This is a genomic window from Serinicoccus marinus DSM 15273, assembly GCF_008386315.1.
GTDB classification, from domain to species: Bacteria; Actinomycetota; Actinomycetes; order Actinomycetales; family Dermatophilaceae; genus Ornithinicoccus; species Ornithinicoccus marinus.
Map to the genome: position 1 here is coordinate 2,730,290 of NZ_CP043808.1, position 56,055 is coordinate 2,786,344.

Below are 56,055 nucleotides of genomic sequence, written 5' to 3' on the forward strand. Positions count from 1 at the left end.
GTCGTAGTACACACCCCGCTCCGGGCCGCGCAGCTTCGTGATGTCCCAGGACCACACCTGCCCCGGGCCGGTGGCCACCAGCTCCGGTCTGGTGCGGGCCGGGTGGGTGGCCTGGCGGCGTCGTTCGCCGGCCATCGCGTTCTCCCGCAGGATGCGATGCATGGTGGACTGCGAGCACAGGTAGGTGCCCTCGTCCAGCAGCGTGGCCCAGACCTGCGCGACCGACTTGTCCGCGAACCGTTCGCTGGTCAGCACCGACAGCACGTGGGCCCGCTCGGCCGGTGTCAGCTTGTTCGCTGGCACAGGCCGCGGTGCCCGTGCACGTGGCGGTGGCGGGTTCTTGGCCCGGTAGTGGCCGGCGCGGGAGCGGCCCAGCAGCGCGCACGCCCTGGCGGTGCCGACGTGCTCGGCCACCTCGTCCACGGCTGGGTTGATCACCGCGGCGACCGCGGCGGTCTGTCCGCGCTCTCGGAGAGCGTCTCCAAGAGCGCGTGTGCTTTTCCCATCAGGTCCAGCGCCGCCTTGGTCCTGGCCAGCTCGGCCTCGGCCTTCTCCGCCCGGACCCGTAGCGCCTGCATCTCCCGCTCGCGCCGGTCCCGCGGTCTGCTGCCCAGCCCGGCCTGTGCACCCTCCGCAGCGGCCTTGCGCCACTCGGCGATGTGGGAGGTGTACAGACCCTCCCGGCGCAGGATCGCGCCTCGCTCCTCCCGGTCCGCGGCGTCGTACTCGGCCAGGATCGCCGCCTTGAACTCGGCGGTGAACGAGCGCCGCTTGGGACGGTCAGCACGAGGAGCCATGGCCCCATCATCGGCGCCGACGTCAGCAACCGTCATCGTCATCTCAAAATGTCCGTTTCTCGCCCCGTGCGAGGTCAGTAGCAGATCAGCGGTGGTGTCTCACCCCATCCTGACGCACAGGGCCTCGGCGAGGCGCTCGGTGTAGCGAATCGCTCGATACTGCACGCCGCGGTCGCTGTGATGGACCAGCCCAGTGACGTCCTGGCCAGCGCGTTGACGGGCCCACAGCCCCATGTCGAGGGCATCGAGAGCGAGGTCGGTGCGCAGACTGGTCGAGACCTGCCAACCCACGATCATCCGGCTGAACACGTCGAGGACGAACGCGACGTAGGTCCACCCGGCATGAGTGCGAACGTAGGTCAGATCGGCCACCCAGAGCTGGTTCGGCGCGGTGGCGACGAACTTTCGAGCCACCAGGTCCTCCGGTCGCTCGGTCTCAGCCCCGTCACCAATCGTGGTCCTTCGAGTCTTCTCCCGCGGGATTCCACGCAGCCCCTCGGCCTTCATCAGCCGCTCCACCGTGCAGCGGGCGACCGTGACGCCCTCGCGCGTGAGTTCGGCGTAGATCTTCCGTGCGCCGTAGACACCCAGGTTGGCCTTGTGAGCGGTCCGGATGTCCTCGGTCAGTTCGGCGTCCCGCACGCTGCGCGCCGAGGCAGGCCTGGTCTTGGCGGCGTAGTAGGTGCTCGGGGCGACCTGCATGCCGGCGTCCCTCAGGACGGTGCAGATCGGCTCGACCCCGAACCGGTCGCGGTGCTGGTCGATGTAGTCGACCAGCACCGCGGTGGGCACCTCTACCTGATCTTGCGGTCGAGCTCCGCAGCCGCGAAAAAAGCTGCGGACGTCATCAGGATCTCGTTGGCTCGACGCAGCTCGCGCACCTCACGCTCCAGCTCGGCCAGCCGCTGGGCGTCATCGGTCGTCGTGCCGGCCCGGACACCGCCGTCGATCTCGGCCTGCCGGACCCAGTTCCGCAACGCCTCGGGGTGCACCCCCAGCTGGTCGGCGACACGCTTGATCGCCCCACGCGCACTATCAGGGTCCTTCCGGGCGTCTATCGCCATCCTCGTCGCCCGCTGCTGGAGCTCGACGCTGTACTTCCTCGGTGCTGGCATGTGCTCATCATCCTTCCCAGGATTCAGAGCCTCCACCAGACCCGGGGCGATTCACTCACAGCCACCAGTGTCTCGGTCATGTCGACCCTCCTGCCCCAACCGGGGCGATAGGGCCACTTACACCGTTAGAGCGATAGACCCTCAGTGTCGGTGCGACCGAATACAGTGCGTAGCGTGTCTTGAGATGGTCAACGAGGAGATCGACATGACCGACGCATCGACGTCAACAACTGAGCCAACCGTGGGCGCCAACAGGGGCGTCAAGCGAGGACTGCCACCGCGCGCGCTTCCGGAAGCGGCCGAGGATGCGGCGACGCTGTGGGAAGTGGCGCGGCTGGGCACTGCTCCCTACATGACGTTCGCTACCAAGCTCGGTCGCCGATCCGCGTCGGGCGGCGGATGGGATCAGCTCATGGCGGTGTTGCGGGGCTTTGGGCTGGTGAGGTTTGAGGGTGACCAGCAGATCGGCCTGACCCCGCTAGGCCAAGAGCTCGTCAACGGCTCCGCGGAAGGTGTCAAGGCGGGTGAGACAGTTTCCGTCAGGCGGTCTGTATGAGGGCCTCCTGTGAGGGTTGGTTGATCCACGCCGCGGTGGGCAGGTTCGGCGCTTGGGGTCGGCGGTGGCCGAAGCGTTCGGGGTGGGCGGCGTAGGCCGCGTCCAGGGTGGCCTGGCGTTGGGCGCGGACCTGGGTGGCGGTGCCGTAGTGGACGCTGGCGGGGGTGTGCAGCCCGATCCCGGAGTGGCGGTGCTCGTGGTTGTAGTAGGCGAAGAACTGCTCCGCGAACGCGCCGGCGTCGGCCAGCGACCCGAAATGCTCGGGGAAGATCGGGGCGTACTTGAGGGTCTTGAACGCCGCCTCGCTGTAGGGGTTGTCGTTCGAGACGTGCGGTCGGGAGTGGGACCGGGCCACGCCCAGGTCCACCAGCAGCTGGGCGACCGGTTTGGAGGTCATCGAGGTGCCCCGGTCGGCGTGGAGTGCGTCCGGGACCCCGTGGATGCCCATCGCCTGCTCGAGCAGGTTCTTGGCGATGTCGGCGTCCTCGCGGGCGGCGATCGTCCAGGCCACGACGAACCGGGAGAAGATGTCGAGCACGACGTACAGGTCGTAGTACACACCCCGCTCCGGGCCGCGCAGCTTCGTGATGTCCCAGGACCACACCTGCCCCGGGCCGGTGGCCACCAGCTCCGGTCTGGTGCGGGCCGGGTGGGTGGCCTGGCGGCGTCGTTCGCCGGCCATCGCGTTCTCCCGCAGGATGCGATGCATGGTGGACTGCGAGCACAGGTAGGTGCCCTCGTCCAGCAGCGTGGCCCAGACCTGCGCGACCGACTTGTCCGCGAACCGTTCGCTGGTCAGCACCGACAGCACGTGGGCCCGCTCGGCCGGTGTCAGCTTGTTCGCTGGCACAGGCCGCGGTGCCCGTGCACGTGGCGGTGGCGGGTTCTTGGCCCGGTAGTGGCCGGCGCGGGAGCGGCCCAGCAGCGCGCACGCCCTGGCGGTGCCGACGTGCTCGGCCACCTCGTCCACGGCTGGGTTGATCACCGCGGCGACCGCGGCGGTCTGTCCGCGCTCTCGGAGAGCGTCTCCAAGAGCGCGTGTGCTTTTCCCATCAGGTCCAGCGCCGCCTTGGTCCTGGCCAGCTCGGCCTCGGCCTTCTCCGCCCGGACCCGTAGCGCCTGCATCTCCCGCTCGCGCCGGTCCCGCGGTCTGCTGCCCAGCCCGGCCTGTGCACCCTCCGCAGCGGCCTTGCGCCACTCGGCGATGTGGGAGGTGTACAGACCCTCCCGGCGCAGGATCGCGCCTCGCTCCTCCCGGTCCGCGGCGTCGTACTCGGCCAGGATCGCCGCCTTGAACTCGGCGGTGAACGAGCGCCGCTTGGGACGGTCAGCACGAGGAGCCATGGCCCCATCATCGGCGCCGACGTCAGCAACCGTCATCGTCATCTCAAAATGTCCGTTTCTCGCCCCGTGCGAGGTCAGTAGCAGATCAGCGGTGGTGTCTCACCCCATCCTGACGCACAGGGCCGACCCAACACGCCAACTCGCGGCTCGGCGCACCGCGCTCTTGACGTTAAAGGCCTACCGCGATCTGGTCGAGACTTTTGATGGCACCCCGGTCCCGGACGCGGCCGATCTCGCATACCGCCTCAAGTTCGAGTACGGGAAGAACGATGAGGTCGCCGGCAAGGCGGCCCAAGCCTTCCTTAACTCTCTTGCCTTCGCCAAGATGGTCGACGCGTCAGGCACCGTTCGAAAGAACGGCGCAGACGCCGCTGCAGAGCCCACTATTACCGACGATGAGGATGAGCAGGCGGACCTGATCGACGCTGCCTTCGACGGCGAAGACGAGGAGGACGAGGCGGACTCCGCCACTTCGCAGGCGGATATCGCCGCCCTTCCGCAGCAAGACACTGCACCCGACGTCATGCTCACTCAGCCCGGCGGCCAGGCCTCCAACGTAACGATCTCCGTCAACCTTGACCTGTCGCGATTCCATGCGGGCGAGGTCATCCAGATCTTGAACGCTTTGAAGAACTAGAACCGCCCATGTACGACAGCGTCATCTTCGATTACCCGCCACAGAGGGTGCTCGAGGCGGTCCGCGACGTGGCCAAGCAGGAGCCCATTCACTCCGACCTGACGTACCTGCTTGAGCGAATGGGTCTGCTGCAGGACATTGATCTGACCGAGGCCGGCCGTGCGCTCTTTAAGCTGGCTTGGGTCCTGCGGCGCAACGGTGAAGCGATGTCAGCGCTTGGGCAAGCCGTGCGCGCGCTGGTCCCTATTCAAGTCGTTGAGCAAGAACTCGCCAGCCTGGGCCCCGTACCAGAGGAAGGCGTGCTCGACCTCCTGATCCAGCATCAAGCGGTTGAGTTGCCGGTCAGTGTCGAAGCCCTTCGGCCTACCTGGCGGTGGCTGAACTCCGTTGGTGTCCTCGTCTACTCCACCAAGATGAAGACGGTGCGTGCCCTCGCTCCGACTCCGGACGCCGCGCTGGCTGGCGAGATCCAGGCCATCGCAGCGATGATCTCGCCCAAGACTCCGTACCTCAACGTGGTCAAGCTCCGTCGGGTCATCCGACAACTTCGTGGGGTCGTATACTGGGTCGATGCCCACTTCAACGCTCGGGCATTCGAAGAGTTGGCCGAGGAGTTGGACACCGCCCACGTCGGCGGCCTACGAATCCTCTCGGGCGACGGCGAGGGCATCTTATCGGCTCGTTCTGCCAAGGACCTAGAGCGGTTTGCAGCAGAGATGGGAGCTAAGGGTGTGGCTGTTGAGTGGCGGGTAGATCCGCGAGGAGCGCGCGACTGGCACGACCGCTGGTTAGCGGCCGAAGGCGTCTGCTGGAACGTCCCACCCGTCAATACGCTGTTCAAGAATGACTACTCCGAGATCATCCCGAGCAGCGAGCGCCCTCCGCTGGAGGCCTGGTGGGAGCGCTCGTCACCCCGGGCGTGAAGCTCCCCACTGGGCTTAGGACAGGGCGCTACTGGCCCGGGCCGTGTCGGCGGCCAAGCGGTCTCGTAAGCCCTTTACCGGCTCTCATGGCCTCCACGGCAGTTTGCGGGCTCGAGGTCGTAAGACCTTTACCGGCTCTCATGGCCTCCACGGCAGTTTGCGGGCTCAAGGCCTCGCTGATTCTCCCCGGCAGGTGGAACAAGATCTTAAGTTCGCCGCCAGCGCGGTGGCTCCGCTGTTCGGCGATGCAGGCCTCTTGGATCCGTTCCGCGCAAAGGGGAGGTGATTTTGATCCTCACCAAACCCGCCATTCTAATCCTGGCGCATGGATGCCTCACACGGCATGGTCTCCCGACGGCCGGTTCGCCCCATCCGGACATCGGCGGTTGCGGGTTGTCCCGCACCTCCACATGTGCCTGCGGCACAAGTGCCCCGTCGGGATGGTGGCGGCTAGACGACCAGTCTGGCAAGGGATGCGTCGTCGGGTCGGCCGCATCATCCCCACAGCACCATTCGATCAATCGCTGCGGTCAGGCGGCGGGGCCTACCATTTGTGGCTGATGACACTGTGTAGGTGCACCGTCAATGCTTGATGGACATCACTAAGTGGACACTGGTGGACTCGCATCCAAGGCTACGCGATATGCAGCGTTGACCCTTACGGCTTGGTCGCAGTTCACATCGGGACAACCTTCAGATTTCTTGGTGACCAACGAAAGCAGACCACCACTCCGGCACAACAACTACGTCTCGACGTCTGGTGGTGTCAGCCAGGTCTCGATCGTTGGGATCTCATCCCAGTACGCGGACATAGGGACGACGTAGAGCGCGTCGCTCGGCACCGATTCCGCAAGAAACGTGTGCGCACTTGCCGCAAGAAGTTCTGGTAGCGCGTCAGACCACACCGCATATACCAAAGGGTGACCTTCACGCGTGCCGTTCGCGACTGCTTCGCGCATCGAATCCGTGAGATGCACCCATCTCCGCCCCCCTCGCTGCAGGCCTCGTCGCTCGTCAAGAATCGAGGGGGTGTACGCCCATGGAGATGCGTGGTACACCACGAGAGGCCGAGAGACTGGCAGGTGGTCCAAGCGGACCTCTAGTGAGTGCCCATAGCGAGCCCGAATCCGACCATCGCGGACCTCGAACCGAGATTCGAGACGGTCTGTAGCTACCGTGGCGAGCAACTCCGGAGTGGTCCCTTGCTGGATCGCGTCCGCCAGGTCGTCCAGAGTCGTCCAGCCACCCTCGTCCATCTCAAGGCTTTTGTCGTGCCGCAGGTGATACGCCATCGTTCGACTCAGCCGGACGCGGCCGGCTGAGTCTGTCCTGCTGCGGCGCTGCGGCAACTCCCTGAGGCCCCGGCGTCTCAACCAAGCGCCCAGGATCTCAGCGGCGATACCGGACAATTGTACATTCTGTGCCGTCGCCACAAAACCTTGCAGTCGGCGCTCCGCCACCCCAGACTCAAAGGGACCATCGTTCGGATCGGTGAGACCCCAAACAAGTCTCGCAAGGACTCCAGCCTGGTAGGCGGCCCACTCAGACTCCAGCGACTCGTCCGCCACTCGCCTCGCCCCTCGATACGCCTCAAAAATTGCACGCCTGGATTCCCAATCCTCGATGGCCAAGTAACTGTGGTCATCGGTGACCTGTGCAAGGTCATAGCCAGCCGGTCGCCATCCTTGAGCTTCAAGATCGATCGCAATGAGACGGCCATCGTCCGCGAGCAACCAGTTGCCCAGATGCGCATCACGGCGCCGCACGAGCATTCCCAACTGCATCACGCTCCACCATGCGTCGAACGTGGCACCTGGATCATCGAGGCCACAGCGTTTCAGCCACCGACCCATCTCTTTGCTCTTTGCCTCCGCCCGTGCGCCACTCGCGGTGGCCGCATGCTCGGCCAAATTGATAAGTCCAAGGAACCGAGCTACTTCACTTAGACGCTCGACTCGCCGCTCATGGCACTCATGCGAGAGCGCCTCGTGCAAGGACGTACCGGGAACGAATCGGCGCGCCGCAACGACTTCCGTGCCGTCGGACTCGTCCGGCCGACAGGACGCGAGGGTCACCGTGACCCCAAAAGAATCTTGCAGGCCATTCGCTTCAAGATAGCGACGAACAACCTCGTCACGGTTTGAATCGCGCTCGAACGCGATGCGGTTCCTCCTCTTAAAGACGAGCGTCTCCGCGCTCAGCCCGTAGTAATCGCCAACCGTCGTGACGCCACTTCGACCCCCGAGTCGGACGGTCGTGAGATTAACATCGCCTAGTGCAGCCTCGGCAGCCATCGACCACAACGACGTGTCGTCGCCAGCAGCAACCAGCCTTAACGCTCGCTCTCCGACCGGCGGTGTTCCGACGACGATGGGCATGGGAAGTGCCCCATCGCTCTCGACGTTGCGGGCCAGGAGAACGAGGGCAGGCGCGGCGGTCAGCGGGCGGCACGCAAGTTGGGCAAGGCCAAGAAGCGCCTCCTGACGGCCGTGCTTATCCTTCTTGAGTTGAGCCAACGTCGCTCGGTCCCGATACTTCAACAGGTCAGCTCTGGCGTCCGACCCCCTGAGACGATCGCGGAGCTCAATCGCCTGGGTCAGGCTCGTCTGCGGCTCCGACGCCAGCGAACCCTGCGCTTCGGTCAAAATGTCGGCCAAAACCCCGGTTGCTAACGGCTCGCCCTGAGTCGTCAAAGGCAGCAACAGACGGTAGACGTATGGGGCTGCGGCACGCAGGGCCGGGTGGAGCGACTTTTCGTCGCGGTACCCGAAGGGCAACTTAACACCCCTGACGGGTGATGCCCCCGGCGCCCCTGAAGCTTGGGCGGCTAGGAGTCCCCGGGCCATTGCGCGGCGCACCTTGATTTCCGGGAGTGCGGACCTGGCTACGTCATCGAGTAAGCGTTCTACCTCGCTACGTCGCATCTGACGGGTTGGTTCATCAAATTCGTCCATAAGCCTCAGATTCACGTCGACCATTGCAAGCTTAAGTTGCGCGGAGTCCCCGTCACTGCCGAACGACGCACACGCCTCCATAGCCTCTTTCAGCCTTTCCGCGTCGCCCTCGAGGTCGTACTCCAGCACTGCGGCCTCGACCAGATACGGAAGTGCTGCCTTCGGGTTGTTGCCTTGATCCAGAGACCGAAGCAAGGCGAGGCGAGCCTCCCGAACCTCACGGTGGGACACAGGCTCGAAGCGGGAAATGAGTAGGGTTGCAACACCGAGACGGCCCGTGAAATCTCGCCGGAGGTCTTCTCGCATCGCCGACTCATGCCCGACAGCATCTCGCAGAAATGCACGGGCAACCTTCAACGCCGCGACGTAGGTCACGGGCCGACGCCAGTTGAGGCTCCGGGCATAGTCGTGAAGGCTGATGGCCACCCGCTGCCGAAGCGTCAAGAGGGTCTTGCTGTAGGTATAACGGTGAGGGAGCGCATGCGACATTTGCGGGTAGCCGTATGAGAGCCAAAACTCCATGCAGATGAGATCTGTGGCACCCAGCCCTATCTCGCCGTTAAGGAGGTCGTCCCAGAGGCCCACCACACGGTGAGTATGTATTTCAGATTTCAATAGCTCTGGGTACTGACTGTGCTCAGCAAGAGGAGTTGGACTACTCAAGGACTCTCCTTCAAGCAACCCCAAGAGTCGTAGGACGCGCAACAACTCGACCCGTTGACTGATCGAACAAGCGACAGTTGCACCTTCCCAGTCTTCGGTGTTCTGGGCTGCACCCCGGCGGCGGCCAGCCAGAGTGCAGGAGTGGGCCGCAGGCCCTCCGCGCCGGCGCCCCCAACGTCTGATGCCATGGTCGTAAGTATGTCGTACTTGATCGGTGCCCCAAGCGAGCCGTGGTTCTCAGGCCCCGGTGACACTGCGAACGTGTAACGACACCCGCGCGGGTTCCTCCTCGCTGGCGCGACACTCAAACCGCGCGGTCGCAGCGCTCGAGGTGCAAGAGGCTGTGCTGGCATCCGCCGCAGGCCACGGGTCAACGTGGTGGCAGCAAGCGAAGGGTAGTCCCTACGACGAACTACCGAATCGACGGGCACCGGGAACCGGTCTCGCGGCCATCATCCGGAATGTCGTGTCTCATGCCGCGGCCGCAGTGCACCTGACGTGATCGGGGCCCGTCCGTTCACTGCAGCCGAGTCGCTGGCAGTGACGACACGGCACTCTCTTCGGCGGAGTCGCGATGTCACGCCCCTCCTCGATCCGTGCTTCTTCGCTCCTCGGTGCCTAGGGCCTTCGGGCGACGGGCGAGGTCGGACAGCTTGGCGGCGATCTCCGCGTCACGACCCTGAGCGGCGTGCTGGTAGCGAAGGGCGGCCGCGACGGTCGAGTGCCCGAGACGAGCCTGCAGTTCGGCCAGCGTGGCGCCGGTCATAGCGGCCATCGTGGCGCCGGCGTGCCGGAGGTCGTGGATCCTCAGGTCTTCGCGGCCGGCGGCGGCTCGCGCCTTGCGCCAGGCCGTGTGCAGCACGGTCGGCTGTAGGTGGCGCTGGTGATCACGCATGGACGGGAAGAGCAGAGCGTTGGCTCCGGGCCGCACGTGCCTCTCGAGGTGCCGCTCCAGCGCGGGGACTATGTGCGGGGGCACGCTCACCTCACGGGTGCCAGCGGCCGACTTCGGGGTGCCGACGACCGGCTGGCCGCGGACCCATGACACCGCCCGGGTCACCTTGACGACGCCGCGGTTCAGGTCGAGGTCGCGCCGACGCAGCTCGAGCACCTCCCCCACCCGCAACGCGCACCAGGCGCAGAGCAGGACTAATGCGCCGAGTTGGGCCGGCATTTCCCGCACGAGCACTTCCAGCTCGGCGATGGTCGCTGGGTGGATCTCCTTCTTCGTCGGGGGGTTGGAGGCAGACCGGACCCGGCAGGGGTTGCTGGGAAGCAGTTCATCTGTGACCGCCGTGCTGAGGATGGCGCGCAGCAGCGCGTACGCCCGGGCGTTGACCGTCGGGCGCCTTGGTGAAAGCCCGGCCCACCACCGGCGCACGAGGGCCGGGGTGAGGTCGGAGACGAGGAGCTCACCGAACTCCGGCACGAGGTATCGCCGCAGAAGGTGCTGGTAGCCCTCGCGGGTCCGCGGCTTGAGGGGCCGGTCGACCAGCCACTGCCGGGCCTACTCGTCGAAGCTGGGCGGCGCCAGCCGCTCGGCGATCTCGACCCGACGGTTCGGGGCGACCCAACCGTCGCCGCTCGCGAGCGTCCGCTCCTGGCCCAGCCAGACCTCGGCATCCATCTTTGAGGAGAAGGTCTGCGGTGCCGAGTGCCTCTGCAGGTCGGGTCCGGTGTAGCTCGCCTGCCACCGCTTGGACGGCAGCCGTCGTAGTGCCCCAAAGCCTCGTCTCGTCGACATCACAGCCCCATTTCGTGCAACATACGTGCAACTCGAGTGGGAGTTCGTGGGCACACGTGTCAACGCCCGACACGAGGGGCGACGGTCGAGTTGGCCGAGTTTCTGCAGGTCAGCGGGCTAAAAACCCCGCTCGAAAAGAGAGCTGGCGAAGGGACTCGAACCCTCAACCACCTGTTTACAAGACAGGTGCGCTACCAATTGCGCCACGCCAGCGCGTCCAGCCCGGAGGCCGGACAGCGCGTCGATGCTACCCGTCTCAGCCGATGACGTTGCTGTTGAGCCACTTCTGAAGGCTGACGACCGTGCGGTGGTTCATGTAGGTCGAGCCGTCCCGCGAGATGCCGATGTAGCTCTGCAGCGCGGCCTGCGACTTCGGGCCCCAGACGCCGTCGACGCCGGTGCCGACGCGGGCCTGCACGGCGCGGATGGTCGTGCCGTCCCACCGGCCGGTCTCGGAGACGCCCACCCATCGCTGGATCGCCCTGGTCGTCAGCGGGCCGCGGATACCGTCGGCGACGAGCGGCGCCATCTGCGAGCCGCCACCTCCCCCACCGCCGCCGTCGTCACCGACGCGGGTCATGATGCTGGCGCTGATCCACCCCGAGCGGCCCTGCAGCTTCACCCAGCCGTTGCTCTGCACCCCCTGAAAGCGGGTGCCGTTGGCCGCTCCGCCGATGACGCTGTGCCCGGTGCTCGGGCCGGAGCGGATGTTGGCGCCGGCTCCGGCGCTCACCTTCCACGTCTGCACCTCGCCGCGCGGCGGCTCCGGATCCGGCTGGGGCTCCGGCTCGGGGGCAGGACTGCCGCCACCGGGGTAGGGCTCGAGACCGTTGCTCATGGTCAGCCCGGCGCGTACCGAGCACACCGGCCAGGCGCCCGGCCCCTGCACCCGCAGCACGCGCTGCGCGACGGTGATCTGCTCCGCCTTCGTCGCCTGGTGGGCATACCCGGCGAACTCCTGCCCGCCGAAGCCCTTCCACGTCGGGTGCCAGAACTGCAGCCCGCCGTAGAACCCGTTGCCGGTGTTGATGCTCCAGTTGCCGCTCGACTCGCAGTCCGCGACGCGGTCCCACACGTTGTGGTCGTCCGCCGCAGCGCTCGGCGCGGTCAGGCCGACCGAGGCCAGCGACGCGGTGCCGGCGAGCGTGGCCTGACCGGCGCGGCGCAGGGCGACGCCGGTGCGGGCGACGCGATGACGGGCAGGGCGGGCCATGGGGTGGGTCCTTCCGGATGGGGCAGATGTGACGCCTGGGACGAGGCGCCCGGACCACGGTAGGGCAGGGTCGGGATCAGGGGAAGGCTTGTGTGACGAATCTCACGTGCGTAAATGCACCTCGTGAGGCTGCTGTGACGGTATGCCGTGGCCTCAGGGCAGCCCGAACGGCAGGTAGTCCAGCGGCGTCGTCCCGCCCGGCAGCGGCCACCAGGAGACGACATCACCGTCGAGCAGCGACCAGTAGGTCAGCGCCCCGCCACCCACCAGGCACAGCGTCACCACCACCATCGTCGGCACGCCCAGCGGCACCGCACCGCGCACCACCGTGCGCGACCCCCGCCGCAGCGGCGTGCTCCCCGGCCCCCACCACCCGAGCCAGCCACCGACGAGTGAGCCGACGGCGACCGCGACGGGGTGCGTCGGCCCGATCCCCGGCGCGACCGAGGTCGTCGTGAGCAGCCCGGAGACGACCAGCGCCACCACCCCGGCGATCGCCAGCGGCAGCAGCAGCGACAGCAGCGTCGACAGCGCCGCCGCCACGAGGTGCCACGGCGAGGCGAGTACCGCCATCGGCACGTCGCTGCGCCGACGCCCGGCCTCGTGCCGCCGGACGACCAGCCCGGTGAGCGCCCGGTCGACCGTCCGCGTCATCAGGCCCCACAGGGCATACAGCCCCCACGCGAGCAGCGGCGCGGCGGAGGCGACCGCCGCGAAGCCGAGCAGCATCGCGGCCAGGGTCCCGCTGCGCGAGCTGCGCCCGATCCGCGGGTCCGGCTGGCCTTGACCATGCAGGCCCCCGACCTCGGGGTATGCCCCGTCCCCCTCCGAGCGAGGCGGCACCTCGGCGCCCGGTCGCCGCTGCTCCGGCGCGGACCCCCATCCCTGCTGGCGTTGGTCCGGCGCAGGCGCCCACCCCTGCTGGCGCTCGGCGTGGCGCTGCTCCGGGCGCGCGGCGTAGCGCTGCTGCTCGGCCGAGCTCGGCCACTGCTGCGGCTCGCGAGGGCGCACCGGCGGCGGAGGCACGGCGCCGCGCTCCGGCTGCTCCCACTGCCGGGTGCTCGGCCCGGCCGGGGCGGCGCGGGTGACGTCCGGCATCCGGCGCGGCGCCTCGCGGGTGTGCTGCACCTGCGGCGTCACCTGGGTGGCGTCCGCGCCGCGGTCGCCGTGGTGCGCAGGGTCCTCCTGCGACAGCCGGGGCAGCGCGCCGGTGACGTCCTGGCCGCGGGCATACAGCTCGACCGCGGCGAGCACCTCCTCGGCACTCGGCCGCCACGAGGGGCGCGGCGAGAGAGCGGTCGCCAGCAGAGGCGCGAGCTCGGGGTCGACCCCGTTCAGCTGCACCCGCCCCCGGACCACCCGGTCGAGCACCACGGTCATCGGGCCGCGGCCGAAGGGTGGCTGGCCGGAGGCGGCATACGCCAGGCACGCCGCCCAGCCCCACCAGTCGGTCGCCTCGGTGATCTCGCCGCCGTCGACGAGCTCGGGCGAGAGGTAGCCCGGTGTCCCCATGACCAGCCCGGTCGAGGTGAGCCGCACGTCGTCGGCCACCTGAGCGATGCCGAAGTCGATGACCACCGGCTCCAGCCGCTCCCCCTCGCCGACGAGCAGCACGTTGCCCGGCTTGAGGTCGCGGTGCACGATGCCGAGCCCGTGGATCGCCTGCAGCGCCCCGGCCAGGCCGCGCGCGAGCCGCAGCAGCGCCTCCCGCCCCAGCGGCCCCTGCTCCTCGATGACGACGTCCAGCGGCCGCCCGGGGACGTAGTCCGTCACGATGTAGGGCGCCGGCCCGTCCACGTCGGCGTCGATCACCGCCGCGACCTGCGGGTGGTGCACCCGCGCGAGGGTGCTGACCTCGCGCCGGAGCCGCGCCCGTGCCGCCCCCTCGTCGTGCGCGATGTGCGATCGCAGCACCTTGATCGCGACCTCGCGGCCGCGCTCGTCGTCCGCCCGCCAGACCACCCCCATACCGCCCTCGCCGACGCGCTCGCGCAGCGTCCACGGACCCAGCGTGCGCGGCACGACGACCGGCACCGCCTCGGTGGCGTCCGCCGACGCCGGGCCGCCGCGACCGGTCGCGGCCACCGGGCGCGTCGCGTCGGGGCGCGCGTCGTCGGTGCGAGGCAGGTCGGCGGTCACGGGTTCCACGGTATGCGCTCTTCCTGGGTCTGAGGTGAGTTCCCGGTGGACGTGGTGTGGCGGGTCGCCGCACACCTCCGCCGAGCGAGCGGTGACGGTGGTGTCGCCTAGGCTGGCCCACGACGACGACCACGGGGGACCTTGAGGAGCGTGCATGAGCAGCCGGCAGACCTACGACTTCGTGATCGCCGCCAACCGGTTGCCGGTGGACCGGCACGTCCACCCCGACGGCAGCACCGAGTGGCGCACCGCCCCCGGCGGCCTGGTCACCGCGATGGACTCGGTCATGCGCGGCTGGGACGGCGACGACGCCGCCTGGGTGGGCTGGCCCGGCTTCTCCGGGGAGGCGCCCGAGCCCTTCGACGAGGGCAAGCTGCGCCTGCACCCGGTGCCGCTGTCGGCCCAGGAGCTCTCCGACTACTACGAGGGCTTCTCCAACGACACCCTGTGGCCGCTCTACCACGACGTCATCGTCCCGCCGACCTTCCACCGCTCGTGGTGGACCTGCTACCGGGCGGTCAACCAGCGGTTCGCCGACGCGGTCTGCGAGGTCGCCGCCGAGGGCGCGACCGTGTGGGTCCACGACTACCAGCTGCAGCTCGTCCCGGCCCTGGTCCGGGACAAGCGCCCCGACGTGCGGATCGGCTGGTTCAACCACATCCCCTTCCCCCCGGTCGAGCTCTTCGCCCAGCTCCCCTGGCGCGAGAGCATCCTGCGCGGGCTGCTCGGTGCCGACTTCCTCGGTTTCCAGCGCCCCGACGACGCCCGCAACTTCGCCCGTTCCTGCCGCACCGTGCTGGGAGCCACCGCCCGCGGCGAGAAGGTCGAGTGGCAGGGCACCGACGACGACCGCCTCGGCGCCGCGCCCCGGACGGTGCGCGCCGCCGCCGTGCCCATCTCCATCGACGCCGCCGGGTTCCGCGAGCTCGCCGACTCCGACGCGGTCCGCGAGCGGGCCGAGGAGATCCGCGAGTCGCTGGGCAACCCGGAGGTCGTGCTGCTGGGGGTGGACCGCCTCGACTACACCAAGGGCATCCGGCACCGCCTGCGGGCCATCGGGGAGCTCTTCGACGACGGCGCGATCAGCCCCGACCAGGTGACCTTCATCCAGGTGGCGACGCCGAGCCGGGAGCGGGTCCAGGCATACCGCACCCTGCGCGAGCAGATCGAGGGCACCGTCGGGCGCATCAACGGCGACGTCTCCCACCTCGGCGCCACCGCGATCCACTACCTGCACCAGTCCTACCCGCGCGAGGAGATGGCCGCGCTCTACCGGGTCGCCGACGTCATGCTCATCACCCCACTGCGCGACGGCATGAACCTCGTCGCGAAGGAGTACGTCACCGCCCGCCACGACGGCAAGGGCGCCCTCGTGCTCTCGGAGTTCACCGGCGCCGCGGAGGAGATGCCGCAGGCCTACCGCTGCAACCCGCACGACATCGCCGGGCTCAAGGAGACGATCCTGCGCGCCATCAACGACGAGCCGGCGGAGAAGGAGCGGCGCATGCGGGCGCTGCGCCGCCGGGTGCGCAAGCACGACGTGCAGACCTGGGCGGCGGACTTCCTCGCCGGCCTCGAGGCCGCGCCCGAGCGTCCCTCCCGCAGCGGCGCGAAGGCCCAGGCGTGAGCCGGCCGCCCGAGCTCGACCGGGCGCTCGCCGACTTCGCCGCCCACGAGCGGGTGCTCGTCGCCACCGACTTCGACGGGGTGCTGGCCCCGCTCGTGCTCGACCCGATGGACTCCCGCCCGGTCGAGGGAGGTATGCCCGCCCTTGCCGCCCTCGCCGACCTCCCCGGCACGACGGTCGCCCTCGTCAGTGGTCGGGCGCTCGACCCCTTGCGCGAGCTCTCGGGCGCGCAAGACCCGCTCGTGCTCATCGGCAGCCACGGCGCGGAGGACTCCCGGTCCGACGGCGGGCTGGCCCTCGACGACGACCAGCACGCGCTGCTGGAGACCCTCGACGAGGAGCTGGCCGCCCTCCGCGAGGAGCACCCCGGCCTGCGCGTGGAGGAGAAGCCGGCCGGCCGGGTCGTCCACACCCGTGGCCTGCCCGACGACGAGGCGCAGGCCGCCCTGGACGCCGCCGAGGAGCTGGGGTCACGGCATACCGCCCTCGAGGTGACGCCCGGCAAGGGCGTCGTCGAGCTCGCCGTCGCGCACGTCGGCAAGGGCGTCGCGCTCGTGGCCTTGGCCGAGGAGGTGCGGGCCGAGGCGGTGTTCTACGCCGGCGACGACCTCACCGACGAGCACGGCTTCGAGGCCCTCGCGCAGGACACGGATGCCGACCGGGCGGCCCGCCGGCTGACCGTGCGGGTCGGTGACGGCGACACCCTGGCCCGCTTCCGGGTGGCCGACGAGGAGGCCATGGTGGACCTGCTCGAGGCCCTGCTCACCGCCCGCCGCGAGGCCACCACCCGCTGAGGCTCACCCTCGACCCCACCGAGCGCCGCGAATGGTTGCCCCCAGCTCCACCGAGCGCCGCGAGTGGTTGCCCTCAGCGCGGCGCGGGCCCGGTCGACTCGCGCAGGATGAGCTCGGGGTCGAAGAGGTACTCCCGACGGTCCACCGGCTCCCCCGCGATCTCCTCCAGCACCGCCGTCACCGCGGCCTCGGCCATCCCCATGACGTCCATCCGCACTGTCGTCAGCGGCGGGTCGACGAAGGTCATGAAGGGCACGTCGTCACCCCCGACGACCGACAGGTCCTCCGGCACCCGCTTCCCCAGCGCGGCCGCCGCCCGGAAGACGCCGAGGGCCATGACGTCCGAGCCGCAGATGATCCCCGTCGCCCCCGCCTCGATGAGCTGCCGCCCGGCCGCGGCACCGCCCTCGACGGAGAAGAGCGTCGTGCAGACCAGCTCGTCCAGGTCGACGCCCGGCACGTCCGCCATCGCCTCGCGGAAGCCCTCGATCCGCCGCTGGACCGGGACATACCGCGCCGGTCCGGTCGCGAAGCCGATCCGGGTATGCCCCAGGTCGCGCAGGTGCCGCACCGCCAGCCGCATCGACGCGTGGTCGTCGTGGCTGATGAAGGTGGCGTCGACCCCCTCGCGGTAGCCGTTGACCAGCGCGATGGGCAGCCCCCGGTCGCGCAGCGAGGTGTAGCGCTCGATGTCGGCCTTGCTGTCGGCGTGGTATCCGCTGACGAAGACGATCGCCGAGACGCCGCGGTCGAGCAGCATCTGGACGTACTCGTCCTCGTGCACGCCCCCCGGCGTCTGGGTGCACAGCACCGGCGTGAAGCCGGCCGCCGCCATCTGCGTCTCGATCGACTGGGCGAACATCGGGAACACCGGGTTGGTGAGCTCGGGGGTGATGAGCCCGACAAGCCCGGCGCTGTTGCGCCGCAGCTTGCTCGGCCGCTCATAGCCCAGCACGTCGACCGCGGTGAGCACCGCCTGCCGCGTGCTCGAGGCCACGCCCGGCTTGTCGTTGAGCACCCGGCTCACGGTCGCCTCGCTGACGCCCGCGTAGGCCGCGAGGTCGGCCAGCCGCCCCCGGCCCGTCGTGCTCTCCGCCGTCCGCTTGGACGGGATCATCGTGCTCACCAGCCACCTCGGTAGGTCTCGGGCACCGGCTCCCAGGCCGGTGCGTCGGTCGGCCAAGTCCAGACGGAGACACCCGGCCCGGCGGCGGAGAAGCGCAGCGACCCCTCACCGTGCTCGAGGCCCTCGGCCACGCCGGCGCGGTGCTCGGCGACGCCCGCACCGGGCAGCTGGGCCGCGTCGATCGTCACGGGGTCGTGCGCGGCCCGCGCGACGTGCACCAGCGCGGTCTGCTCGGGGTGCTCCCGCAGGTAGACCATGGCCTCACCCTCAGCATAGAGCCAGCGCATCCCACCGCCCCAGAGCGCAGGGCAGTCGTGCCGCAGCGCGACGAGCGCCCGGTAGTGCTCGACCAGCTCCTCGTCCCACCGCCCGTCCGCGGTGCCGCGGGATTCCCACGGCATGGGCCGGCGGCCGTCCTCGCCGAAGTCGCCCGGTATGCCGATCTCGTCGCCGTAGGTGATCATCGGGATCCCCGGCATGGTCAGCAGCAACCCGGCCGCGACCTTGACCTGCTCGACGTCGTCCCCGACGAGCGTCCGCACCCGGGTCGTGTCATGCGAGCCGACCAGCGTCATCGAGTGCGACCACGACCGCCACGGCACCAGCGAGGAGAACTCCCGCATCGTCTCGGCCACGAGATCGGCCCCCAGCCGCGGCACCGGCAGCGGGCTGCCGAGGAACTTCGGCGCGAAGCCCGGCGCCCGCAGCCAGGTCCACACCGGTCGGGTGAAGCCGGAGTAGTTCATCACCCCGTGCCAGCCGTCCCCGTCGACGTCGCGGCTGTGGTCGTGGGTGTGCTCGGCGACCAGCAGCCCCTGCCCGCCGGTCGCCCGGTCCACGGCGGCCCGGGTCTCGCGGGCCACCTCGTGGGTGAGGTCGACGCCTTTGTAGCGCCCGGTCATGTTGGCGACGTCGACCCGCCAGGAGTCGAAGCCGCCGCCCTCCCCCAGCCAGCGCTCGATGACGGACCCCGGCCCCTCGGTGAGCCTTGCCCGCAGCCCGTCGGCGGAGTGGTCCAGCTTGGGCAGGCTCGCCACGCCCAGCCAGGTGACCCACCGCTCGTCGTCGCGGACGTACCACCCACCCTGCTCGCCGTCCGGGTCCTGCCGGGCGGCGGCATACCACTCGTGCGCGTCGCCGGTGTGGTTGGTCGTGATGTCGCCCATGACGCGCAACCCTCGCTCGTGCGCCTCCTCCTGCAGCCGCAGCAGCGCCGCGTCGCCGCCGAGCACCGGGTCGACCGCCTCGAAGGTGCTCGCGTCGTAGCGGTGGTTGGAGCGCGCCGGGAAGACCGGGGTGAGGTAGACGACGTCCACGCCGAGGTCGACGAGGTGGTCCAGGCGCTCGCGCACGCCGTCGAGGGTGCCGCCGAAGACCTGGACCGGGTTGGCGGCGCGCTCCAGCGACACCGGGTCCTCCCACCGCGCCGGGACCGCCCAGTCCGGAAGGTCGGTGCGCGGCCCCCCGGGGTCGCCGTCCGGCTCGACGCCGGCGTCGCGGGCGAAGCGGTCGGGGAAGATCTGGTAGACCACCGCCCGCTGCGCCCACTCCGGCGGCGCCGGGTGGGTCGTGATGCGGAAGTCGCTGGTGTCCGGCACGTCGCGCGGGTGCACGCCGTCACCGTTCAGCCACCGGTATGCCGACCGTCGGGGGGCTCCGCCCCCCAACCTCCCCCCGGACTGCTCTGACCGTCGGGGGGCTGCCCCCCGACCTCCCCCCGGACGCACCGGCCGCTCTCTCGTCAGCGTCGCCCTCGAGCAGGAAGCGGTAGGTCGTGACCGGGTTGTGGCAGGTGATCTCAGCCTGCCACCAGTCCTCGTGCTCGCCGCGGTGCACGCGGCGGGCGGTGGTGAAGAACTGCTCGCCGTCCGGGGTGGTGCGGACATGGACCGCACCGACCCCGGCCGCGTGCGGGACACGCACGCGGACGGCGACCACGGCTCCAGGAGCCGGGTGCTGCTCGCTGACGTAGAGCGGCGACCCGTCGTGGTGGGGATCAGCCGCCTCGGTCACTTCACCGAGCCTGAAGTCAGGCCACCGATCAGCTGCTTCTGCAGGCCCAGATAAACCAAGACCGGAGGGATGGAGGCTACGAGGGCACCCGCGCAGAACATACCGAAGTAGCGGTTCTGGTCAGCCATGTTGAGCGAGTAGAGGCCGACGCCCAGCGTCCGCTGGTCCTGATCCAGAAGGAAGATGCTCGCGAGCAGAAACTCGCCCCACAGCATGACGAAGGCGAGGATGCCGACGGTTGCCAGGATCGGCGCGACCAGTCGCAGCGTCATGGTGAAGAAGATGCGGGCATGGCTGGCGCCGTCCATCTTGGCGGCCTCGTCCATCTCCTTGGGGATGGTGTCAAAGTAGCCCTTGAGCAACCACACGTTGGACCCCATGGCGCCGCCCAGGTAGACCAGCAGCAGGCCCCACAGAGTGTTCAGCCCAATCTCGGGGATAACCTCCCCGATCCGCAGGAACATCACGTAGAGCGCGGGGAAGGCAAGCAGGGCTGGGAACATCTGGGCCAGCAGCAGCGACATCAGTCCAGCCCGGCGACCGGCCCAGCGCAGCCGGGAGAAGGCAAACGCCGCCGCGGCTCCGATGAAGACCTGGAATATCGTGCCCAAGCCCGCCACGACGAGAGAGTTCCGGAACCACGTCCAGAACGGGAACGTCGTCGAGGAGAATAGATCTTCGAAGTTGTTCGTCGAGAACTGCCGGGGGATCGGTGAGGACGCGCTGAGTGTGCCGGCCGGGTTGAGCGCCGCGGACAGGATGAAAAGCACCGGGAACAGCGCCCACACCAGCGCGACGAGCGCTAGAGCGTGCCGCCACCACACGCCGGAGCGGCGCCTCATGCTCCGGGACTGCTGCGTGTGTGCTGGCCGCTGGGGCTGCTGGGTCGTCTCTGACACGGATGGCGTCATGGTCAGTTCACCTCTTCCAGGGCGGCGGACTGGCGGAAGCCGAGATAGCTGATCGTTCCAACAAGCAGGAAGATCACAATGCTGACAGCCGACGCGAGCCCGATATTGGGCGTGCCTGACTCGAGCGCGAGCCGGTAGGCGAAGTTGATGAGCAGGTCGGTGTTGCCCACCAGGCTGTTACCCGAGTCGAATGGTCCACCACCCGTCACCAGGTAGATGAGAGTGAAGTTGTTGAAGTTGAAGGCGAAGGACGCCACGAGCAGCGGCCCGACCGCCACCAGCAACAGCGGCATCGTCACCGACACCAGCGTTCGGACTGGCCCTGCCCCGTCGACGGAGGCCGCTTCCTTGACATCTGAGGGGACGGACTGCAGCGCCCCGGTGCAGATGAGGAACATGTAGGGGAAACCCAGCCAGAGGTTGGTCAGCAGCAGCGCGAAGCGCGCGGCCCACGGATCACCGAGCCAGTTGATGCTGAGTCCGGTGACCTCGTTGATCAACCCGAACTGCGCGTTGAACATTGCCGCCCACACGAGTCCGGTCACGAAGATCGGCAAAGCATAGGGCAGGATCAACAGGGACCGGTAGAACCCCTTGCCCTTGAGCCGCGGGTCGTTGAAGAGCAGCGCGAGCAGCATCCCCAGGATGAAGGTGCTCCCGACGCTCAGCAGGGGGAAAGCCAGGTTCCACAGGAAGATCTTGAGGAAGCCGGTCCTGAAGGTGGGGTCGGTGAAGATGGTCCGGAAGTTGTCGAAGCCGACGTTCTCGGTCCACCCCGCCGGCAGCGCCGCGCCGACGCCGTCCTCGGGGACGAAGTTGCCTTCCTGCGCGACGTACCGCTTGCCCTCCGCGGTGGTCATCACGTCGGCGTCCTCGTCGTAGGTGATGGTCGGGCGCCCGACGAACGCCTGGGAGGTAGTCGCCGGCTTGACCGCGGCCTCCCCCTCTTCGCCGACCGGCACAGCAAAGTCCTGGACGTCTTGGGCCCGCTCGTTCGCTTCCATGAGGTTCAGCACCCGGTACCCCGGTGCGGTGCCGATGGTGCCGTTGCCCAGCACCTCCACCCCATCGGCCGAGAGCGGCTGCAATCCCTCCTCGGTGCCGACGAAGAGCCGGGTGCCGTCGTCGGTGATGTTTTCCCCGAGTTCGGCCTCGCCGCCCTCCTCGGCACCCTCCTCCAGCTCGCTACCGTCCTCGGCGGGTGCAACGGTGAGCAGCAGGGACAGTTCACCGGTCTCTATCGCCGCCCCCTCCGGCACCGCGACCGACATGCCGTAGCGGGGGGCGTCGGGATCCTGGCGCACCGACTGCCCCTGGATCGCGACGATGGCCTCTTCCTTGCTCAGGGTGTGCCCGTCGCCATAATTGGTGAAGGCGGTGGCCGCTGTGTAGATGATCGGCCACATCTGGAAGAGCAGGAGCAGGATGAGCCCGGGCAGAAGGTACTTCGCCGGGATCATCCGGCGGGTGGAGTAGACCACGAGGATGCTCATCGCGATGAAGGCCACGACTATGACGATCAGCCATGAGCCGGCCTCGATGGCCTGCTGAGCCGAGAGGGCCAAGATCCCCACCGACAGCACGATGAGCAACCACTTGACCGCGTGCACCCATCCGGGTGTCCGACCCACCTCGCTGACTCTGCGTGCGGCATGCGGGTCGGTGTCAGGTGGCTCGACGACGGTCTGGGACATGGGTGTCTCCTCGCGGCTGCGCTGGCTAGGGCAAGTATTGGGTCATGCCCCGGGTCGACGGGCGGGCAGTGCTGCCCGTCGACCCGGGTCAGCGAGGTCAGAGGGCGCCCTCGACCTCGCTCTGGGCGGTGCCCAGCCGCTCCGCCGCGTCGTTGCCGGAGACGATGTCGGCGGTGGCCTTGCCCAGCGGGCCCCAGACCGCGTTCATCTGTGGGATGTTGGGCATCGGGGTGCCGCCCTCGGCCGCCTGGCCCCAGGACTCGATGTCCTCGTCATCCGCCGCGACCTGCTCATAGGCCTCGGTGAGGGCCGGGGGACGGTCCCCCGCCTCGTAGAGCGAGACCTGCACGTCGGCCCGGCTCACGTACTCCTGCACGAAGGTCTGCGCGATCTGCGGGTTCTGCGACTCGGCGGAAACGTAAAAGCCGTTGACACCCAGGAACGGGGTTGTCTCCCCACCGTCCTCGAAGTCCGGGATCGGGCTGATGGCGTAGTTGATGCCGGCTTCGGTGCTCTGCTCGATCGCCCACGGGCCGGAGACAAGGTAGGCGGTCTTGCCTTCGACGAACTGCGGGATGGTGTTGGAGCCGTCCAGATTGACGGTCAGCGCCTCCTGCTCGGCGAGCCAGGCGATCTTCTCCCCACCCTGGACGGTCTCCTCGGAGTCGATGATGACCTCGCTTGCGTCGAAGCCGCCCTCCTCGAGCAACGGGAAGATCCCGCCGCCGTAGGCCGCGAGGTAGGGGTACATGTTGTAGGCGTCGCCCTCCTGACCCAGTTGCTGAGCCATGACCAGCTCGGCCTCGCCGTCGGAGACCAGCTGGGCACCGGTCTCGACCAGGGCCTCCATCGTCTCCGGCTCATCGGGAGCCAGCTCGGTGTTGCGGATCAGCGCCAGCGACTCCACGGAGTAGGGCACGCCGTAGGTCTGGCCCTCATAGGTGAAGGCCTCGATCGAGTCGGGGTTGAACTGCCCGCTCAGGTCGGAAGCCAGCTGCACGGGGGCCACGACGTTGTTTTGGACCAGCTCGCCGAGCCAGTCGTGTGCTCCGACCGCGATGTCCGGGCCGGCGCCGGCCCCGACCGAGTCCTTGAACTGCTCGCGCAGGTTCTCGTTGGCGACGACCTGGAGGGTCACCGGCACCCCGGTCTCCTCCTCGAAGGTCGCGGCGACGTCCTCGAGCGCGGCCGCACGCAGGTCGTCGGCCCAGATGACCAGACTCGTGCCGTCGCTTGCCGCGGGCGCGCCCTCCGAGGTCGCCGCAGAATCAACTCCGCCCTCCTCCTCGGCGGCCGCGTCGTCGCCCGAGCTCTCCTCGGCGTTCGCGCCGGAGTCGGTGTTCTCCTCGCCCGACTCGCCGCCGCAGGCGGACAGCAGCAGGGCCGCCGCGCTGGTGATGGCTACAGCACCGGTGGTGCGCTTCATGGTTCTCCTTCGAACAGTGGTGAGGTCACCGGCCCCGCGCTGCCCGAGAGCGGCGACGGTGCCGCGGTTGCCGTCACGGAAGGTGATCTCCGGCAACCGGTGACGTCAGTATGCAAGAACCCGGCGAGCAGTGCAAGAACTTGCAGGAAAGTGGTCGGTCACGATCTGCTAACGTGACGCCCGTCACCGGCAACGGCGCCTTTGACGGCATACCACCGCCACCCTCGCCGCCCGGAGATGACCTCGCGTCAACCGGCGCCGGGTCAGTCCTTTACGACGGATCGTCCGGCACGTACCTGCCGGTGAAGGAGAAGCATCATGGCAACGGTGACCTATGACAAGGCCACGCGCATCTACCCGGGGGCGGACACCCCCTCCGTGGACGAGCTGGAGATCGAGATCGCCGACGGCGAGTTCCTCGTCCTCGTCGGCCCTTCCGGCTGCGGCAAGTCCACCTCCCTGCGCATGCTCGCCGGGCTGGAGGAGGTGAACGGCGGTCGCATCCTCATCGGCGACAAGGACGTCACCCACATGCCGCCCAAGGACCGCGACGTCGCGATGGTCTTCCAGAACTACGCGCTCTACCCGCACATGTCGGTCGCCGACAACATGGGCTTCGCGCTCAAGATCGCCGGCAAGTCCAAGACCGAGATCCGCGAGCGGGTCGAGGAGGCCGCCAAGATCCTGGACCTGACGCAGTACCTCGAGCGCAAGCCCAAGGCGCTTCTCTCGGTGGTCAGCGTCAGCGCGTCGCGATGGGCCGCGCGATCGTCCGGCAGCCGCAGGTCTTCCTCATGGACGAGCCGCTGTCGAACCTCGACGCCAAGCTGCGCGTGCAGACCCGCACCCAGATCGCCTCGCTGCAGCGCCGCCTCGGCGTCACCACCGTCTACGTCACCCACGACCAGGTCGAGGCCATGACGATGGGCGACCGCGTGGCGGTCCTCAAGGACGGCATCCTGCAGCAGTGCGACAGCCCGCGGCACATGTACGACCACCCGAACAACGTCTTCGTCGCCGGCTTCATCGGCTCCCCGGCCATGAACCTCATGACCGTGCCGGTCGCCGACGGCGGCATCAAGCTCGGTGACTACGTCCACCCGGTCGACCGCGAGGTGCTCTCCAAGGCCGGCAGCGAGCTGGTGCTCGGTGTCCGTCCCGAGGACGTCGACCTGTCCGACTCCGGCCGCGGTCTGCCGATCGAGATCGACGTCGTCGAGGAGCTCGGCGCGGACGCCTACATCTACGGCGAGCTGCCCGGCGCCGACGCGACCGACAAGCCGTTCATCGCGCGCGTCGACGGTCGCACCCCGCCGAAGAAGGGCGAGATCGTGCACTTCACCCCCAAGGGCGACCACGTGCACCTCTTCAACGCCGAGTCCGGCGAGCGCATCAGCAGCTGAGCAACCCCGAGAAGCGCGCCTCGCGCCGCGCGGGCGCGAGGCGAGCGGACGGCATACCGCGCAGGAGGCCGCCTGTCCCACCCCGGGCAGGCGGCCTCGTGCGCGTCCGCCCCTCCCCCACCGAACGCCGCCAATGGTTGCCCCAGCTCCCACCGAGCGCGCGAATGGTCGGCCGTCATCCACACCGTTCACCTCTGCGCGCACCTGTCCACAGATTCGACCCCCGGCCATTCACCGGTGGGTGAGGTGGGAGGGCGAGTTCCGCAAGCTCCCCCTGGTCCCTCGACCAGAGTGACCCCCGGGTGAGTCCAGGAGGCTCCACGCACCATTCACGACGCTCGGTGCGGCCCAGGGCAGCCACTCACGACGCTCGGTGGGCCCCAGGGCAACCATTCACGACGCTCGGTGGGGTCGGGACCGGGCCTGGCGTCGCTACGCTTCAGGTATGCCGCTCGACATCAGCGCGATCAAGCCGGACCCGGCGATGCTCGACCTGCCGTGGGAGGTGCCGCTCGAGGAGTGGCCGGAGAGCCACCTGGCCACGCTCCCCCGCGGGATCTCGCGCCACGTCGTGCGTTTCGTGCGGCTGGGCGGCAAGGTGCTGGCGGTCAAGGAGATCGCCGAGCCGCTGGCCCGGCGCGAGTTCCGCACCCTGCGCAGCCTGCGGCGGCTCGACCTGCCCAGCGTCAAGCCGCTGGCCGTCGTGGCCCGCCGCACCGACGCCGACGGCCAGCCGCTGGACGCCTGCCTCGTGACCCAGCACCTCAAGTTCTCACTGCCCTACCGCGCCGTCTTCAGCCAGCGGATGCGCCCCGACACCGCGCGCCGCACCCTCGACGCGCTGGCCGTGCTCCTCGTCCGGCTCCACCTGGCCGGCTGCTTCTGGGGCGATGTGTCGCTGTCCAACACCCTCTTCCGCCGCGACGCCGGCGACTTCGCGGCCTACCTCGTCGACGCCGAGACAGCCGAGATCCACCCCGAGCTGTCCCGCGGTCAGCGCGAGCACGACCTCTTCGTCGCGCACGGCAACATCGCCGGCGAGCTCATGGATCTCGAGGCCGCGGGCTCGCTCGACGAGGGCGAGGACCCGATCGAGATCGCCAACCGGATCATGCACCGCTACGAGCTGCTCTGGGACGAGCTCACCGGCGAGGAGCGCTTCGAGCGCGGCGACCGCTGGCGGGTGGACGAGCGGATGCGCCGTCTCAACAACCTCGGCTTCGACGTTGACGAGCTGGAGATAACGACCGACTTCGACGGGGCATACATCCGCATCCAGCCCAAGGTCGTCGACGCCGGCCACCACTCCCGCCGCCTCATGCGCCTCACCGGCCTCGACGTCGAGGAGAACCAGGCCCGCCGGCTGCTCAACGACCTCGACGCCTACCGTGCCGGCACCGACCGGCAGGACGACGACGAGGAGCTCGTCGCGCACGACTGGCTCTCCCGGATCTACGAGCCGATCACCCGCTCAGTCCCCCGCGAGCTGCGCTCCAAGCTGGAGCCGGCAGAGCTCTTCCACGAGATCCTCGAGCACCGGTGGTACCTCTCCGAGCAGCGCGGCCACGACATCCCCATCGAGGACACCGTCGAGGACTACGTCGCGACCGTCCTCCCGACCAAGCCGGACGAGATCTCGGTGCTCGGCGTCGACACCGAGGAGATCCCGATCCGGGCCTGGATCTCCTCCTGACCTGCTCAGGTATGCCTGGCCGGGCGCGGGACACGGGCTGCCCGGCCAACCACCCGCGACGCTCGGTGGGTCCAGGAGCAACCACTCACGACGCCCGGTGGGGGTAGGAGCAACCATTCGCGACGCTCGGTGGGGAGAGGAGAGCCAGCGGTTGGCGCGGCTGGCCTGGAGTCGCGCGAGCTCAGCCCCGCTTGCGCAGGCTGGCGATCTCGTAGAGCGTCACCGCGGTGGCGATGCCGGCGTTGAGCGACTCCGTGACCGCCGCCATGGGGATCGACACGACCTGGTCGCAGGTCTCGCGGACCAGCCGTGACAGGCCCTTGCCCTCCGATCCCACGACGACCACGAGCGGCTGGTCGGCCAGCTCGAGCCCGGGCAGCGAGACGTCGCCGTCGGCGTCGAGCCCGACGACGAAGAAGCCCGCCTTGCGGTAGGCCTCCAGCGCCCGGGTGAGGTTGGTCGCCTGGGCGACGGGGATGCGGGCCGCCGCGCCGGCGGACGTCTTCCACGCCGCCGCCGTCATCCCGGCCGAGCGCCGCGCCGGCACGAGCACCCCGTGCGCGCCGAAGGCACCGGCCGAGCGGACGATCGCCCCCAGGTTGCGCGGGTCGGTGATCCCGTCGAGCGCCACCACCGCGGCGTGCCCGGCAGCTGCTGGGCGAGCAGGTCGTCGGGGTGGGCGTAGTCGTAGGGCGGCACCGTCAGCGCCAGGCCCTGGTGCACGGCGCCGTCGGTCATCCGGTCCAGCTCGCCGCGCGGCGACTCCATGACGGCGATGCCGGCCTCGGTCGCCAGGGCGATGCTCTCCTTGACCCGGTCGTCGGACTCCATCCGGGTGCCGACGTGCAGCGCGGTGCCGGGGACGCCGGTGCGCAGCGCCTCGAGCACGCTGTTGCGCCCCGCGACCACCTCGGTCGAGCCCTTGGCCCGGCGACCGCCCGAGCCGCCGCGACCTGCGCCGCCACCACGGGCGGCGCTGGCCTTGTCCGCCCGCGCGGCCCGTCGCGCCGCGGGGTGCCCGGTGCGGTCCTCGGCCCGCGGCGTCGGGCCCTTGCCCTTGAGCTGCTTGCGGCGCTGGCCGCCGGAGCCGACGACCATGCCCTTCTTGTTGGTGGTGCGCGCCGCGCGGCGCCGCTGGTTGCCTGCCATGTCCCTCTCCTTCAGCGCAGCGCCCAGCGGGCCCCGGCCGGTGTGTCCTCGATGACCACGCCGAGCGCGGTCAACTGGTCGCGGATGGCGTCCGCGGTCGCGAAGTCCTTGTCCGCCCGGGCCTGGGCCCGCGCGTCGAGCCGGTCCTGGACCAGCGCCGCAAGCACCTCGCCGCCACGGCCCTGCCCACCGTCAGCAGCCCCGCCCCAGCCCGGGTCGAGCGGGTTGGCGCCGAGCACGTCGAGCATGGCCACGACCTGGAGCACGGTATGCCGCAACCCGCCGTCCGTGATCGCGTCGCCGCCGCCCTCGAGCAGTCGGTTGCCCTCGCGCACCGCGCCGAAGACGACGGACAGCCCCTCGGAGACGTTGACGTCGTCGTCCAGGGCCGCGCGGAAAGCTTCGGGGAAGGCCTCGTCGGCGGGCAGCGCCGCGGCGGCGTCGACGACCTCGCCCGCCGAGAGCCCCAGCGCCCCCAGCGCCCGCTCCAGGAAGCCCTCGATCCGCTCGACCGAGGCGGCCGCCTCCGCCAGCGAGCCCTCGGCATACTCGATGACCGAGCGGTAGTGCACGGCCCCGAGGTAGAACCGCAGCACGAGCGGCCGCACCGTCTTCGTCAGCTCGGTGACGGCCAGCGCGTTGCCGAGCGACTTGCCCATCTTGGCGCCCTTGACCGTGACCCAGGCGTTGTGCAGCCAGAAGTTCGCGAAGTCGAGGCCGGCCGCGCGGGACTGGGCCTGCTCGTTCTCGTGGTGGGGGAAGCGCAGGTCGACGCCGCCGCCGTGGATGTCGAAGGCGTCGCCGAGGTACTTCCGCGCCATCGCCGAGCACTCCAGGTGCCAGCCGGGGCGGCCCTCGCCGTAGGGCGTCGGCCAGCTCGCCGTCGCCGGCTCACCCTCCTTGTGCCCCTTCCACAGCGCGAAGTCGCGGGGGTCGCGCTTGCCGCGCGGGTCCGCGTCACCGGCCGGCTCCATGTCGGCCAGCCGCTGCCGGGTCAGCGAGCCGTAGTCCGGCCAGGAGTTGACGTCGAAGTAGACGTCGCCAGAGCCGTCCTGCGCGGCATAGGCGTGGCCCTTCTCGACGAGGGTGTCGATGAGCGCCACCTGCTCGGTGATGTGCCCCGTCGCCCGCGGCTCGTAGGTGGCCGGGAGGACGCCGAGAAGATCGAGCGCGTGGCTCGTCTCGCGCTCGTGGGCATACGACCAGGCCCACCACGGGCGGTCCGCCGCGTCCGCCTTGGTCAGGATCTTGTCGTCGATGTCGGTGACGTTGCGCACGAGGGTGACGTCGTAGCCGTGCCCGCGCGCGAGCCACCGCCGCAGGATGTCGAAGGCGACGGCGAAGCGCACGTGCCCGATGTGCGGGCTGCCCTGCGTCGTCAGCCCGCAGATGTAGATGCCGACCCTGCCGTCCTGCAGCGGCACGAACGGCCGCAGCTCCCGGGTGGCGGTGTCGAACAGGTGCAGGCTCACAAGGGTCAAGGTTACGGGCTGGACCGGGGTATGCCCGCCTCCCGTCACCGCGCCGCCCTCCCCCCGGAGGTGAGGGCCGATCTCCTCCCCCGGCCCGGTGCTGTGGCTGCAGACCGCGCTGCTCGCCGACGAGCTGGTTCCCTGCGCGCGCCGCGTCGCCGCGACCGGCCGGTATGCCTGCCTCGTCCAGCACCGGCGCGGCTACGCCAAGAGCGACCCGGCGACGCCTCCCGGCTCGATCGAGCGGGACGCCGCGGACGCGGTGGGGCTGCTCGAGGTGGACGTGCCCGCGTTGCTGGCGTGGCGTTTCGGCGCCGACGACGCGGCGCCCATCACCGCCCGGTGCTCTCCGTCGGCGGGGCGGAGAGCGGCCCGTGGTTCGCCCAGGTGCGCGACTGGGTCCGCGCGATCCTCCCGCACGCGGACGAGCACGTCATCCTCGGCGCGGGGCACGACCTGGCCCTCACGCACGCCGACGAGATGGCCGCAGCCGTCGCGGCCTTCCTCGACGCCCACCCGCTGGAGGTCGGCGGCGCACCGTAAGGTCGGGGCATGCCGATCGTCCACGAGAACGACCGCTGCCGCCTCACCACCCTCACCCCGCACCTGCTGCGCGTCGAGTGGTCCCCGACGGGCACCTTCACCGACGCCCCCACCCAGGTCGTCCTCGACCGCGACCTGCCCGCCGGCCGCGGGCTGGCGCCGCAGGTCGAGCCCTGGCGTGAGGGGGTCCGCGTCGTCACCGACGGCTTCGAGCTGCGCTACGACGGCGGCCCACCCTCGCCGCACGGGCTGAGCGTGCAGGTCCGCGGCGGGGTCACGTCATACCACTCCACCTGGCGCTTCGGGGAGCCGGTCGAGGACCCGCTCCCGGGCACCACGCGCACGCTCGACGGCGTCGACGGGCGGACCCCGCTCGAGCCCTCGATCCTGTCCCGCGGCGGCTACGGCGTGCTCGACGACTCCGCCTCGCTGGTCCGCACCGGGCCCGAGCTCACCGACCTCGCGCCGCGCGAGTCCGGCGCGATCGACCTCTACGTCTTCGCCCACGGCCTCGACTACCGCGCAGCGCTGCGCGACTTCCACGCGCTGACCGGGCCGGTCCCGCGGGTGCCGCGCTTCGTGCTCGGCAACTGGTGGAGCCGCTACCACCCCTACTCCGCGCAGGAGTATGCCTCGCTGCTCGACCGCTTCGCCGCCGACCGTGTCCCGTTCTCCGTCGCGGTCATCGACATGGACTGGCACCTGGTCGACATCGACCCGGCGCTCGGCAGCGGGTGGACCGGCTACACCTGGAACCGCGACCTCTTCCCCGACCCCACCGCCTTCCTCGCCGACCTGCACGAGCGCGGCCTCGTGGTCACCCTCAACGACCACCCGGCGGACGGGGTCCGGGCGCACGAGGAGGCATACCCGCGCATGGCCCGGGCGATGGGGATCGACCCGGCCTCGGGCGACCCGGTCGAGTTCGACCCGGCCTCGCCCGACTTCTGGCGCGCCTTCTTCGAGCACGTGGCCGGCCCGCTGACCGAGCAGGGCGTCGACTTCTGGTGGATCGACTGGCAGCAGGGCACACACACCGCGGTGCCGGGGCTGGACCCGCTGTGGATCCTCAACGAGCGACACCTCGCGCAGCAGCGCACGGACGGCCGGCGGCCGCTGATCTTCTCGCGGTATGCCGGTCCCGGCAGCCACCGCACGCCGATCGGCTTCAGCGGCGACACGGTCATCAGCTGGGCGTCACTGGCCTTCCAGCCGGAGTTCACCGCGAGCGCGGCCAACATCGGCTACGGCTGGTGGAGCCACGACATCGGCGGCCACTGGCACGGCGCCAAGGACGTCGAGCTCGCGGTGCGCTGGGTGCAGCTCGGGGTGTGGTCGCCGGTCAACCGGCTGCACGCGAGCGCCAGCCCGTTCCAGGGCAAGGAGCCGTGGCGCTTCGGACCCGAGGGCGAGCGGCTCATGGGCGAGGCGCTGCGGCTGCGGCACCGGCTGCTGCCCTACCTCGCGACGATGGCCGAGCGCACCGCCACAGACGGCATCTCGCTGGTGGAGCCGGTCTACCACCGCCACCCGGGCCGGGACGAGGCGTATGCCCACCGCACCAGCTTCTTCTTCGGCGCGGACCTGCTGTGCGCGCCGGTGGTGACGCCGCGGCTGGCGGGCGTCGGGCTCGCGGCGACGACCCTGTGGCTGCCGCCCGGTGACTGGTTCGACGTGCAGACGCACCGGCGCTACGCCGCCGGCGAGCACGGGCGGACGATCACGGCATACCGCGACCTGGCGCACACGCCGGTCTTCGCCCGGGCGGGGACCGTGCTCCCGCTGACCGCGGCCGACGAGGTCGGCAACGGGGTGGCGCTGCCGCGGACGGTCGAGGTGACCGTCTTCCCCGGCGCCGACGGGGAGCACGTGCTCATCGAGGACGACGACGGCCCGGAGGAGACCCGGCGGGTCGCGCGGACGCCGCTGCGCTGGGACGACGCCGCCTCGCGGCTGGTGGTCGGGCCGGTCGAGGGCGAGGCCACGGTGCTGCCGGAGGGCGGGCCTTCGCGGTGCGCGTGGCCGGGGCGGACCCCGAGCCGGTGCTCGTGCGGCCGGGGAGCGAGGCGGTGGCCGTCGACCTGCCCCGTCCCGGCGCGCCCGACGTGCTCGGCGAGTGCTTCGCGCTGCTCGACGCGGCCGAGGTCGGGCACCACGCTAAGGAGCGGGCCTGGGCCGTCCTGCAGCGCGGGCTGGGCGAGGGTGGCGGTGGTCCCGCCCGGGTCGCCGACGAGCTGCGCTCGACCGACCTCGACGATGCGCTCGTCGGGGCGCTGACCGAGATCGTGACCGCGAGCTAGCAGGCCGGCTCTCGGCTCTGGCCGACTATGCGCCTGTCGCCCGCGACTCGCCGCGGTGTCGCCGCCACATCTGCTGCAGCTCAGGTACAGCGGCTGGCAGCACGCTCTCCAGGGCGTGCTCAGTGCCATCCTCGGTGGCGACCACAACCACACTGCCGACGCCCCGGCGCACCCGGATATCAGCGACCTGGTTCCAGGGCAGGTCGAACGACCGTGAGCGCAGCAGCGGCTCGTGGTGACGCAGGCCTTGCTCGTCGGCCTTGGTGCAACGAGCGTGGAAGCTCCACAACACCAATGCCATGAGAACCACGTTGACAGGCATGACCACCAGCAGAAACACCGACCACGGTTCCCACCCGGACCGCCACCCACCGATCATGAGGAGCACGAGCGCCACCACCTGCAGGCCGACGCCGAGTCCGCCCACCAGCATGACCAGACGTGGCACGTTGCGCCATACCCGCGTTCCCGCCTGCTCCATCGCGCCAGACTAGGGCAGCTTCAGGTCGCGCCGGCTGACGAGGGCACCGAGATCCGCCGCAGGCTCGCCCGCTCGAGCAGGCCCCAGACCGAGCTGGTGACGAGGTAGACCCCGGCCGCCAGCGGTAGCACGGCAACTGCCGCGACGGTGAAGAACGACATCAGCGGCAGCACCCGGGTCATCTGCTCCATCGAGTCCTGCACGGCCCGCTGGGTGTCGGTCAGCCGGTCGCGCGCCCCGGGGTCGAGCCGCGTGGTGAGCTCGCGGTCCTGCGCCAGGTGCCGCCGCATCTGCCGGGCTGCGACGGCCGCCACGACGAGGGTGAGGCCCATGAGCGACAAGAACACCCACAGGTGCCCGGCCCCGGCGGACGTGAGGTGCTCCGACAGCGGCACCCCGAGGAAGGTGTGACCGAGCAGCAGGTTCTCTTCGCCGGCGATCTGCGGCGCGGTGAAGAGGCGGTAGATCATCGCCAGCACCGGGATCTGGACGAGGATCGGCAGGCACCCGGGCAGCGGCGAGACACCCTCCTCGCGGTGCAGGTCCATCATGGCCTGCTGCATCGCGCGCTGGTCGTGACGGTGCCGCTCGCGCAGCTCCGCCAGGCGTGGCTGCAGCTCGCGCCGGCGAGCGGTGCCGCGGGCGGTGCCCCGGTTGAGCGGGTGCAGCACGAGCCGGACCACGAGGGTCACGGCGACGACGACCAGCGCGGGCGGTAGCCACGGGTCGAGGAGGGCGAGCAGGTCGTGGACGTGGACGAGGACGGGGTCGAGGAAGGCGAACATCGCGGGCGCTCCTGGAGCTGGGGGCATACCGCCGACACGGGGGTATGCCGTGGGCTGGGTGGGTCGTCTGCCGACCCGGCCCGTCCCCGAGCGTGCGCGAGGAAGGGTGGCCGGCTCAGCCCGGACCAGGAGCGCGAGGGCGTGCCCGACCCGGCCGGTCGGGGTCGCTCGAGCGCACGCCGTGCGCCCGGCACACCTCGCTGCGGTGCTGCGCCGAGACCACCCCGGCCCGCAACGGCTGCACCAGGTGCGAGGCGCCGAGCAGGCATACCCCGGCCAGCGCCAGGGTCAGCAGGAGGTGGTCGGGCGAGGACAGGCTCGAGGCCAGCGCCACGAGGGTGAGCAGCGACAGCACGAAGCCCAGGAGGGGCAGCTGCTCGATCCGGCTCACGGTCGCCAGCCTACTCCGCTGCCGACGACGACGCCGGGCGCTCAGTGCCCCCGGTCGATCCACTCCTGCCGGTGCGGCGCCTCCGCCCCGATGGTGGTCGTGCCGCCGTGGCCGGTGTAGACCGTGGTGTCCTCGGGCAGCGTCAGCAGCCGCTCGGTGATCGACTCGACGATGACGTCGAAGTCGCTGAACGACCGCCCGGTCGCCCCCGGCCCACCCTCGAAGAGCGTGTCGCCGGAGAAGACCACGCCGAGCTCCGGGACGTGGAAGCAGCAGGCACCCGGGGCGTGGCCCGGGGTGTGCAGCACCTCGACGGTGACCCCGGCGACCTCGATCCGCTGCCCGTCGGCGAGGTCCTCGTCCCAGCGGGCGTCGGGGTGGGTGAGCTCCCAGACCGGCGCCTCGTCGGGGTGCAGGTGGAGCGGTGCGCCGACCCGCTCGCGCAGGTCGAGCGCGGCGTCCACGTGGTCGCTGTGCGCGTGGGTGAGCAGGATGGCCCGCACCTGCCGGTCGCCGACGAGCTCGGCGATCGCGGCGGCGTCGTGCGGCGCGTCGATGACGACGCACTCGGTGTCGTCGCCGAGCACCCACACGTTGTTGTCGACCTCCCAGGAGCCGCCGTCCAGCTCGAAGGTGCCGCTCGTCGTGCCGTGGTCGATGCGCGCGCTCATGCGTGGCTCCCCTCGGTGGCGCCGCCCTCGTCGCCCGCGGCGGCCTCGTCGAGGACCACCACGCTGCGCAGCACCTCGCCGCCGTGCATCTTGTCGAAGGCGGCCTCGACGTCACCGAGCCCGATCGTCTCGGTGACGAAGGCGTCGAGGTCGAAGCGGCCCTGGCGATAGAGGTCGATGAGCATGGGGAAGTCGCGGCTGGGCAGGCAGTCGCCGTACCAGCTCGACTTCAGCGCTCCACCGCGGCCGAAGACGTCGAGCAGCGGCAGCGTGACCTCCATCTCGGGGGTCGGCACGCCGACGAGCACGACGGTGCCGGCCAGGTCGCGGGCGTAGAACGCCTGCCGGTAGGTCTCCGGGCGCCCCACCGCGTCGACGACCACGTCGGCGCCGTTGCCGCCGGTGAGCTCCTGGATCGCCTCGACCGCATCCTGGTCCTTGCTGTTGACGGTATGCGTCGCGCCGAACCCTCGGGCGGTCTCGAGCTTGCGGTCGTCCACGTCGACGGCGATGACGGTCGTCGCACCCGCGAGCGCCGCCCCCGCGATCGCCGCGTCACCCACGCCACCGCACCCGATGACGGCGACCGAGTCGCCGCGGGTCACGCCGCCGGTGTTGACCGCCGCGCCGAAGCCGGCCATGACCCCGCAGCCGAGCAGGCCGGCCGCGACCGCCGAGGCCTCCCGGTCGACCTTGGTGCACTGGCCGGCGTGCACCAGGGTCTTCTCCGCGAAGGCGCCGATGCCGAGGGCCGGGCTCAACTCGGTGCCGGCCATCTCGTCGCCCTCGGCGAGCGTCATCTTCTGGCTCGCGTTGTGCGTGGCGAAGCAGTACCACGGCTTCCCCTTGGCGCAGGCGCGGCACTGGCCGCAGACCGCGCGCCAGTTGAGGATGACGAAGTCTCCCGGCTCCACCTCGGTGACGCCCTCGCCGACCGCCTCGACCGTGCCGGCCGCCTCGTGGCCGAGCAGGAACGGGAACTCGTCGTTGATGCCGCCCTCACGGTAGTGCAGGTCGGTGTGGCACACGCCGCACGCCTCGACCTTCACCACCGCCTCGCCCGGCCCGGGGTCGGGCACGACGATGTCGACGACCTCCACGTCGACGCCCTTGCTGCGGGCGATGACGCCCTTGACGGTCTGCGGCACGGTGACTCCTCGGGGTTGACGACGCTGCTGGCGCCCACCGTATGCCGCAGCGCCCGCCCGCGCACCCGCGCCCCCCGGGGCCGACCACTCGCGCACCACGTCACCCCCCAGCCGCCAGCCGCCAGCCGCCAGCCACCAGCCGCCAGCCGCCAGCCGCCAGCATGCATACCTCGCCTGCCCGCCCCATCGCACCCTTGTGCGTCCGCTCGTGCGGATCTTGGTGTCCCAGGGGTGCTTCTGGGCACGCTCGTGTCGCACGGTCCTGCACGAGTGCGCGCACAAGGGTGCTCTGTCCACAGGCCCGGAGCGAGCGCCGGGCCGTTCGCGCCACCCTGGGACGTATGCCCACGGACGAGCCCGCGTTCCCCACGATCCCCGGCCAGCAGGGGCTGGCGACCCATGCCCAGCTCCTGGACGCGGGGTGGACCACCCCACAGATCCGGCACCGGCGCTCGACGACGTGGCAGACCGCCTACCCCCAGGTCATCGCCGCCCACCGGGGCCCGCTCGACCCGCCGACCATGCTCGCTGCCGCAGCCCTCTGGGCCGGTGACCGTGCGGTGCTGACAGGGCTGATGGCGCTGCGCGAATGGGGCCTGACGACACCACACCCCCGACGCGCCTACTTCCTGGCGCCGGCGTCCGCGCGCAGCCGGCGGCACGGCGACCTCGAGGTCGTGCGGACCTCCCGACCCGTCCCCGTGGCCAGTCGCCACGGCGTGGTCGCCATCACGGGCGCGGCACGCTCCCTGACAGAGGCCTCGGCCCGCGAGCCCGTGTCTCCCGACGACCTCGAGGCCCTGGCGATCTCGATCCTGCAGCGCAGGCTGGCCACCCCGCACGAGCTCGACCTCGAGCTGTGGCACCGTCCGCGACGCGAGGTGGAGGCCGCGCGCCGTGGCCTGGACGCCTTCCGGGACGGCGCCTGGTCGCGGCCCGAAGCGGCGCTGCGACAGGTCTGGGACGGTCGGCCGGACCTGCCGCCGCTCCAGACCAACATCGGCCTGGAGCAGATGTCGTCCGGCCAGTACCTCGGGTGCCCTGACGGCTACGCCGCGGCACTGGGGATGGTGATCCAGGTCCACTCCCGGCAGCACCACCAGGGCATCGACGACCGCGGCGGCGACCGCTGGGCCCAGACCGTGGAGAAGGACGGCGCGATGGTCAGCGCCGGGCTGCGGGTGCTGGGGGTGACTCCGTGGACGCTCTACCGGCGACCGAGCAGCTTCCTGAGCCGGGTGGACGCCCTGGTCCGGCTCGGCCCGCCGGCGCCGCCGCCGCAGGTCCGCGTCGTCCCACCGCGCTGACCGCCGCCCCCTCCCTACCCTGGTGCGCTGACGATGGGCCCATACCTACCCTGATGCGCTGACCGTGGGCCCATCCCCACCCTTGTGCATCGGCGTGCGTCCCACGCGTGCTCCTGGGCACACCTGAGACACCAGCGCAGGCACAGCCAGCCGCACAAGCGTGCCGAGCGGCAGACCGCCGTCGACGGCATACAGTCTCCGGTGTGACCCAGGCTTCCCGCCGACCGGCGCGCGCGGAGGGGTTCGAGGCGCCTGGCCCGGACGAGGAGCACGAGGTGGTCCGCACCGGCTGAGCCGGGAACCGGCAGACCGGACGTCCGGGCCGCCGCGCGACTGGGAGCCGGTTCGTCCGCTGCGAGCCGGTATGTCACCTGACTGCCTGTTCGAGGGGGCTCTCAGATGACATCGAGGCTGGTAGACGACGAGTCGGCTGCCGGTGGACGACGCGGCTGGCAGAGAAACCCCCGGCCGCGCGTGAGTCCGTCGGCCGGTCAGCCCGGGACGACGAGAGCCGTCGCGAGGCAGGCCACACCCTCGCCGCGGCCGGTGAGCCCGAGCCCGTCGGTGGTGGTGGCGCTCACCGACACCGGCGCGCCACCCAGCGCGGCTGACATGGCGGCGGCCGCCTCCTCCCGGCGCGGCCCGACCTTGGGCCGGTTGCCGATCACCTGCACGGCGACGTTGCCGACGGCCCAGCCGTCCTGCTGCACGAGGCCGAGCACGTGCCCGAGCATCTGCCGCCCGCTCGCACCCGCCATCTCCGGCCGGCCGGTCCCGAAGACCGAGCCCAGGTCGCCCAGCCCGGCTGCCGAGAGCAGCGCGTCGCAGGCCGCGTGCGCGGCGACGTCCCCGTCGGAGTGCCCCTCGATGCCCCGCTCCCCCGGCCATTCCAGGCAGGCGAGCCACAGGGTCCGGTCGTCGGCGGCATACCCGTGCACGTCCACCCCGATCCCGGTGCGCGGCAGCGTGCTCATCGGCAGACCTCCTCGACCATGGCCGCGGCGTCCGCCACGGACGTGACCCCGGTGTCGATCCGCAGCTCGGCCCCGGGCCACGGCCTCCACGCGCGCTCCTGGACCTGCCCCCAGGTGGGCAACCGGTGACCCTCGATCTCGCCCGCCCGCCCTCGACGCGGGACCGGTGGACCCCCTGGTCGGCGCAGACCAGCTCCACCCGCACGAGCCGCGACCCCGCCTCCTTCGCCAAGGTCTCCCAGGCCGCCCGCGCCTGCGGCGCCGCGTTGACCAGGTCGGCGACCACCCCCAGCCCGACGCGCAGCTGGTCGGCCGCGAGGGCGAGCGTCGCGGCATACCCCTGCGCGCCCAGCTCCTCCTCGGGCAGACCACCCCGCACGAGCGACTGCTCCACCGTGTCCACCCGTAGGTGCGCCGCGCCCGTCCGGCGGCACAGCTCGCGCGCCAGCGTCGTCTTCCCCACCCCCGGCAGCCCGGACAGCACGACGAGGCACGGCTCCCGCGACGCCTCGCCTTCGTCGTCGACCCACGCCGCGGCGACCGCCAGGTCCTCGGGCGTGGTGACCTTCATCGCGCGGGCGTGCCCGGGGACGACCACGACGTGCCCCCCGGCGGCCTCGACCATGCCCGCGTCGTCGGTATGCCGCCCCTCACCGGCAGCGTGCGCGTGCGCCCGGTCCAGGGTCTCGCGCAGGAAGCCTTGCGGGGTCTGCACGGCGCGCAGACCGGCGCGGTCAGGGGTGCCGGTCACGAGCTCGACGTCGCCGTGGGCGCGGACCGCCTTGACCGTGTCGGTCACCGGGAGCGCGGGCACGACGGCCGCGTGCCCGGCACGGACCGCGTGCACCACGCGGTCGAAGACCTCGGGAGGGGTGAAGGCACGGGCGGCGTCGTGCACCAGCACGATGCCGACGTCGCCGGGGAGGGCGCCGAGCCCGGCCCGCACGGAGGCGACCCGGTCCTCACCGCCGGCGACCACGTCCACCGTGACGTCGCCGGTCGGGACGTCCTGCAGCACGGACCGCACCTGCGCCACACCGTCACCGTCGGGCGGCGCGACGACGACGAGGTGCCGCAGGACGGACGTGCGCAGCGCGCCCTCGAGCGCGCGGCAGACCAGCGGACGGGAGTGCGGGCGCGAGCCGACCGGCACGAGCGCCTTGGGTCGCCCCGCCCCGAGGCGAGCACCCTGGCCGGCAGCGACCAGGACGAGCCCGACGTTCAGGAGGCGAGGACCTCGTCGAGGGTGGCCTCCGCCGTGTCCTCGTTGGTCTTCTCGGCGAGCGCGAGCTCGCTGACGAGGATCTGGCGGGCCTTCGACAGCAGCCGCTTCTCCCCCGTGGACAGACCGCGGTCCTTCTCGCGGCGCCACAGGTCGCGGACGACCTCGGCCACCTTGATCACGTCACCGGAGGCGAGCTTCTCGAGGTTGGCCTTGTAGCGGCGCGACCAGTTGGTCGGCTCCTCGGTGTGCTCGGCCCGCAGCACCGCGAAGACCTTGTCCAGGCCCTCCTTGCCGACGACGTCGCGCACGCCGACCAGGTCGCAGTTGTCAGCGGGAACCTCGATCGTCAGATCGCCCTGGGCCACCTTGAGCTTGAGGTAGAGCTTCTCCTCGCCCTTGATGGTTCGTGTCTTCATCTCTTCAATGAGAGCGGCCCCGTGGTGGGGGTAGACAACCGTCTCTCCGACCTTGAACGTCATCGTGGTAAAGCCCCTTTCGCGGACTCCAGGATACCACGCACCCGGGCGGCGCAAGAATCATCCGGATGATATTTCCGCTGGTCAGGGGCTTGACAACGACCAATCTCTGTGCATCTGAGGGGCTGTGGGACACCCTCCGGGGTACGCCGCGGGCCGCTTTCCGAGGGTCCCGGCACACCTCTCTCCGAGCGGTGTCGTCGCAGGTGGCACGGCGCGCGGGGACCCGATCCGGGATGGGCGCTACGCTGGAGCCGTGACGACTGCACGCACCCCTCGCCCCACCCGCCGGACCGGCGCGCTCGTCGCCGCCGTCGCGGGTCTCGCCCTGGCCGGATGCTCGGTCAACTCCCCGACGACGACCAACATCGAGTATGCCCCCGCGGACGGCGTCGAGCTCGACGGCGAGGTCGTCGACGTCCGCGACCTGCTCGTGGTCAGCCAGGGTGACGGCGCCCCCGCGGTGATCTCCGGCTCGGTCATCAACACCTCCGCGGAGCCGGTCACGGTCACGGTCTCGGTCGACGGGACCGACCTCACCCCCGAGGTCACGGTGGAGCCTGAGTCCTCGGCACGGCTGGACGACGTCGACCCGGACGGCTCGGATGGGCAGCGGCTCGTCCTGGACGCGCTGGAGTCGCCGGCCGGACAGAACGTCGAGATCCGCATGCAGGTCGAGGGCGGCGAGGCCCTGTCCACCATCGCCCCGGTGCTCCTGCCGCAGGGGCAGTACGCCCAGTTCGCCGACGACGCCGGCGGCACCGTCGAGCCCCCGGCCGAGCACGAGGAGGGCGAGGGCGACCACTGAGGTCGACCCGGCCCCGCCGGCTCCCCCTCCGCTGGCTCAGGCCTCCCGCGGCACCCGCGCGGGGAAGCGCTCGTCGTCCCCGGGCAGCTGTTCGTCGTGCCACACCCCGGTGACGAGGTAGACCACGCGCAGCGCGATCGAGACGGCGTGGTCGGCATACCGCTCGTAGTAGCGGGAGAGCAGCGTCGCGTCCACGGTGACCTGCGTCGACTGCGACCACGACGGGTCGAGCAGCGCCTGGAAGACCTCGCGGTGCAACCGGTCCATGGTGTCGTCGGCCTTCATCAGCTCGGCGGCGCCGTCGGCGTCCTTGCTGCCGATGATCTCTCCGGCCCGCAGCACCATCGCCTCGGCGGTGGTGGCCATCTCGGCGAAGAGCGGGCGCAGCCGCTCGGGCAGGGCGTGCGCCGGGTAGCGCAGCCGCGTCAGCTTGGCCACGTGCCGGGCCAGGTCGCCGCTGCGCTCCAGGTCCGAGCTCATGCGCAGGGCGGTGACCATCTGCCGCAGGTCGGTGGCGACCGGCTGCTGCCGGGCCAGGACGTCGATCGCGCGATTGTCCAGCTCGCGCCGCAGGGCGTCGATGAGCTGGTCGTCGGAGATGACCTCCTGGGCCAGGCCCAGGTCGGTCTCCATGAGCGACCTCGTCGCTCGCTGGAGGGCCGTCGCGGACAGCCGGCTCATCTCGACCAGCTGCTCGCTGATGAGGTCGAGCTCTTCGGTGAACGCGCTGCGCATGCATGCTCCTCGTCGGTCGTCCGTCGTGCGGGGTGGAAGTGGTGCTGCTTTCATTGTCGGCGCCCGGGCAGACGGCGGCACAGTGGGACGGTGGCAGGGGGACGTGAACGACGTGCGACCCGCAGATGAACAGTGACCCGCCAGGACACCGTGCGGGCACTGATGTGCACGAGGCGGTCCCCCGATGACCCTAGGCTGGTCACGTGGAACCACTGACCGCAGGCCTGCTGGGCGCCGCGCTGGGCGTCGTCGCGGTGCTACTGCTGTGGTGGCTGCGGCGCGAGTGGCGGGCGGCCGGGGTGCCGGTCGAGCCCGCACCGGCGGTCGTGGTGCCGGAGGGCGTCAAGGAGGTCCTGTCGGTGCTGCGCTCGGGCGCCATCGTCGTGGACGGCTCGGCCCGGGTGCACGTGGCCACCGGGGCGGCGCTCGCCTTCGGCCTGGTGCGCGAGGAAAACCTGGTCAACGCTGCGCGGCTGCGCGAGCTGGTCGGCCAGGTGCTCGGCGAGCGGTCGGTGGCGGAGGCCGAGCTGGACATCGTCCGCGGCCCGCTGTCCTCGAGCCAGGTGCTGCTGGCGGTGCGGGTCGCGCCCCTCGCCGACGGGCTGGCGCTCATCCTCGTCGACGACCGCACCCAGGCCCGCCGGGTCGAGGCGGTGCGCCGCGACTTCGTCGTCAACGTCAGCCACGAGCTCAAGACCCCGGTCGGCGGCCTCGCGCTGCTCGCGGAGGCGGTGCTGGACGCCGCCGACGACCCGGAGGCGGTGCGCCGCTTCGCCGGCCGCATGACGACCGAGAGCGAGCGGCTCACCCGGCTGGTCGCCGAGATCGTCGACCTGTCCCGGCTCCAGGCCAACGACCTGCTGGCCGACATGGTCCTCGTCGACGTCGCCGCGTGCGCCGCGGAGGCGGTCGAGCAGACCCGGGTGGTCGCCGGTGACCGCACCGTCGTGGCCGCCCCCGCGGGCCGCCCCGAGGAGCTGCGGATCTACGGCGACCGCGAGCTGGTGACGACGGCGATCCGCAACCTGGTCACCAACGCGATCGCCTACTCCGAGGACAGCACCCGGGTGGGCGTCGTCACCCGCCGCACCCAGGACGTCGTCGAGGTGTCGGTCTCCGACCAGGGGCGCGGCATCTCGACCGAAGACCAGGAGCGCATCTTCGAGCGCTTCTACCGCGTCGACCCGGCCCGCTCCCGCCGCACCGGCGGCACCGGGCTCGGGCTGTCCATCGTCAAGCACATCAGCGCCGGGCACGGTGGGTCGGTGTCGGTGTGGAGCGAGGAGGGGCAGGGCTCGACCTTCACCCTCCGCTTCCCCGCCGTCGACGACCCGCGCGCCCCCGGCTCCCCCGCCCCGCACCGCCAGGGCCGACCGGCCCGGGTGCCCGACCCAGCCCACGGCGGGACCCCGCCGCCGACCGCCCTGGCCGCGACGCCCCGAGGAAAGGTGACCCGATGACCCGGATCCTGGTGGTGGAGGACGAGGAGTCCTTCTCCGACCCGCTGTCCTACCTGCTCGAGAAGGAGGGGTATGACGTCACCGTCACCGAGTCCGGGACCGAGGGCCTGGCCGAGTTCGACCGCGGCGGCGCCGACCTGGTGCTGCTCGACCTCATGCTGCCCGGGATGTCCGGTGTGGACGTCTGCCGCGCGCTGCGGCAGCGCTCCAGCGTGCCGGTCATCATGCTCACCGCGAAGGACTCCGAGGTGGACAAGGTCGTCGGGCTCGAGCTCGGGGCGGACGACTACGTCACCAAGCCCTACTCCGGGCGGGAGCTGCTCGCCCGGATCAAGGCGGTCCTGCGCCGGCAGAGCGAACCCGAGGAGCTCATGCCGTCGACGGTCGAGTCGGGTCCGGTTCGGATGGACGTCGAGCGGCATACCGTGTCCGTCCACGGGGAGTCGGTGTCGTTGCCGCTCAAGGAGTTCGAGCTGCTGGAGATGCTGCTGCGCAACGCCGGCCGCGTCCTGACCCGGGGCCAGCTCATCGACCGGATCTGGGGCAGCGACTACGTCGGCGACACCAAGACCCTCGACGTGCACGTCAAGCGGCTGCGGGCCAAGATCGAGCCGGACCCGTCGATTCCGCAGCACATCGTGACCGTGCGCGGGCTGGGCTACAAGTTCGAGACCAGCTGACCCGGGCGGCGTCCTACTTCTTGCCCTGATTGGCGACCTCGTGGATCGCCTCGGCCGCGGCGGCCGGGTCGAGGTAGCGCCCGCCGGGGGTGACCGGGGCGAGGTCGGCGTCGAGCTCGTAGAGCAGCGGGATGCCGGTGGGGATGTTGAGCCCGGCGATGTCCTCGTCGCTGATCCCGTCGAGGTGCTTGACCAGGGCCCGCAGGCTGTTGCCGTGCGCCGCGACCAGCACGGTCTGACCCTCGCGCAGGTCCGGCACGATGTCGCTGTCCCAGTAGGGCAGCATCCGGGCCACGACGTCCTTGAGGCACTCGGTGCGGGGCAGGTCGGCGCCGAGGTCGGCATACCGCGGGTCGCCCGCCTGGGAGAACTCGTCGTCGTCCTCGATGGGCGGCGGCGGGGTGTCGAAGCCGCGACGCCAGGCCATGAACTGCTCCTCGCCGTACTTGTCGCGCGTCTGCGCCTTGTTCAGCCCCTGCAGCGCGCCGTAGTGGCGCTCGTTGAGCCGCCAGTGCCGGTGGACCGGGATCCAGTGCCGGTCGGCGACGTCCAGCGCCGTGTTGGCGGTCGTGATGGCGCGCCGCAGCAGGGAGGTGTGCAGCACGTCCGGCAGCAGCCCCTCCTCCCGCAGCAGCTCGCCGGCGCGGCGCGCCTCCTCGTGCCCGTTCGGGGTCAGGTCGACGTCGACCCAGCCGGTGAAGAGGTTCTTCTCGTTCCACTGGCTCTCACCGTGGCGGAGCAGGATCAGGGTGTGTGCGGCCTCGCTCATGGCGCCCACCCTACCGATCGCTGGGGTCCTCGCCCGAGTCGGACAGCGAGTCGGGCACGGTGTCCCGCGGGGCGTCGGGCAGCGACTCCAGCTCGGCCCGGAAGGCCTCGAGGTTGGCGGTCGACTCGCCGCGGTCGAGGCGCCAGGCCCACTCGCGCCGGATCGAGGTCCAGAAGCCGAGCCGCAGCAGCTCGTTGAAGGGCTCGTCGCAGGCGGCGAGCACCGCGCCGAGCAGGTCGTCGAGCACGTCCTCCTCGAGGCCGGCCAGCGGCACGCGCCCGGTGAGGTAGACGTCGCCGCTGCGGTCCACGGCATACCCCACGCCGGGCAGCCGCAGCGCGCGTCGCAGCAGGTAGCGGTAGACCGCCTCGTGGTTCTCGTCCGGGTTGCGGACGACGAAGGCGCGCAGCTCCAGCGAGCGCTGGCCGACGACGAGCGAGACCACGGTGCGCAGCTTGCGCTCCCCGGGCAGCGTGACGACCGTCTCCCCGGCGCGGGTGCCCGCCTCCCAGTCCACGTCGAGCGCGTCGAGGTGGGCGCGCAGCGTCGCGAGCGCGGTCTCATCCATGGTGTCCTCCTCGGCGGGCGGTCACGGCGGCGGCGTAGGCGTCGAGCAGGGCGTCGACGGTGCGCTCCCAGGAGTATGCCTGCGCGTGCTCCTGCGCGCGCCGCACCCAGTCCTCGTCCGCCCCGTCCGAGGCGTGGGCCGCGAGCACCTGCTCGAGCGCGTCCGCCCAGTCGCCGGGGTCGTGCCCGTCGACGAGCACCCCGACGTCGCCGACCGCGAGCGGGAGCCCGCCGACCCGCGCCACCACGACGGGCGTGCCGCAGGCCAGCGCCTCGACGGCGACGAGACCGAAGGACTCGTGGTGCGAGGGCACCGCCACGACGTCCGCCGCCCGCATCCACGTCGCGAGCTCCTCCCGGGAGACGGGCGGGCCGAGGTGCAGCAGGTCGTCGACACCCTCCTCGCGCGCGACCTGGCGCAGCCCGTCGGGCCGGGCCAGACCGGAGCCGGAGAGGCCGCCGAGGACCGTCACGACCAGCCGGTCCCGCCGCGCCGCGTCACGCCGCACCAGCTCACCCGCGGCGCGCACGAGCACGTCCGGGCCCTTGAGTGGCTGGATCCGCCCGACGAAGAGCAGCACCTCCGCCTCCGCCGGCAGCCCGACGGCCTGCCGGGCCGTCTGCCGGTCGCCGGGATGGAAGGTGTCCAGGTCCACCCCGGGTGGCACGACGTGAACCGCGGCCGGGGCCGCGGCATACAGCTCGACGAGGTCGCGCGCCTCGTCGGGGGTGTTGGCGACCAGCGCGTCGGCGCGGTCGACGAGCTCGACCTCCCCGTCGATCCGCGCCTGCGGCTCGGGCAGGTCGCCGGCGGCCAGCGCGCGGTTCTTGACCCGGGCCAGGGTGTGCATGGTCTGCACGAGCGGCACGTCGAAGCGGCGCGAGGTGAGCCCGCCGGCCTGACCGCTGAGCCAGTAGTGCGCGTGGATGACGTCGTAGTGGCCCTCCGCGAGCCCGGCGACGTGCCGCGACAGGTCGTCGGCGAACTCGCAGACGTGCCCCGGCAACACCTCTTTGGGCACTCCCTCCAGCGGTCCGGCGGGGACGTGGTGGACGCTGACCGGCAGCCCCGGCTCCAGCTCGACGCTGCGCGCCTGGTCGGCGTCGGTGGCCCGGGTGAAGATGTCGACCTCCACCCCGCGCCGGGCGAGCTCGGCGGCCGTCTCCACGACGTAGACGTTGAGGCCGCCGGCGTCACCGGTCCCGGGGCGCAGCAGCGGCGAGGTGTGCAGCGAGACCATCGCGACCCGCCGCACCGGGGGGTGCCGGTCCGGATCCTCGCTCACGGGCGCCAGTCTGGCACGCCGGGCTGCCTAGGCTGGGCCCATGCCGCCGCCCGCCCGCCGCCCCGTCGGCACCGTGACGCGCGGCACGACCAACCCCAACCGGCTGCGGCGGGTGGACCGCTGGATCGGGTATGTCCTGGGCGGGCTGCTGCGCTCCGCCGCCGGGCCCCCGGTGGTCGTCGACCTCGGCTACGGCGCCTCCCCGGTCACGGTGCTCGAGCTGGCGGACCGGTTGCGCGGGGTCCGGGAGGACGTGCGCGTCGTGGGGGTGGAGATCGACCCGGAGCGGGTGGAGCGCGGCCGACCGCTGGCCGACCCGCCGTGGGTGGACTTCGCGCGCGGCGGCTTCGAGGTGCCGCTGCCGGCGGGGCTGGGCGCCGACGCACGGCCGCTGGTGTGCGGGCCTTCAACGTGCTGCGGCAGTACGACGAGGTCGAGGTCGGGCCGGCCTGGCAGCGGGTGGTCGACCGGCTGGCTCCCGGCGGGTCGCTGGTCGAGGGCACCTGCGACGAGCTGGGCCGGCTCGCGGCGTGGGTGGACGTGCGCCGAGGGGCGGACGGGGTGGCGACGCCGCGGACGCTCACGATCTCGCTGCGGCTGGCCGGCCTGGAGACGCCCTCGGTGGTCGCCGAGCGGCTGCCCAAGGCGCTCATCCACCGCAACGTGCCGGGCGAGCGGGTGCATACCGTGCTCGGCGCGCTGGACCGGGCCTGGGAGCGCGCGGCGCCGCTGGCGAGCTTCGGCGCCCGGCAGCGCTTCGTCGCGACCGCGCGCTCGCTGCGCGAGGACGGCTGGCCGGTCGTGGACGGCCCGGCGCGGTGGCGCCTCGGCGAGCTCGGCCTCGACTGGGCCGCCGTCGCGCCCTCCTGATCAGCCCCTCGCGCCCCGACCGGACCTACCGTGTGTCCGCCTCTGCGGCGTCCGGGAGGTCTGTCCGGTCACCAGGGGCCGTAGGGCCCCATGTGGGTGTTGGAGCCGCCGCGGCCCTGGACCGACTTGACCGCGGGGCGGACGTCGGCGAGGTAGACCGCCGCGGCGACGACGGCGATGACGTTGAAGATCGACAGTGCCGACCCGATCGAGATGAAGCCGAGCAGGGTGGCGCCGCCCGTGATGAGCGACCAGAAGGTCTTGGTGCGCTTGCCCGCGGCGACGAAGGCGTCCTGGCGGGTGCGCAGGCAGTCGACCAGCGCCCACACCATCATGGCGAAGAGGCCGAGGCTCAGGACCAGCTCGACCATGTTCTGCGCCTCGTAGATCACACCCATGCCGATCAGCGTAGCCCTCGTCCCTGGGCGCGGCACCCAGGACGGGCGGGGCGCTCAGGTGTCGACGATCAGCGTGACCGGGCCGTCGTTCACCAGCTCGACCTCCATCATCGCGCCGAAGCGCCCGGTCGCGACCTCGATCCCCCGGCCCCGCAGCTCGGCGACCACCGCGTCGACCAGCGGCTCGGCCACCGGCCCCGGTGCCGCCTCCCCCCACGAGGGCCGCCGCCCCTTGCGGGTGTTGCCGTAGAGCGTGAACTGGCTGACCACGAGGACCGCCCCGCCGCTGTCCGCGACCGACTGCTCGTCGCGCAGGATGCGTAGCTCGGCGATCTTGCGGGCAGTCGTCTCGACGTCCGACGGACCGTCGTCGTGGGTGGCCGCCACCAGCGCGAGGATCCCGGGGCGGTCGATGGCGCCCACGACCACGCCGTCGACCCGGACCGCCGCCCGGCTGACCCGCTGCAGGACGGACCGCACCTCAGCCCTGCCCCCGCAGCACCGCGCGCACCTCGCCGACCGGCTCCCCGTGGCCGCGGACGACCGCCCGGGCGTCGAGCGCGTCCATGGTCGGTCCGGCCTGCGGGCCGAGCCCGTCGACCCCCGCCCGGCGCAGGACCGCGGTCGTGACGACGACCCGCGCACGCTCGCCCCCGTCGGTGATCTTCACCGACAGCCCGCGCCCGTCCGCCAGGCCGACGGCATACACCGACTCGGCGCCGTCCTTGGCGATGAGGCCCGGGACGGCGGAGATGAGCTCGGTGACGTCGCGGCCAGTGCCCCCGAGGAACTCCGGGTGGCTGCGGATCGCCTCGGCGACCCGGCCGGCCTCGGTGCCCGGCTCGGCGGCGGCGATCCGGCCGAAGGCGCGCGCCAGCCCGGCCGAGGAGACCCCCAGCGCCGGCGCGCCGCACCCGTCCACGGTGGCCACCTCGACCCGCTCACCGGTGAACTCCTCGATCACCTCGACCACGAGCCGCTGCAACGGGTGCCCCGGGTCGAGGTAGGTCGCGGTGTCCCACCCGGCGGCGACGCAGGCCGCGAGCATGCCCGCGTGCTTGCCCGAGCAGTTCTGCCCGAGCGAGGTCGGGGGTGCACCGTCCCGGATCCAGGCACGCCGCTCGTCCTCGTCCAGCGGGAGGTCGGGGGTGTTGCGCAGCGCCGACTCGTCCAGCCCCACGGCGGCGAGGATGCGGCGCGCGCCGTCCAGGTGGCGCTGCTGCCCGGAGTGGCTGGCGCTGGCCAGGGCGAGCAGCTCGCCCTGCAGGTCCGCGCCGGCGCGCAGCATCGCGATCGCCTGCATCGGCTTGAGCGAGGAGCGCGGCAGGACCGGGGCGTCGACGGGGCCCACCGCCACTTCGACGGTCCCGTCGGCGTCGGTCAGCGCGACGACACCGTGGTGCACCGACTCCACGAACCCGCCGCGGACCACCTCCGCGACGACGGGGGCGTCGGCCAGCGGCGAGTCGGAGGTCTGCTGCGTCGATGAGGGCATGGCCTCGATCCTGCCAGGTCAGGACTGGCGCGCCCGCGGCCCGTCAGCCGGGACGATCGCCGTCTGGGCGGCGGCGGTGCCGTCGGCGAGCAGCGTCAGACCCGGGTCGAGGGTCCGCTTGACCAGCGCGAGCGCGACCGGGCCGTCCTCGGCGTGCCGGGCGACGCTGGTGAGCTGCCCGACGGGTCGCCCGCCGTCGAGCGGCGTGAGCTCCGCGCCCGCCTCGGGGATGACGTGGCCCGAGCCGTCCAGGTGCAGGAAGACGACCCGGCGCGGCGGTCGGCCGAGGTTCTTCACCCGGGCGACCGTCTCCTGGCCCCGGTAGCAGCCCTTGTGCAGGTGCACCGCGGTCCGCAGCCAGTCCAGCTCGTGCGGGATCGTGCGGTGGTCGGTGTCGACGCCCGCGCGCGGGCGCCAGGCCGCGACGCGCAGGGCCTCGGCGGCCCAGGTGCCGGCCAGCGGCCGGTCGCCGACGGCCGCGGCGAGGTCCTCCCGGGGCACGATCAGCTCGCGCCAGGCCCGTCCGGTGCCGGGGTGCTCGGCGCCCTCCGGCCCGTAGCTGAAGGTGTCGCCCACCGGCCCCGGCCACGGGTCGACCCACGCGACCGGCTCCCCGTCGACCGACTCGCGCGAGACCGGCTCGCCGAGCACGGCATACGCGGCGCTGACGTCCTCGACCTCGACGCGCAGCATGAAGCGCATCGAGTCCAGCCACCCGGCCACCGCGGGCGCGGCCCCGGGCTCGGTCGTGATCCAGGTGCGCTCGCCGTCGTCCACGAGGTGCAACGCGTGCTCGACGTGCCCCTTCGGCGACAGGATGAGCGTCTCGGTCGAGCGGCGCGGCGGCAGGTCGGTCAGCTGCTGGCTCGTGAGCGAGTGCAACCAGCTGAGCCGGTCCGGGCCGGAGACCGTGACCACCCCGCGGTGCGACAGGTCGACGACGGCCAACCCCTCGGCGAGCAGCCGCTGCTCCCGGTGCGGGTCGCCGTAGTGCGCCGCGACCCCGGCGTCCGGCCCCTCGGCCTCGACCGCTCCGGGCCGGTCCAGCAGCACATGCATGGGTGCGTCCTTCCTCGTCCTGACCTGCACCTCCACGGTACGCGCGTCCAGGGATCCCCGAGGAACCGGCCGTAGACTCCGGTCGCATGAGGGATGACGACATCTCCGGGCCGGCGCGCCCCGGCACCCCCCGCGAGCCCCGCCGCCGACGCCCGCTGCGCGCCCTCGCCGCCGGCATCGGCGTCCTGGCGCTGCTCGGCGTCCTCGCGCTCGGCGGGTATGCCTTCTATCTCCAGCGGACGGTCGAGGGCAACATCGAGCGGGAGGACCTCAACGCGCAGGACGACGCCACGGTGACGATCTCCCCGGACCGCTTCGGGACCACGCAGCCAGACGAGGACCCCGACGCCGAGGGCTCGGTCGACCTCGACGGCCCGGTGGAGACCGACGAGGAGGGCACCGCCCCGATCGTCGGCGAGGACGGCGAGGCCGTCGACGTCGGCGAGAGCGAGTTCCAGGCGCAGACCCCGGCACGTCCCGCCGAGGCCGGTGAGGCGCAGAACTTCCTCATCATCGGCTCGGACAGCCGGGACCTGTCGGTGGAGCGGGGCCGCTCCGACGTCATCGTGCTCATGCACATCAACGACGAGCGGGACCGGGTCGACCTCGTCCACTTCCCCCGCGACCTGTTCGTCCCCATCGCCGGCACCGGCGGCTCCTCCAAGATCAACGCCGCCTACGCCTACGGCGGCGCCCCGCTGCTGGTACAGACGCTCCAGCCGCTGGTGGACGTGCCCATCGACCACGTCGTCGTGGTCAACTTCCAGAGCTTCCAGGCGATGACCGACTCCATCGGCGGGGTCGACGTCAACGTGGCCGAGGCATCCCCGGGTTTCCCCGCGGGCGTCATGCACATGGACGGCGCGACCGGGCTGGAGTTCGTGCGCGAGCGGTATGCCCTCTCCCAGGGCGACATCTCCCGGGGCCAGCGCCAGCAGGCCTTCATCCAGGGGATCATGACCAAGGCGCTGTCCCGGGAGACGCTGACCAACCCGGCACGGCTGGCGCGCTTCGTCGACGCCGCGACGACCAACCTGACCGTCGACGCCGACCTGCAGGTGGGTGAGATGCGCGACCTGGGCTTCCAGATGCGCGGCGTGCGCGGCGGCGACATCCACTTCGAGACCGCCCCGTGGAGCGGCATCGAGAACCACCCGGTCGCCGGGTCCATCGTGGTCATGGCGCAGGACCAGATGGCCACCCTCTCCGAGCACCTGAAGAACGACACCATGGAGGACTACACCGATCCGGTGTCCCCCCGGTCCGGCTTCGGCGGCTGACCCGCGGCGGGGCGGCCTCCCGCCACCCGCCCCTACGATGGTCGGATGCCCATCGAACTCGACCCGACCATGCACCACGACAACGCGCCGCTGGCCTGGCTGCTCGGCTCCTGGGCCGGTGCGGGCGTCGTCGGCTACCCGACGATGGAGTCCCGCAACTTCGGCCAGGAGGTCGAGGTGACCCACGACGGGCGGCCCTTCCTGCACTGGTCCTCGCGCACCTGGCTGCTGGACGAGCAGGGCGGCAAGGACGAGCTCTTCGCCGTCGAGTCCGGCTTCTGGCGCCCGCAGCCCGACGGCGAGGTCGAGCTGCTGCTGTCCCACCCCACCGGCGTCGTGGAGATGTACTACGGCAAGACCGACCAGGCCAAGGTCGAGGTGGCGACGGACAGCATCGTCCGCAGCCCACGCTCCCGCGACTACTCCGCCGCCCAGCGGCTCTACGGGTATGTCGGGGGCAACCTCATGTGGGTGATGGACATGGCGGCGGACGGCCACGAGATGCAGTCCTTCATGTCCGCCGAGCTCAAGCGCGTCTGAGCCCGGCGCCGCGGCCTCAGCCGGGGAAGGCGGACGGGACGAAGGCCAGCCCGACGAGGTAGGGCACGACCCCGACGACGAGCACCGACACCACCCCGGCGACGAGGCGGGGCCGGGGGTGGGCCAGTGGCGGCAGCCCGACGAGCACGCTGCGCATGGCGTGGCTGAGCGCGCCCGCGGCCACCCCGAGGACCAGCCAGGTCGTCGGGCTGGCGTGCAGCGTGAGCGCGACCGCCAGGGCCGCAGCCCCGCCGGACAGCATCGCGAGTGCCATGGCCCAGCCGCGCAGCGGTGCCCAGAGACCCAGCAGGTCGCTGAGCGAGGACGCCCCCGCCGCGCCGAGCGCCGCGAGCAGCAGCGCGATGCCCTCCGCCGTGTGGCTCGCCGGCACCATGAGGATCCCGCAGCCCACCAGCGCCAGCCCCAGCACCACCGAGCTGATCGACTGCACCACCCGCGGCCTGCCGTCCCGGCGGAAGAGCTGGTGCACGAAGGCCGCGATCATCGCCAGCGCGAGCGCGGCCGGTGCCCACACCAGCCACGGCTCCTCCTCGCGGACGCCGACCGCCGTCACCAGCGCGAGTCCGCCGACGAGCAGCACCCCGACCGTGCCGCGGGGCGAGGGCAGGCCGAAGGTCCCCGACCAGCCCCAGGCGACGACGACGGTGCACGCGGCCAGACCCACGGCCAGCAGCCAGGTAGCCGCCACCGCCGCCAGCGCCAGCAGCCCGGAGACGACGAGGACGACCAGGGCCAGCGACCCCACGAGCCCCCGGGTCGGGCGGTCCGCGGGGCGCTCGCCGGGCGTCGGGTCGGGCATACCCTCCATCTTGCCGCACGCACGCTGGTCCGGACCGGAGGCGCAGGCTCCCTATCCTGGGTGCGTGGCCGACCTGGTCCTGCTGACCCCCCGCCCCGCCGACGACGCGTCGGCGGCGCTCGTGCTGCCCGGGCTCTCGCTGCTCCCGCACCGCGTGTCGGTGTCGGGGATGGACGTCGGCGCGCTGGTGAGCCGCGGCGACAGAGAACCGGACCTCGTGCTGGTCGACGCGACGGCCGACCTGGTGCAGGCCCGCGGGGTGCTGCGGTCGCTGTCGGCGCTGGAGCTGTCCGTGCCCGTCCTCGCGGTGGTCGGGGAGGGCGCGCTCGCGGTCTCGACGAGCAGTGGCCGCTGGACGACCTCGTCCTCACGACCGCCGGGCCGGGCGAGCTGGCGGCCCGGCTGCGGCTCGCGCTGGGGCGCGGACCGCGGGGGGCGGGTGCTGCGGACGCGGCCGCCGTCGAGCGGTCCTCCCCCGACGGGCCCGAGGCGATCCGGGTGGCCGACGTCGTGGTCGACGAGGCGAGCTGGACGGTGCGGGCCGGCGGCCGGGCGCTGGACCTGACCTTCAAGGAGTTCGAGCTGCTGCGCTACCTCGTGCAGCGGCCCGGACGGGTCGTCACCCGTGACACCCTGCTGCAGGAGGTCTGGGGCGGCGACTACTACGGCGGCACCCGGACCGTCGACGTGCACATCCGACGGCTGCGGGCCAAGCTGGGGCCGGAGCGCGAGTCCCTCATCGGGACGATCCGCGGGGTGGGCTACCGGTTCACCGGGGCACGCGGTCCCGAGCGCCCCGGCTCCGTGCCAGACTGACCCCCATGCCTGGACCGCGGCCCGACATCGACGAGCTCCCCGCACTGCCCGGCCAGCTGTCCGGGGACGTCCTCGCCCTGGCCGTGCGCGCGGCCCGGCACGACGGCGTCAAGCCGCTCTCGGAGCAGACGGTGCTGCAGGCGCGGCGGCTTCCCGAGCAGGTGGGCAGCCACGAGACCGGGACACATCTCGTGCTGCGCGCCGAGGACGGCGGAGCTGTGGTGGGCTACGGCCACGTCGACCGCAGCGACCCGGACTCCCCCGCGGCCGAGATCGTCGTCGACCCGGACAGCCGACGCCGTGGGCTCGGCGGCGCCCTGCTCGACCACGTGCTGCGGCGCTGGCCGCAGGTCCGGCTGTGGAGCCACGGCGACCTGCAGGACGCCCGGACGCTCTACGGCTCGCGCGGGCTGCGGGTGGTGCGCGAGCTGTGGCAGATGTCCCGACCGCTGGCCGGCGAGTGGTCCGACCTGCCGGACCGGGTCGAGCTGCCGGACGGATTCGCGGCCCGGTCCTACCGCGTCGGCGACGACGACGAGGCCTGGCTCGCGGTCAACGCCCGCGCCTTCGCCGACCACCCCGAGCAGGGCCGGATGACGCTCGCGGACCTGCGGGACCGCCAGGACGAGCCGTGGTTCGACCCCTCCGGCTTCCTCGTCGTCGACGACACCACCGAGGTCGACGCCGAGGGCACGCCGCGGCTGGCCGCCTTCCACTGGACCAAGGTGGAGACCGACCACCCGGACACCGGCGAGGTCTACGTCGTCGGGGTCGACCCGGACTACCAGGGCCGCGGTCTCGGCTCGGCCGTCACCCTGCTCGGGCTGCAGCACCTGCGCAACCGCGGGGTCGAGACAGCGACCCTCTACGTCGACGGCGACAACGACCCGGCGATCGCCACCTACCACCGCCTCGGCTTCGAGCGCTCCGCCATCGACGTCATGTATGCCGCGGGAGACGCGGAGGCATGAGCGGGGGCGGTCCCCCGGTCGTGCGCGCCGGAGGGGTGCTGCCGGTGCGCCGGCACGACGGGGTCCTGCAGGTGGCGCTGGTCCACCGGCCGAAGTACGACGACTGGTCCTGGCCCAAGGGCAAGCTCGACCGGGGCGAGGACTTCCCCTCCGCCGCGGTGCGCGAGACCTGGGAGGAGACCGGGCTGCGGGTGCGGCTGCGGACCCCGCTGCCGCCGGCGCGCTACCGCCTCGCGGGCGGGGCGGACAAGCTCGTCCACTACTGGGCCGGGGAGGTGCTGGACGGGTCCGGCGCCCTGGAGCACGAGGTCGACGAGGTCGCCTGGCTCTCGCCGACGCTGGCGGGCCGTCGGCTCAGCTACCCCCGTGACCGGGACCAGCTCGACGCCCTCGTCACGCTGGACGCCGCGGACCGGCTCGCCACCTGGACACTGCTCGTGGTGCGGCACGCCCTGGCCGTCCCCCGGTCGGACTGGGAGGACCCGGACACCGAGCGCCCCCTCACCGGCGCCGGGCGGCGACGCTCACGCGGCCGCGTGCAGGACCTGCTGCGCGCCTACGGTCCCGAGGTGGTGATCTCCAGCCCGTCGGTGCGCTGCGCGGACACGGTGGCACCCTTCGCCTCGGCCGACGGCATACCCCTCGTCACCAAGAAGGGTCTGTCCGAGGAGGGCTTCGCCGCAGATCCCCACAAGCTGGTCAAGCACGTCGACCGGGTGCTCGCCCGCGGGGTGTCGACGGTGCTGTGCTCGCACGGCCCGCTGCTGCCCGACCTCGCCGGGATGCTGCTGGCCCGCGCCGACCCGACCCTGGACTCCTCGGACCGCCGCATGCTCGGCCGGCTGGCGACGAAGGCGATGGACAAGGGCGAGGTGCTGGCCTGCACGATGCTCGGGAGCGGCCGCTCGGCCCGCGTCGTCGCGGTGGAGCGGCACCGGCCCGCCTGACGTGGGCCTGAACTGCCCTGGAACAAGTGATGCGTGCCGGGCCGGGAGCGCCTCTCGGCGCGTGGCCGCTCGAAGCGGCGAATGTTGGAGCCCGGGGCTGCCGCGGCCCGGCACGCACTGCACAACGGTACGCCTGGGCCGGATGTTCCCCAAACCTGGACCGGGCGCGTCCAAGGGTGCGCGACTGCAGCGGATATGTCGCCCGCCCGGGCGATTCCACGACATACCCGCTGCAGTCGCGCCGTCGGGGCCGGAGGGTCAGTGCAGGTCGCCCAGGCGCCACAGCCGGGCGCAGGCGGTGAGGTCGTCGGCGGTGTCCCGCAGCCGCGCCGCACGGTTGACCTGCTTGGTGGGGATGTCGCCGCCGCCCGGCTCTGCCAGCCCGACCGCCATGACGTGGCAGAAGGCGCTGGCCCGCTCCAGGGCGATCGCGAAGTCACCGGTGAAGATGCCGCCCAGGATCTGCTCGGTCAGGTGGCGCAGGCCGTCCGGGTCGGGCGGCTCGGCGACCCCGGCGATGGCGCGGTAGACCTCCGCGTGGCCGGAGCCCGCCGCGAACTGGCGCCCGACCTCCTCCGGCTGCCGCAGCACCCACTCGTGCAGCAGGTAGAGCCGCCACAACGCCCCCGGCAGGGTGCGCGCGGGCCGGTCCGACCAGAGCTGGGCGACGGTCGCCAGCCCCACCTCGCCGACGAGCCCGACGAGGCGGGAGGTGAGCTCGTGGTCGCCCGCTGACTCCGCCCGGCCGCGACCGACGACGAGCTCGGCGCTGCGGTGGGCGGCCTCGGCCAGCTCCAGCGGGTCGGCGCCACCCCCGGCGTCCTCGAGCCGGTCCGGCGGCCGCAGCGTCGGACGGTGGA

The 56,055-nt window shown here is 71.6% G+C and carries 52 protein-coding genes, 1 tRNA gene, 5 pseudogenes and 1 other annotated feature (2 of these 59 only partly in view); of the genes and pseudogenes, 19 read left to right on the forward strand and 39 right to left on the reverse strand.

All coding sequences use genetic code 11. The features are described from left to right. From FU792_RS13100 to FU792_RS13115, 4 genes are all read right to left on the reverse strand, one after another. A protein-coding gene (locus FU792_RS13100) for an IS3 family transposase (RefSeq protein WP_149814581.1) crosses the window boundary here: on the reverse strand, window positions 1-438 show its beginning. The gene continues 564 nt to the left of window position 1, outside the view; only the first 438 of its 1,002 coding nucleotides appear in the window; the start codon lies at window positions 436-438; the stop codon falls past the left edge of the window. After that, the gene (locus FU792_RS18950; protein WP_193559849.1) at window positions 435-797 is read right to left on the reverse strand and encodes a transposase; all 363 of its coding nucleotides are present in this window, start codon (window positions 795-797) and stop codon (window positions 435-437) included. Before FU792_RS18950 ends, FU792_RS13100 begins: the two co-directional genes overlap by 4 nt. Before the next feature lie 99 nt (window positions 798-896). After that, window positions 897-1,589 carry an IS3 family transposase gene (locus FU792_RS13110; protein WP_084485271.1) on the reverse strand — a complete coding sequence of 231 codons (693 nt, stop codon included), beginning with the start codon at window positions 1,587-1,589 and terminating at the stop codon, window positions 897-899. Then, window positions 1,485-1,634 (reverse strand) — a sequence feature (AL1L pseudoknot). (Overlaps the previous gene by 105 nt.) Then, window positions 1,592-1,912 carry a transposase gene (locus FU792_RS13115; protein ID WP_028131277.1) on the reverse strand — a complete coding sequence of 107 codons (321 nt, stop codon included), beginning with the start codon at window positions 1,910-1,912 and terminating at the stop codon, window positions 1,592-1,594. It overlaps the preceding feature by 43 nt. A 184-nt stretch (window positions 1,913-2,096) precedes the next feature. On the opposite strand from FU792_RS13115, the gene FU792_RS13120 reads away from it, so the two are divergent. Then, window positions 2,097-2,468 (forward strand): hypothetical protein, encoded by a 372-nt coding sequence (locus tag FU792_RS13120; protein WP_022926332.1) that lies wholly within the window; start codon window positions 2,097-2,099, stop codon window positions 2,466-2,468. On the opposite strand, the gene FU792_RS13125 is transcribed toward FU792_RS13120, so the two are convergent. Both FU792_RS13125 and FU792_RS18955 read right to left on the reverse strand, forming a co-directional pair. Then, window positions 2,452-3,453 carry an IS3 family transposase gene (locus FU792_RS13125; RefSeq protein WP_149814581.1) on the reverse strand — a complete coding sequence of 334 codons (1,002 nt, stop codon included), beginning with the start codon at window positions 3,451-3,453 and terminating at the stop codon, window positions 2,452-2,454. The genes FU792_RS13120 and FU792_RS13125 overlap by 17 nt on opposite strands. Next, window positions 3,450-3,812, reverse strand: a complete 363-nt coding sequence (locus tag FU792_RS18955; RefSeq protein WP_193559849.1) for a transposase — start codon at window positions 3,810-3,812, stop codon at window positions 3,450-3,452. The genes FU792_RS13125 and FU792_RS18955 overlap by 4 nt, the downstream gene beginning before the upstream one ends. Window positions 3,813-3,903: 91 nt before the next feature. On the opposite strand from FU792_RS18955, the gene FU792_RS13135 reads away from it, so the two are divergent. Continuing rightward, complete coding sequence (locus FU792_RS13135) at window positions 3,904-4,449, forward strand: hypothetical protein (RefSeq protein WP_022925994.1); 546 nt, start codon at window positions 3,904-3,906, stop codon at window positions 4,447-4,449. 8 nt (window positions 4,450-4,457) lie between these two features. After that, window positions 4,458-5,372 (forward strand): hypothetical protein, encoded by a 915-nt coding sequence (locus FU792_RS13140; protein ID WP_022925993.1) that lies wholly within the window; start codon window positions 4,458-4,460, stop codon window positions 5,370-5,372. 743 nt (window positions 5,373-6,115) lie between these two features. On the opposite strand, the gene FU792_RS13145 is transcribed toward FU792_RS13140, so the two are convergent. The 6 genes from FU792_RS13145 to FU792_RS13165 all read right to left on the reverse strand — a co-directional run bounded on the left by FU792_RS13145 (window position 6,116) and on the right by FU792_RS13165 (window position 14,085). After that, window positions 6,116-8,914, reverse strand: coding sequence for an RNA 2'-phosphotransferase (locus tag FU792_RS13145; protein WP_052327890.1), 2,799 nt, complete (start codon window positions 8,912-8,914; stop codon window positions 6,116-6,118). 652 nt (window positions 8,915-9,566) lie between these two features. Continuing rightward, on the reverse strand, window positions 9,567-10,484 hold the full coding sequence (locus FU792_RS13150) for a tyrosine-type recombinase/integrase (protein ID WP_272943999.1): 918 nt from the start codon (window positions 10,482-10,484) through the stop codon (window positions 9,567-9,569). Between the two features lie 12 nt (window positions 10,485-10,496). Continuing rightward, window positions 10,497-10,733 carry a hypothetical protein gene (locus FU792_RS19500; RefSeq protein ID WP_475297038.1) on the reverse strand — a complete coding sequence of 79 codons (237 nt, stop codon included), beginning with the start codon at window positions 10,731-10,733 and terminating at the stop codon, window positions 10,497-10,499. Window positions 10,734-10,873: 140 nt separating this feature from the next. Then, a tRNA-Thr gene (locus FU792_RS13155) sits at window positions 10,874-10,946 on the reverse strand. Between the two features lie 43 nt (window positions 10,947-10,989). Further along, window positions 10,990-11,946, reverse strand: a complete 957-nt coding sequence (locus tag FU792_RS18590) for a transglycosylase family protein (protein ID WP_022925991.1) — start codon at window positions 11,944-11,946, stop codon at window positions 10,990-10,992. A gap of 153 nt (window positions 11,947-12,099) precedes the next feature. Beyond that, the gene (locus FU792_RS13165; protein WP_161600255.1) at window positions 12,100-14,085 is read right to left on the reverse strand and encodes a protein kinase domain-containing protein; all 1,986 of its coding nucleotides are present in this window, start codon (window positions 14,083-14,085) and stop codon (window positions 12,100-12,102) included. A gap of 154 nt (window positions 14,086-14,239) precedes the next feature. Here FU792_RS13165 and FU792_RS13170 point away from each other — a divergent pair, with 154 nt between their 5' ends. After that, complete coding sequence (locus tag FU792_RS13170) at window positions 14,240-15,712, forward strand: alpha,alpha-trehalose-phosphate synthase (UDP-forming) (protein ID WP_149814817.1); 1,473 nt, start codon at window positions 14,240-14,242, stop codon at window positions 15,710-15,712. Continuing rightward, window positions 15,709-16,506 (forward strand): trehalose-phosphatase, encoded by a 798-nt coding sequence (gene otsB / locus FU792_RS13175; protein WP_022925988.1) that lies wholly within the window; start codon window positions 15,709-15,711, stop codon window positions 16,504-16,506. The genes FU792_RS13170 and otsB overlap by 4 nt, the downstream gene beginning before the upstream one ends. A gap of 73 nt (window positions 16,507-16,579) precedes the next feature. On the opposite strand, the gene FU792_RS13180 is transcribed toward otsB, so the two are convergent. From FU792_RS13180 to FU792_RS13200, 6 genes are all read right to left on the reverse strand, one after another. After that, complete coding sequence (locus FU792_RS13180) at window positions 16,580-17,623, reverse strand: LacI family DNA-binding transcriptional regulator (RefSeq protein ID WP_028131200.1); 1,044 nt, start codon at window positions 17,621-17,623, stop codon at window positions 16,580-16,582. Between the two features lie 5 nt (window positions 17,624-17,628). Beyond that, a complete protein-coding gene (locus FU792_RS13185) occupies window positions 17,629-19,245 on the reverse strand; it encodes a glycoside hydrolase family 13 protein (protein WP_161600256.1) in 1,617 nt (538 codons plus the stop codon). A 4-nt stretch (window positions 19,246-19,249) separates the two neighbouring features. Further along, the gene (locus tag FU792_RS16840; protein ID WP_161600257.1) at window positions 19,250-19,645 is read right to left on the reverse strand and encodes an early set domain-containing protein; all 396 of its coding nucleotides are present in this window, start codon (window positions 19,643-19,645) and stop codon (window positions 19,250-19,252) included. After that, a complete protein-coding gene (locus FU792_RS13190; RefSeq protein WP_052327895.1) occupies window positions 19,642-20,487 on the reverse strand; it encodes a sugar ABC transporter permease in 846 nt (281 codons plus the stop codon). The genes FU792_RS16840 and FU792_RS13190 overlap by 4 nt, the downstream gene beginning before the upstream one ends. 71 nt (window positions 20,488-20,558) lie before the next feature. After that, a complete protein-coding gene (locus tag FU792_RS13195; protein ID WP_238706095.1) occupies window positions 20,559-22,139 on the reverse strand; it encodes an ABC transporter permease subunit in 1,581 nt (526 codons plus the stop codon). Between the two features lie 208 nt (window positions 22,140-22,347). Then, entirely contained in the window at window positions 22,348-23,772 is a 1,425-nt protein-coding gene (locus tag FU792_RS13200) for a sugar ABC transporter substrate-binding protein (protein ID WP_237740058.1), read from the reverse strand. Window positions 23,773-23,994: 222 nt separating this feature from the next. On the opposite strand from FU792_RS13200, the pseudogene FU792_RS13205 reads away from it, so the two are divergent. After that, window positions 23,995-25,079, forward strand: a pseudogene (locus tag FU792_RS13205) (ABC transporter ATP-binding protein). Window positions 25,080-25,524: 445 nt separating this feature from the next. Continuing rightward, window positions 25,525-26,772 carry a DUF4032 domain-containing protein gene (locus FU792_RS13210; RefSeq protein ID WP_149814819.1) on the forward strand — a complete coding sequence of 416 codons (1,248 nt, stop codon included), beginning with the start codon at window positions 25,525-25,527 and terminating at the stop codon, window positions 26,770-26,772. A gap of 181 nt (window positions 26,773-26,953) precedes the next feature. Here the strand turns inward: FU792_RS13210 and rlmB are convergent. Continuing rightward, window positions 26,954-27,921 (reverse strand): annotated as a pseudogene (gene rlmB / locus FU792_RS13215) (23S rRNA (guanosine(2251)-2'-O)-methyltransferase RlmB). Between the two features lie 11 nt (window positions 27,922-27,932). Further along, window positions 27,933-29,393, reverse strand: a complete 1,461-nt coding sequence (gene cysS, locus FU792_RS13220) for a cysteine--tRNA ligase (RefSeq protein WP_022925979.1) — start codon at window positions 29,391-29,393, stop codon at window positions 27,933-27,935. 300 nt (window positions 29,394-29,693) lie between these two features. Between cysS and FU792_RS13225 the strand changes: the two genes are divergently transcribed. Both FU792_RS13225 and FU792_RS13230 read left to right on the forward strand, forming a co-directional pair. Then, entirely contained in the window at window positions 29,694-29,936 is a 243-nt protein-coding gene (locus tag FU792_RS13225; RefSeq protein ID WP_149814820.1) for a hypothetical protein, read from the forward strand. Between the two features lie 9 nt (window positions 29,937-29,945). Further along, window positions 29,946-32,213, forward strand: a complete 2,268-nt coding sequence (locus FU792_RS13230; protein ID WP_149814821.1) for a glycoside hydrolase family 31 protein — start codon at window positions 29,946-29,948, stop codon at window positions 32,211-32,213. A gap of 48 nt (window positions 32,214-32,261) precedes the next feature. Here the strand turns inward: FU792_RS13230 and FU792_RS13235 are convergent, their stop codons facing one another. From FU792_RS13235 to FU792_RS13255, 5 genes are all read right to left on the reverse strand, one after another. Next, a complete protein-coding gene (locus FU792_RS13235) occupies window positions 32,262-32,717 on the reverse strand; it encodes a hypothetical protein (RefSeq protein ID WP_149814822.1) in 456 nt (151 codons plus the stop codon). A gap of 20 nt (window positions 32,718-32,737) precedes the next feature. Further along, window positions 32,738-33,502 carry a YidC/Oxa1 family membrane protein insertase gene (locus FU792_RS13240; RefSeq protein ID WP_022925975.1) on the reverse strand — a complete coding sequence of 255 codons (765 nt, stop codon included), beginning with the start codon at window positions 33,500-33,502 and terminating at the stop codon, window positions 32,738-32,740. A gap of 115 nt (window positions 33,503-33,617) precedes the next feature. Continuing rightward, window positions 33,618-33,893, reverse strand: coding sequence for a hypothetical protein (locus FU792_RS18595; RefSeq protein ID WP_022925974.1), 276 nt, complete (start codon window positions 33,891-33,893; stop codon window positions 33,618-33,620). Window positions 33,894-33,934: 41 nt separating this feature from the next. Further along, a complete protein-coding gene (locus FU792_RS13250; protein WP_022925973.1) occupies window positions 33,935-34,564 on the reverse strand; it encodes an MBL fold metallo-hydrolase in 630 nt (209 codons plus the stop codon). Next, the gene (locus FU792_RS13255) at window positions 34,561-35,712 is read right to left on the reverse strand and encodes an S-(hydroxymethyl)mycothiol dehydrogenase (protein ID WP_022925972.1); all 1,152 of its coding nucleotides are present in this window, start codon (window positions 35,710-35,712) and stop codon (window positions 34,561-34,563) included. Before FU792_RS13255 ends, FU792_RS13250 begins: the two co-directional genes overlap by 4 nt. Window positions 35,713-36,053: 341 nt before the next feature. Between FU792_RS13255 and FU792_RS13260 the strand changes: the two genes are divergently transcribed. After that, on the forward strand, window positions 36,054-37,019 hold the full coding sequence (locus FU792_RS13260; protein ID WP_022925971.1) for a hypothetical protein: 966 nt from the start codon (window positions 36,054-36,056) through the stop codon (window positions 37,017-37,019). A 491-nt stretch (window positions 37,020-37,510) separates the two neighbouring features. On the opposite strand, the gene ispF is transcribed toward FU792_RS13260, so the two are convergent. From ispF to FU792_RS13275, 4 genes and pseudogenes are all read right to left on the reverse strand, one after another. After that, window positions 37,511-37,993, reverse strand: coding sequence for a 2-C-methyl-D-erythritol 2,4-cyclodiphosphate synthase (gene ispF / locus FU792_RS13265; protein WP_028131197.1), 483 nt, complete (start codon window positions 37,991-37,993; stop codon window positions 37,511-37,513). After that, window positions 37,990-38,115, reverse strand: coding sequence for a hypothetical protein (locus FU792_RS18600; RefSeq protein WP_275100706.1), 126 nt, complete (start codon window positions 38,113-38,115; stop codon window positions 37,990-37,992). The genes ispF and FU792_RS18600 overlap by 4 nt, the downstream gene beginning before the upstream one ends. 86 nt (window positions 38,116-38,201) lie before the next feature. Further along, window positions 38,202-39,218: pseudogene (gene ispD / locus FU792_RS13270) on the reverse strand (2-C-methyl-D-erythritol 4-phosphate cytidylyltransferase); the annotation flags it as partial. After that, a complete protein-coding gene (locus tag FU792_RS13275) occupies window positions 39,215-39,697 on the reverse strand; it encodes a CarD family transcriptional regulator (RefSeq protein ID WP_022925970.1) in 483 nt (160 codons plus the stop codon). The gene FU792_RS13275 and the pseudogene ispD, both read right to left, overlap by 4 nt. A gap of 253 nt (window positions 39,698-39,950) precedes the next feature. Here FU792_RS13275 and FU792_RS13280 point away from each other — a divergent pair, with 253 nt between their 5' ends. Next, complete coding sequence (locus tag FU792_RS13280) at window positions 39,951-40,502, forward strand: hypothetical protein (protein ID WP_022925969.1); 552 nt, start codon at window positions 39,951-39,953, stop codon at window positions 40,500-40,502. Window positions 40,503-40,538: 36 nt separating this feature from the next. Here the strand turns inward: FU792_RS13280 and phoU are convergent, their stop codons facing one another. Beyond that, window positions 40,539-41,237: a phosphate signaling complex protein PhoU gene (gene phoU / locus FU792_RS13285; RefSeq protein ID WP_022925968.1), complete on the reverse strand. Its 699-nt coding sequence runs from the start codon at window positions 41,235-41,237 to the stop codon at window positions 40,539-40,541. Window positions 41,238-41,440: 203 nt separating this feature from the next. Between phoU and FU792_RS13290 the strand changes: the two genes are divergently transcribed. Further along, window positions 41,441-42,697 carry a sensor histidine kinase gene (locus tag FU792_RS13290; RefSeq protein WP_149814823.1) on the forward strand — a complete coding sequence of 419 codons (1,257 nt, stop codon included), beginning with the start codon at window positions 41,441-41,443 and terminating at the stop codon, window positions 42,695-42,697. After that, on the forward strand, window positions 42,694-43,377 hold the full coding sequence (locus FU792_RS13295; RefSeq protein WP_022925966.1) for a response regulator transcription factor: 684 nt from the start codon (window positions 42,694-42,696) through the stop codon (window positions 43,375-43,377). Before FU792_RS13290 ends, FU792_RS13295 begins: the two co-directional genes overlap by 4 nt. 13 nt (window positions 43,378-43,390) lie before the next feature. On the opposite strand, the gene FU792_RS13300 is transcribed toward FU792_RS13295, so the two are convergent. From FU792_RS13300 to mshA, 3 genes are read right to left on the reverse strand one after another with little or no spacing between them, the layout of a single operon-like run. Continuing rightward, window positions 43,391-44,146, reverse strand: a complete 756-nt coding sequence (locus FU792_RS13300) for a phosphoglyceromutase (protein ID WP_022925965.1) — start codon at window positions 44,144-44,146, stop codon at window positions 43,391-43,393. 10 nt (window positions 44,147-44,156) lie between these two features. Next, window positions 44,157-44,714 carry a type III secretion system chaperone family protein gene (locus FU792_RS13305; RefSeq protein ID WP_022925964.1) on the reverse strand — a complete coding sequence of 186 codons (558 nt, stop codon included), beginning with the start codon at window positions 44,712-44,714 and terminating at the stop codon, window positions 44,157-44,159. After that, complete coding sequence (gene mshA, locus FU792_RS13310) at window positions 44,707-45,999, reverse strand: D-inositol-3-phosphate glycosyltransferase (RefSeq protein WP_022925963.1); 1,293 nt, start codon at window positions 45,997-45,999, stop codon at window positions 44,707-44,709. The genes FU792_RS13305 and mshA overlap by 8 nt, the downstream gene beginning before the upstream one ends. Before the next feature lie 40 nt (window positions 46,000-46,039). Here mshA and FU792_RS13315 point away from each other — a divergent pair. Next, window positions 46,040-46,869 (forward strand): annotated as a pseudogene (locus FU792_RS13315) (class I SAM-dependent methyltransferase). Between the two features lie 68 nt (window positions 46,870-46,937). On the opposite strand, the gene FU792_RS13320 reads toward FU792_RS13315, so the two are convergent. From FU792_RS13320 to ygfZ, 4 genes are read right to left on the reverse strand one after another with little or no spacing between them, the layout of a single operon-like run. Beyond that, entirely contained in the window at window positions 46,938-47,267 is a 330-nt protein-coding gene (locus tag FU792_RS13320) for a DUF2516 family protein (protein WP_022925962.1), read from the reverse strand. A gap of 54 nt (window positions 47,268-47,321) precedes the next feature. Next, window positions 47,322-47,747, reverse strand: coding sequence for a D-aminoacyl-tRNA deacylase (gene dtd / locus FU792_RS13325; protein WP_022925961.1), 426 nt, complete (start codon window positions 47,745-47,747; stop codon window positions 47,322-47,324). 1 nt (window position 47,748) lies between these two features. Next, window positions 47,749-48,762, reverse strand: a complete 1,014-nt coding sequence (locus tag FU792_RS13330) for an asparaginase (protein WP_022925960.1) — start codon at window positions 48,760-48,762, stop codon at window positions 47,749-47,751. Between the two features lie 18 nt (window positions 48,763-48,780). Beyond that, window positions 48,781-49,821 carry a CAF17-like 4Fe-4S cluster assembly/insertion protein YgfZ gene (ygfZ, locus tag FU792_RS13335; RefSeq protein WP_022925959.1) on the reverse strand — a complete coding sequence of 347 codons (1,041 nt, stop codon included), beginning with the start codon at window positions 49,819-49,821 and terminating at the stop codon, window positions 48,781-48,783. An 86-nt stretch (window positions 49,822-49,907) separates the two neighbouring features. Between ygfZ and FU792_RS17205 the strand changes: the two genes are divergently transcribed. Both FU792_RS17205 and FU792_RS13345 read left to right on the forward strand, forming a co-directional pair. Next, a complete protein-coding gene (locus FU792_RS17205; protein WP_022925958.1) occupies window positions 49,908-51,101 on the forward strand; it encodes an LCP family protein in 1,194 nt (397 codons plus the stop codon). Window positions 51,102-51,146: 45 nt separating this feature from the next. Next, window positions 51,147-51,641, forward strand: a complete 495-nt coding sequence (locus tag FU792_RS13345) for a heme-binding beta-barrel domain-containing protein (protein WP_022925957.1) — start codon at window positions 51,147-51,149, stop codon at window positions 51,639-51,641. A 16-nt stretch (window positions 51,642-51,657) separates the two neighbouring features. Here FU792_RS13345 and FU792_RS13350 read toward each other — a convergent pair whose 3' ends face one another. Then, window positions 51,658-52,461 carry a hypothetical protein gene (locus tag FU792_RS13350; RefSeq protein WP_022925956.1) on the reverse strand — a complete coding sequence of 268 codons (804 nt, stop codon included), beginning with the start codon at window positions 52,459-52,461 and terminating at the stop codon, window positions 51,658-51,660. A 64-nt stretch (window positions 52,462-52,525) separates the two neighbouring features. On the opposite strand from FU792_RS13350, the pseudogene FU792_RS13355 reads away from it, so the two are divergent. The 3 genes and pseudogenes from FU792_RS13355 to FU792_RS13365 all read left to right on the forward strand — a co-directional run bounded on the left by FU792_RS13355 (window position 52,526) and on the right by FU792_RS13365 (window position 55,195). Next, window positions 52,526-53,277: pseudogene (locus FU792_RS13355) on the forward strand (winged helix-turn-helix transcriptional regulator). 5 nt (window positions 53,278-53,282) lie between these two features. After that, the gene (gene mshD / locus FU792_RS13360) at window positions 53,283-54,248 is read left to right on the forward strand and encodes a mycothiol synthase (protein ID WP_022925954.1); all 966 of its coding nucleotides are present in this window, start codon (window positions 53,283-53,285) and stop codon (window positions 54,246-54,248) included. Beyond that, window positions 54,245-55,195 (forward strand): NUDIX hydrolase, encoded by a 951-nt coding sequence (locus tag FU792_RS13365; protein WP_022925953.1) that lies wholly within the window; start codon window positions 54,245-54,247, stop codon window positions 55,193-55,195. The genes mshD and FU792_RS13365 overlap by 4 nt, the downstream gene beginning before the upstream one ends. 258 nt (window positions 55,196-55,453) lie before the next feature. Here FU792_RS13365 and FU792_RS13370 read toward each other — a convergent pair whose 3' ends face one another. Beyond that, on the reverse strand, window positions 55,454-56,055 hold the 3' portion of the coding sequence (locus FU792_RS13370; protein WP_022925952.1) for a hypothetical protein. It continues 28 nt past the right edge of the window; only the last 602 of its 630 coding nucleotides appear in the window; its start codon lies beyond the right edge, outside the window — the gene reads right to left on this strand; it ends in the stop codon at window positions 55,454-55,456.

What these genes read in the sequence shown, in the direction of transcription:
- mshD (WP_022925954.1), top strand. Translation starts at nt 53,283, where the DNA reads ATGCCTGGACCGCGGCCCGACATCGACGAGCTCCCCGCACTGCCCGGC.
- ygfZ (WP_022925959.1), bottom strand. Translation starts at nt 49,821, where the DNA reads ATGCATGTGCTGCTGGACCGGCCCGGAGCGGTCGAGGCCGAGGGGCCG.
- FU792_RS18590 (WP_022925991.1), bottom strand. Translation starts at nt 11,946, where the DNA reads ATGGCCCGCCCTGCCCGTCATCGCGTCGCCCGCACCGGCGTCGCCCTG.
- FU792_RS13210 (WP_149814819.1), top strand. Translation starts at nt 25,525, where the DNA reads ATGCCGCTCGACATCAGCGCGATCAAGCCGGACCCGGCGATGCTCGAC.
- FU792_RS13180 (WP_028131200.1), bottom strand. Translation starts at nt 17,623, where the DNA reads ATGATCCCGTCCAAGCGGACGGCGGAGAGCACGACGGGCCGGGGGCGG.
- FU792_RS13250 (WP_022925973.1), bottom strand. Translation starts at nt 34,564, where the DNA reads ATGAGCGCGCGCATCGACCACGGCACGACGAGCGGCACCTTCGAGCTG.
- FU792_RS13320 (WP_022925962.1), bottom strand. Translation starts at nt 47,267, where the DNA reads ATGGGTGTGATCTACGAGGCGCAGAACATGGTCGAGCTGGTCCTGAGC.
- FU792_RS13235 (WP_149814822.1), bottom strand. Translation starts at nt 32,717, where the DNA reads ATGGAGCAGGCGGGAACGCGGGTATGGCGCAACGTGCCACGTCTGGTC.
- ispF (WP_028131197.1), bottom strand. Translation starts at nt 37,993, where the DNA reads ATGAGCACGCTGCCGCGCACCGGGATCGGGGTGGACGTGCACGGGTAT.
- FU792_RS13120 (WP_022926332.1), top strand. Translation starts at nt 2,097, where the DNA reads ATGGTCAACGAGGAGATCGACATGACCGACGCATCGACGTCAACAACT.
- FU792_RS19500 (WP_475297038.1), bottom strand. Translation starts at nt 10,733, where the DNA reads ATGTCGACGAGACGAGGCTTTGGGGCACTACGACGGCTGCCGTCCAAG.
- FU792_RS13190 (WP_052327895.1), bottom strand. Translation starts at nt 20,487, where the DNA reads ATGAGGCGCCGCTCCGGCGTGTGGTGGCGGCACGCTCTAGCGCTCGTC.
- FU792_RS13240 (WP_022925975.1), bottom strand. Translation starts at nt 33,502, where the DNA reads ATGTTCGCCTTCCTCGACCCCGTCCTCGTCCACGTCCACGACCTGCTC.
- FU792_RS13305 (WP_022925964.1), bottom strand. Translation starts at nt 44,714, where the DNA reads ATGGATGAGACCGCGCTCGCGACGCTGCGCGCCCACCTCGACGCGCTC.
- FU792_RS13350 (WP_022925956.1), bottom strand. Translation starts at nt 52,461, where the DNA reads ATGCCCGACCCGACGCCCGGCGAGCGCCCCGCGGACCGCCCGACCCGG.
- FU792_RS13115 (WP_028131277.1), bottom strand. Translation starts at nt 1,912, where the DNA reads ATGCCAGCACCGAGGAAGTACAGCGTCGAGCTCCAGCAGCGGGCGACG.
- FU792_RS13330 (WP_022925960.1), bottom strand. Translation starts at nt 48,762, where the DNA reads ATGCCCTCATCGACGCAGCAGACCTCCGACTCGCCGCTGGCCGACGCC.
- FU792_RS13260 (WP_022925971.1), top strand. Translation starts at nt 36,054, where the DNA reads ATGCCCACGGACGAGCCCGCGTTCCCCACGATCCCCGGCCAGCAGGGG.
- FU792_RS13365 (WP_022925953.1), top strand. Translation starts at nt 54,245, where the DNA reads ATGAGCGGGGGCGGTCCCCCGGTCGTGCGCGCCGGAGGGGTGCTGCCG.
- FU792_RS13295 (WP_022925966.1), top strand. Translation starts at nt 42,694, where the DNA reads ATGACCCGGATCCTGGTGGTGGAGGACGAGGAGTCCTTCTCCGACCCG.
- FU792_RS13275 (WP_022925970.1), bottom strand. Translation starts at nt 39,697, where the DNA reads ATGACGTTCAAGGTCGGAGAGACGGTTGTCTACCCCCACCACGGGGCC.
- FU792_RS13300 (WP_022925965.1), bottom strand. Translation starts at nt 44,146, where the DNA reads ATGAGCGAGGCCGCACACACCCTGATCCTGCTCCGCCACGGTGAGAGC.
- FU792_RS13170 (WP_149814817.1), top strand. Translation starts at nt 14,240, where the DNA reads ATGAGCAGCCGGCAGACCTACGACTTCGTGATCGCCGCCAACCGGTTG.
- FU792_RS17205 (WP_022925958.1), top strand. Translation starts at nt 49,908, where the DNA reads ATGAGGGATGACGACATCTCCGGGCCGGCGCGCCCCGGCACCCCCCGC.
- FU792_RS18955 (WP_193559849.1), bottom strand. Translation starts at nt 3,812, where the DNA reads ATGGCTCCTCGTGCTGACCGTCCCAAGCGGCGCTCGTTCACCGCCGAG.
- FU792_RS13230 (WP_149814821.1), top strand. Translation starts at nt 29,946, where the DNA reads ATGCCGATCGTCCACGAGAACGACCGCTGCCGCCTCACCACCCTCACC.
- FU792_RS18950 (WP_193559849.1), bottom strand. Translation starts at nt 797, where the DNA reads ATGGCTCCTCGTGCTGACCGTCCCAAGCGGCGCTCGTTCACCGCCGAG.
- FU792_RS13140 (WP_022925993.1), top strand. Translation starts at nt 4,458, where the DNA reads ATGTACGACAGCGTCATCTTCGATTACCCGCCACAGAGGGTGCTCGAG.
- FU792_RS13345 (WP_022925957.1), top strand. Translation starts at nt 51,147, where the DNA reads ATGCCCATCGAACTCGACCCGACCATGCACCACGACAACGCGCCGCTG.
- phoU (WP_022925968.1), bottom strand. Translation starts at nt 41,237, where the DNA reads ATGCGCAGCGCGTTCACCGAAGAGCTCGACCTCATCAGCGAGCAGCTG.